54 protein-coding genes and 1 pseudogene (1 of these 55 cut by a window edge) are annotated in these 57,671 nt (G+C 43.1%); 34 read left to right on the forward strand and 21 right to left on the reverse strand.

Translation table 11 applies throughout. The features are described from left to right. From ACCB35_RS03590 to ACCB35_RS03645, 12 genes are all read left to right on the forward strand, one after another. On the forward strand, positions 1-1,229 hold the 3' portion of the coding sequence (locus tag ACCB35_RS03590; protein ID WP_374055768.1) for an arginase family protein. 16 nt of this gene lie to the left of the window's left edge; the window shows 1,229 of its 1,245 coding nt (coding positions 17-1,245); its start codon lies beyond the left edge, outside the window; its stop codon occupies positions 1,227-1,229. Beyond that, positions 1,189-2,358: a hypothetical protein gene (locus ACCB35_RS03595; RefSeq protein WP_374055769.1), complete on the forward strand. Its 1,170-nt coding sequence runs from the start codon at positions 1,189-1,191 to the stop codon at positions 2,356-2,358. Before ACCB35_RS03590 ends, ACCB35_RS03595 begins: the two co-directional genes overlap by 41 nt. Then, positions 2,339-3,808, forward strand: coding sequence for a hypothetical protein (locus ACCB35_RS03600; RefSeq protein WP_374055770.1), 1,470 nt, complete (start codon positions 2,339-2,341; stop codon positions 3,806-3,808). The genes ACCB35_RS03595 and ACCB35_RS03600 overlap by 20 nt, the downstream gene beginning before the upstream one ends. Before the next feature lie 14 nt (positions 3,809-3,822). After that, entirely contained in the window at positions 3,823-4,785 is a 963-nt protein-coding gene (locus ACCB35_RS03605) for an ABC transporter ATP-binding protein (RefSeq protein WP_374055771.1), read from the forward strand. Continuing rightward, positions 4,772-5,545 carry an ABC transporter permease gene (locus tag ACCB35_RS03610; protein ID WP_374055772.1) on the forward strand — a complete coding sequence of 258 codons (774 nt, stop codon included), beginning with the start codon at positions 4,772-4,774 and terminating at the stop codon, positions 5,543-5,545. The genes ACCB35_RS03605 and ACCB35_RS03610 overlap by 14 nt, the downstream gene beginning before the upstream one ends. 15 nt (positions 5,546-5,560) lie before the next feature. Beyond that, positions 5,561-6,451, forward strand: a complete 891-nt coding sequence (locus ACCB35_RS03615; RefSeq protein WP_374055773.1) for a GNAT family N-acetyltransferase — start codon at positions 5,561-5,563, stop codon at positions 6,449-6,451. 261 nt (positions 6,452-6,712) lie between these two features. Further along, complete coding sequence (locus tag ACCB35_RS03620; protein WP_374055774.1) at positions 6,713-6,925, forward strand: helix-turn-helix transcriptional regulator; 213 nt, start codon at positions 6,713-6,715, stop codon at positions 6,923-6,925. Next, positions 6,919-7,344 carry a hypothetical protein gene (locus ACCB35_RS03625; RefSeq protein ID WP_374055775.1) on the forward strand — a complete coding sequence of 142 codons (426 nt, stop codon included), beginning with the start codon at positions 6,919-6,921 and terminating at the stop codon, positions 7,342-7,344. The genes ACCB35_RS03620 and ACCB35_RS03625 overlap by 7 nt, the downstream gene beginning before the upstream one ends. Positions 7,345-7,356: 12 nt before the next feature. After that, complete coding sequence (locus ACCB35_RS03630; protein ID WP_374055776.1) at positions 7,357-8,901, forward strand: CPBP family intramembrane glutamic endopeptidase; 1,545 nt, start codon at positions 7,357-7,359, stop codon at positions 8,899-8,901. Between the two features lie 245 nt (positions 8,902-9,146). Then, on the forward strand, positions 9,147-10,328 hold the full coding sequence (locus ACCB35_RS03635; protein ID WP_374055777.1) for a permease: 1,182 nt from the start codon (positions 9,147-9,149) through the stop codon (positions 10,326-10,328). Positions 10,329-10,518: 190 nt separating this feature from the next. Then, the gene (locus ACCB35_RS03640; protein ID WP_374055778.1) at positions 10,519-11,046 is read left to right on the forward strand and encodes a DinB family protein; all 528 of its coding nucleotides are present in this window, start codon (positions 10,519-10,521) and stop codon (positions 11,044-11,046) included. 34 nt (positions 11,047-11,080) lie between these two features. Then, on the forward strand, positions 11,081-11,515 hold the full coding sequence (locus tag ACCB35_RS03645) for a RidA family protein (protein WP_374055779.1): 435 nt from the start codon (positions 11,081-11,083) through the stop codon (positions 11,513-11,515). Positions 11,516-11,655: 140 nt separating this feature from the next. Here ACCB35_RS03645 and ACCB35_RS03650 read toward each other — a convergent pair whose 3' ends face one another. Continuing rightward, complete coding sequence (locus ACCB35_RS03650; protein WP_374055780.1) at positions 11,656-12,954, reverse strand: MFS transporter; 1,299 nt, start codon at positions 12,952-12,954, stop codon at positions 11,656-11,658. A gap of 243 nt (positions 12,955-13,197) precedes the next feature. Next, positions 13,198-13,611 (reverse strand): Lrp/AsnC family transcriptional regulator, encoded by a 414-nt coding sequence (locus tag ACCB35_RS03655; protein ID WP_044338660.1) that lies wholly within the window; start codon positions 13,609-13,611, stop codon positions 13,198-13,200. A gap of 118 nt (positions 13,612-13,729) precedes the next feature. On the opposite strand from ACCB35_RS03655, the gene ACCB35_RS03660 reads away from it, so the two are divergent. Beyond that, positions 13,730-14,488 carry an MBL fold metallo-hydrolase gene (locus ACCB35_RS03660; protein WP_374056942.1) on the forward strand — a complete coding sequence of 253 codons (759 nt, stop codon included), beginning with the start codon at positions 13,730-13,732 and terminating at the stop codon, positions 14,486-14,488. Between the two features lie 86 nt (positions 14,489-14,574). Here ACCB35_RS03660 and ACCB35_RS03665 read toward each other — a convergent pair whose 3' ends face one another. Then, positions 14,575-15,246, reverse strand: a complete 672-nt coding sequence (locus ACCB35_RS03665; RefSeq protein ID WP_374055781.1) for an HAD family hydrolase — start codon at positions 15,244-15,246, stop codon at positions 14,575-14,577. Positions 15,247-15,637: 391 nt separating this feature from the next. Beyond that, positions 15,638-16,471, reverse strand: a complete 834-nt coding sequence (locus tag ACCB35_RS03670) for a YitT family protein (protein WP_374055782.1) — start codon at positions 16,469-16,471, stop codon at positions 15,638-15,640. A 143-nt stretch (positions 16,472-16,614) separates the two neighbouring features. Here ACCB35_RS03670 and ACCB35_RS03675 point away from each other — a divergent pair, with 143 nt between their 5' ends. Further along, positions 16,615-17,226 carry an FMN-binding negative transcriptional regulator gene (locus tag ACCB35_RS03675; RefSeq protein ID WP_374055783.1) on the forward strand — a complete coding sequence of 204 codons (612 nt, stop codon included), beginning with the start codon at positions 16,615-16,617 and terminating at the stop codon, positions 17,224-17,226. A 136-nt stretch (positions 17,227-17,362) separates the two neighbouring features. Here ACCB35_RS03675 and ACCB35_RS03680 read toward each other — a convergent pair whose 3' ends face one another. Continuing rightward, on the reverse strand, positions 17,363-17,860 hold the full coding sequence (locus tag ACCB35_RS03680) for a DinB family protein (protein WP_374055784.1): 498 nt from the start codon (positions 17,858-17,860) through the stop codon (positions 17,363-17,365). A 238-nt stretch (positions 17,861-18,098) separates the two neighbouring features. Between ACCB35_RS03680 and ACCB35_RS03685 the strand changes: the two genes are divergently transcribed. After that, the gene (locus ACCB35_RS03685; protein ID WP_374055785.1) at positions 18,099-18,893 is read left to right on the forward strand and encodes a nucleotidyltransferase domain-containing protein; all 795 of its coding nucleotides are present in this window, start codon (positions 18,099-18,101) and stop codon (positions 18,891-18,893) included. Between the two features lie 152 nt (positions 18,894-19,045). Here the strand turns inward: ACCB35_RS03685 and ACCB35_RS03690 are convergent, their stop codons facing one another. Continuing rightward, complete coding sequence (locus ACCB35_RS03690) at positions 19,046-19,819, reverse strand: DeoR/GlpR family DNA-binding transcription regulator (RefSeq protein ID WP_374055786.1); 774 nt, start codon at positions 19,817-19,819, stop codon at positions 19,046-19,048. Between the two features lie 208 nt (positions 19,820-20,027). Between ACCB35_RS03690 and ACCB35_RS03695 the strand changes: the two are divergent. From ACCB35_RS03695 to ACCB35_RS03745, 11 genes and pseudogenes are all read left to right on the forward strand, one after another. Continuing rightward, positions 20,028-20,450, forward strand: a pseudogene (locus ACCB35_RS03695) (ABC transporter ATP-binding protein); the annotation flags it as partial. After that, positions 20,446-21,612 (forward strand): ABC transporter permease subunit, encoded by a 1,167-nt coding sequence (locus ACCB35_RS03700; protein WP_374055787.1) that lies wholly within the window; start codon positions 20,446-20,448, stop codon positions 21,610-21,612. The pseudogene ACCB35_RS03695 and the gene ACCB35_RS03700, both read left to right, overlap by 5 nt. A 69-nt stretch (positions 21,613-21,681) precedes the next feature. After that, positions 21,682-22,674 (forward strand): extracellular solute-binding protein, encoded by a 993-nt coding sequence (locus ACCB35_RS03705; RefSeq protein WP_374055788.1) that lies wholly within the window; start codon positions 21,682-21,684, stop codon positions 22,672-22,674. Between the two features lie 13 nt (positions 22,675-22,687). Next, positions 22,688-23,782: a 2-aminoethylphosphonate--pyruvate transaminase gene (phnW, locus tag ACCB35_RS03710; RefSeq protein WP_374055789.1), complete on the forward strand. Its 1,095-nt coding sequence runs from the start codon at positions 22,688-22,690 to the stop codon at positions 23,780-23,782. After that, the gene (phnX, locus tag ACCB35_RS03715) at positions 23,779-24,597 is read left to right on the forward strand and encodes a phosphonoacetaldehyde hydrolase (protein WP_374055790.1); all 819 of its coding nucleotides are present in this window, start codon (positions 23,779-23,781) and stop codon (positions 24,595-24,597) included. Before phnW ends, phnX begins: the two co-directional genes overlap by 4 nt. Further along, a complete protein-coding gene (locus ACCB35_RS03720) occupies positions 24,584-25,939 on the forward strand; it encodes an aspartate aminotransferase family protein (protein ID WP_374055791.1) in 1,356 nt (451 codons plus the stop codon). The genes phnX and ACCB35_RS03720 overlap by 14 nt, the downstream gene beginning before the upstream one ends. Positions 25,940-26,242: 303 nt before the next feature. Further along, complete coding sequence (locus tag ACCB35_RS03725; protein WP_044338667.1) at positions 26,243-26,671, forward strand: DUF5082 family protein; 429 nt, start codon at positions 26,243-26,245, stop codon at positions 26,669-26,671. Beyond that, the gene (locus ACCB35_RS03730) at positions 26,672-26,971 is read left to right on the forward strand and encodes a DUF5344 family protein (protein WP_374055792.1); all 300 of its coding nucleotides are present in this window, start codon (positions 26,672-26,674) and stop codon (positions 26,969-26,971) included. A gap of 20 nt (positions 26,972-26,991) precedes the next feature. Next, positions 26,992-28,821, forward strand: a complete 1,830-nt coding sequence (locus tag ACCB35_RS03735; RefSeq protein ID WP_374055793.1) for a T7SS effector LXG polymorphic toxin — start codon at positions 26,992-26,994, stop codon at positions 28,819-28,821. 13 nt (positions 28,822-28,834) lie between these two features. Continuing rightward, positions 28,835-29,443: a hypothetical protein gene (locus ACCB35_RS03740; protein WP_299741986.1), complete on the forward strand. Its 609-nt coding sequence runs from the start codon at positions 28,835-28,837 to the stop codon at positions 29,441-29,443. A 281-nt stretch (positions 29,444-29,724) separates the two neighbouring features. Further along, positions 29,725-30,363: a hypothetical protein gene (locus ACCB35_RS03745; protein WP_374055794.1), complete on the forward strand. Its 639-nt coding sequence runs from the start codon at positions 29,725-29,727 to the stop codon at positions 30,361-30,363. A 150-nt stretch (positions 30,364-30,513) separates the two neighbouring features. Here ACCB35_RS03745 and ACCB35_RS03750 read toward each other — a convergent pair whose 3' ends face one another. From ACCB35_RS03750 to ACCB35_RS03780, 7 genes are all read right to left on the reverse strand, one after another. Further along, the gene (locus ACCB35_RS03750) at positions 30,514-31,134 is read right to left on the reverse strand and encodes a DUF3885 domain-containing protein (protein ID WP_374056943.1); all 621 of its coding nucleotides are present in this window, start codon (positions 31,132-31,134) and stop codon (positions 30,514-30,516) included. A gap of 174 nt (positions 31,135-31,308) precedes the next feature. Further along, the gene (locus tag ACCB35_RS03755; RefSeq protein ID WP_374055795.1) at positions 31,309-31,932 is read right to left on the reverse strand and encodes a class D sortase; all 624 of its coding nucleotides are present in this window, start codon (positions 31,930-31,932) and stop codon (positions 31,309-31,311) included. Beyond that, positions 31,929-33,119 (reverse strand): processed acidic surface protein, encoded by a 1,191-nt coding sequence (locus tag ACCB35_RS03760; protein WP_374055796.1) that lies wholly within the window; start codon positions 33,117-33,119, stop codon positions 31,929-31,931. The genes ACCB35_RS03755 and ACCB35_RS03760 overlap by 4 nt, the downstream gene beginning before the upstream one ends. Before the next feature lie 1,272 nt (positions 33,120-34,391). Further along, complete coding sequence (locus ACCB35_RS03765) at positions 34,392-34,625, reverse strand: twin-arginine translocase TatA/TatE family subunit (RefSeq protein ID WP_044338674.1); 234 nt, start codon at positions 34,623-34,625, stop codon at positions 34,392-34,394. A 21-nt stretch (positions 34,626-34,646) separates the two neighbouring features. Next, positions 34,647-36,080, reverse strand: a complete 1,434-nt coding sequence (locus ACCB35_RS03770; protein WP_374055797.1) for an alkaline phosphatase PhoX — start codon at positions 36,078-36,080, stop codon at positions 34,647-34,649. After that, positions 36,077-36,841, reverse strand: coding sequence for a twin-arginine translocase subunit TatC (gene tatC / locus ACCB35_RS03775; protein ID WP_374055798.1), 765 nt, complete (start codon positions 36,839-36,841; stop codon positions 36,077-36,079). The genes ACCB35_RS03770 and tatC overlap by 4 nt, the downstream gene beginning before the upstream one ends. A gap of 19 nt (positions 36,842-36,860) precedes the next feature. Continuing rightward, positions 36,861-38,615 carry an alkaline phosphatase gene (locus tag ACCB35_RS03780; RefSeq protein WP_374055799.1) on the reverse strand — a complete coding sequence of 585 codons (1,755 nt, stop codon included), beginning with the start codon at positions 38,613-38,615 and terminating at the stop codon, positions 36,861-36,863. A gap of 433 nt (positions 38,616-39,048) precedes the next feature. Here ACCB35_RS03780 and ACCB35_RS03785 point away from each other — a divergent pair, with 433 nt between their 5' ends. The 3 genes from ACCB35_RS03785 (at position 39,049) to ACCB35_RS03795 (ending at position 40,771) form a co-directional block, all read left to right on the forward strand. Next, positions 39,049-39,240 carry a hypothetical protein gene (locus ACCB35_RS03785; RefSeq protein ID WP_374055800.1) on the forward strand — a complete coding sequence of 64 codons (192 nt, stop codon included), beginning with the start codon at positions 39,049-39,051 and terminating at the stop codon, positions 39,238-39,240. A gap of 50 nt (positions 39,241-39,290) precedes the next feature. After that, a complete protein-coding gene (locus tag ACCB35_RS03790) occupies positions 39,291-40,079 on the forward strand; it encodes a TerC family protein (RefSeq protein ID WP_374055801.1) in 789 nt (262 codons plus the stop codon). Between the two features lie 197 nt (positions 40,080-40,276). Continuing rightward, on the forward strand, positions 40,277-40,771 hold the full coding sequence (locus tag ACCB35_RS03795) for an LURP-one-related/scramblase family protein (RefSeq protein ID WP_374055802.1): 495 nt from the start codon (positions 40,277-40,279) through the stop codon (positions 40,769-40,771). A 36-nt stretch (positions 40,772-40,807) separates the two neighbouring features. Here ACCB35_RS03795 and ACCB35_RS03800 read toward each other — a convergent pair whose 3' ends face one another. Together ACCB35_RS03800 and ACCB35_RS03805 are read right to left on the reverse strand one after the other, a co-directional pair. Further along, positions 40,808-40,996, reverse strand: coding sequence for a hypothetical protein (locus ACCB35_RS03800; protein WP_374055803.1), 189 nt, complete (start codon positions 40,994-40,996; stop codon positions 40,808-40,810). A gap of 271 nt (positions 40,997-41,267) precedes the next feature. Further along, the gene (locus ACCB35_RS03805; RefSeq protein WP_374055804.1) at positions 41,268-41,522 is read right to left on the reverse strand and encodes a hypothetical protein; all 255 of its coding nucleotides are present in this window, start codon (positions 41,520-41,522) and stop codon (positions 41,268-41,270) included. A gap of 314 nt (positions 41,523-41,836) precedes the next feature. On the opposite strand from ACCB35_RS03805, the gene ACCB35_RS03810 reads away from it, so the two are divergent. After that, positions 41,837-42,367, forward strand: a complete 531-nt coding sequence (locus tag ACCB35_RS03810; RefSeq protein WP_374055805.1) for a hypothetical protein — start codon at positions 41,837-41,839, stop codon at positions 42,365-42,367. Between the two features lie 134 nt (positions 42,368-42,501). Further along, a complete protein-coding gene (locus ACCB35_RS03815; RefSeq protein WP_374055806.1) occupies positions 42,502-43,149 on the forward strand; it encodes a hypothetical protein in 648 nt (215 codons plus the stop codon). A 216-nt stretch (positions 43,150-43,365) separates the two neighbouring features. Here the strand turns inward: ACCB35_RS03815 and ACCB35_RS03820 are convergent, their stop codons facing one another. The 3 genes from ACCB35_RS03820 to ACCB35_RS03830 all read right to left on the reverse strand — a co-directional run bounded on the left by ACCB35_RS03820 (position 43,366) and on the right by ACCB35_RS03830 (position 49,621). Continuing rightward, positions 43,366-44,592 (reverse strand): PTS sugar transporter subunit IIC, encoded by a 1,227-nt coding sequence (locus ACCB35_RS03820; RefSeq protein WP_374055807.1) that lies wholly within the window; start codon positions 44,590-44,592, stop codon positions 43,366-43,368. Then, positions 44,593-46,893: a beta-glucosidase gene (locus ACCB35_RS03825; RefSeq protein ID WP_374055808.1), complete on the reverse strand. Its 2,301-nt coding sequence runs from the start codon at positions 46,891-46,893 to the stop codon at positions 44,593-44,595. A 226-nt stretch (positions 46,894-47,119) separates the two neighbouring features. Next, positions 47,120-49,621, reverse strand: a complete 2,502-nt coding sequence (locus ACCB35_RS03830; RefSeq protein WP_374055809.1) for a helix-turn-helix domain-containing protein — start codon at positions 49,619-49,621, stop codon at positions 47,120-47,122. Between the two features lie 788 nt (positions 49,622-50,409). Between ACCB35_RS03830 and ACCB35_RS03835 the strand changes: the two genes are divergently transcribed. Then, a complete protein-coding gene (locus ACCB35_RS03835) occupies positions 50,410-54,468 on the forward strand; it encodes a S8 family serine peptidase (RefSeq protein ID WP_374055810.1) in 4,059 nt (1,352 codons plus the stop codon). Positions 54,469-54,964: 496 nt separating this feature from the next. Further along, positions 54,965-55,660, forward strand: coding sequence for a dockerin type I domain-containing protein (locus tag ACCB35_RS03840; RefSeq protein WP_374055811.1), 696 nt, complete (start codon positions 54,965-54,967; stop codon positions 55,658-55,660). Between the two features lie 138 nt (positions 55,661-55,798). Here the strand turns inward: ACCB35_RS03840 and ACCB35_RS03845 are convergent, their stop codons facing one another. Continuing rightward, entirely contained in the window at positions 55,799-56,173 is a 375-nt protein-coding gene (locus ACCB35_RS03845) for a YciI family protein (protein ID WP_374055812.1), read from the reverse strand. Positions 56,174-56,207: 34 nt separating this feature from the next. Further along, on the reverse strand, positions 56,208-56,591 hold the full coding sequence (locus ACCB35_RS03850) for a hypothetical protein (RefSeq protein WP_374055813.1): 384 nt from the start codon (positions 56,589-56,591) through the stop codon (positions 56,208-56,210). Between the two features lie 109 nt (positions 56,592-56,700). On the opposite strand from ACCB35_RS03850, the gene ACCB35_RS03855 reads away from it, so the two are divergent. Then, positions 56,701-56,865, forward strand: coding sequence for a hypothetical protein (locus ACCB35_RS03855; RefSeq protein ID WP_374055814.1), 165 nt, complete (start codon positions 56,701-56,703; stop codon positions 56,863-56,865). A gap of 121 nt (positions 56,866-56,986) precedes the next feature. Here the strand turns inward: ACCB35_RS03855 and ACCB35_RS03860 are convergent, their stop codons facing one another. Next, the gene (locus ACCB35_RS03860; RefSeq protein ID WP_374055815.1) at positions 56,987-57,157 is read right to left on the reverse strand and encodes a hypothetical protein; all 171 of its coding nucleotides are present in this window, start codon (positions 57,155-57,157) and stop codon (positions 56,987-56,989) included. Positions 57,158-57,671: the final 514 nt, after the last annotated feature.

Here is a 57,671-nt window from a genome sequence, read left to right on the forward strand (position 1 = left end):
ACAAATTAAGAAGTGGACTAACCATAAACTATAATCCTTCAGAAGAGAACTATTCTATATGGGACTCAAAAGAGGGGTGGGAACTTGTTGTTAATAAGAAACTTATTTTATTTATGAATGCATACTCACTTGCAACCACAAAAGAAACAGTCTTTCACTTGCTTAGAGATCAATTCCAAGTAGATGAAAAAACTAGCGCAGAGGTTCATGAATATCTTTATGAACAAAATATTATTAGTGAGTATATACCTCTCGAAACAAATGTAGGAACAGGAAAAGGAGGTATCTTTAATACACCGGTCATGTCTATCGATCAATGCTTGGAAGGAGATTGGTGTGATCTTGTTTTTATAGGCATGCCTTATGATTTAAATGTAACACATAAACCAGGCACTAGGTTGGCTCCAGGTTACTTAAGAAGGGTGAGTGGGTCCCTTTTTCAATATGATGGTACTCACCTAAAGGGGGCATATGACCCTATTGAAGATCAACAAAAACTAGAGGGAATTCGAATGGCGGATTGTGGGGATATTCATTCAGTTGTATTCTCTAAAAATGGCAAAGAGTTTGATGCGTTAGAAGAATTAATAGGCAGAGTTATAAGGAAAGGAATCTTTCCAGTAACGATCGGAGGAGACCATTCAATCTCTCTCCCATGTATAAAAGGGGTGGCAGCCAACCATGTAAAAATTGGAGTCATCCAGTTGGATGCCCATTCAGATTTTGGGATGAATTCATTCGATGATTGGCGGGATTCGGTTCATCATGGGAATTTTATTGATGCTGTCCTGCCCGTTGAAAATGTGGAGCATGTTATTCAAATTGGCATTCGTCAGTTGACACAAGAAAAGGTAAGTCACCCGAAAATTATTCAGTATCCTGGAAAAAGTGTATTTAATCATATAGAGGAACTTAAGACGATTCTGCGTAAGGACATAAGATATTACTTGACTATTGACGTGGACGTATTAGATCCATCCATCATGCCGGCAACAGGGACGCCTTTGCCAAATGGTTTCTCATATATCGAATTGATGAATATCATTGAGTTAATAACTGAACATGTAAATTTGTCTGGTCTAGATGTTGTGGAACTATTACCCTTTTTAGAAAGAGATATAGAAGGGGTTATGGTTTCAGAAATCATCTTCAGTGTAATCTCTAAAGTAATGAATAGAAAGGATCAATATGAGCATCATATCAAAAATTCCAACGTATCTACTTACTAAAGAACCAGATATAAACTCTCCGTCTATCATTTATGATTATGAGACGATTAGAGAGACTGTTTTGAAATTAAGAAATGACTTGTCTGTCATACCTGGTGCAGAATTGTGCTTCTCCATAAAGGCCAATCGGAATCCAATGATTTTGAATATATTGAGTGAACTTAAAGTTGGTGCTGATGTGGCTTCATTGCATGAACTCGAGGGAGCCCTGAATTCAGGGATGTCGCCTGTATTTGCCACTTCGCCTTCTTTCTCAGTTGAAGAATTAGAATATTTATATTCTTATAATATTATTCCTGATTTTAATAGTTTTTCACAATTAAAGCAATACGTAGAAAAGTCCAACTTCTCTAGCCATAAGATAGGTATGAGAATTAGGTTGCCATTTGAACTTAGTCAAGGAAACAATCAGATATCTTTTGGGAGAAACAGTCGCTTTGGAATCGATATACTCTCAGAGGAAATATGGGAGATCATAGAAGATAATCAGTTAACCACCGTTCAGCTTCACTTGCATCTGGGAGAAATGAAGAGTTCTGAAGTAATGGAGAAGGTAATGAAGTTTTTGGAATTAAATATTAATAAATTTCCTTATTTAGAAATAATTAACTTAGGTGGAGGAATTACCTATTTATATTCCAATGCAGATGAGGTAAAGAAAACCTGGGCTTTAGTGGGGGAATCGATTAGAAGAATTAATGCAAGCTTACAAAAAAAAATTAGGGTTGTGATAGAACCTGGGATGCTTTTATTGGCTATGTCAGGTTATTTATATGCAACAGTACGTTCATCAGATGTTATGAATGGAAAAAGAGCTGTTACATTAGATAGTTCTGCATGGAATTTAACCTATTGGTCCTACCCTCAAGTAGTCCATAGCTACACCCTAAATCAAGAAGAAGAAATTCATGATATCTACGGAAACACATGTTACGAACATGATGTCTTCGTAAAAAATTCCAAGCATGCAATATTAATATCAGGAGATAGGCTCTTGTTAACGCCTGTAGGGGCTTATGTTACGAGTATGGCGCGGAACTTACATGGTTTTCCTTTGCCAGAGGAATGGATATTAAGAAATGATATGTTAATAAAGGCGGGATCTGATTATGGAATTACTCATACATAAAGACAATCCATTAATGAGCGAATTAATGGATATCCACATGGTATATCAATCCTTCTTTTCTTCTGAGAGTATTCACCTGCCAGAACACAGGAAATGGCTGGAGAAATTATCAAATTTCCAGCTTTCTGAAAAGAACGATTTAAATTCATTTCATACTGAGAAGGAGATTGATCAATTAGTATTAGAATTGAGAGTACTTTGGTTTGAACATGTACAGAGAATTACCAACCATCAACTGAAGTCGCCTCCGTTAACTAACGAGAAGCTGTTACCTTCAGGTAATCGAATAGATTTTAGTTACGAGAGAAATATTCAGCCCAAGATTTTAGAGTCTAAAGCAGAGAACTATAAAGAAATTCCAGAACATTGGTTTCATGATCACATAATGCTATCAAGCGGCATGGCAGCGATCTCTACGTTTTTACAGAGTATCTTTGGAATGATTAAGCCTTCTTCAAGTCAAAATCTGATTGTAAGTACTTGGAGTGAATATTTTGAAACTAGAGTATTAACGGATCTATATAGAAGAGAATGTACCGCCATTCACAATTTTAAGGATCAGGTGGAGTTTTTTAAAGCAATTCCAATGACTGATATCTTTTTTATTGAGCCTGTAAGATATAATTGGGAGCTTGAAGTTTTTGATTTAAATTTATTTGTTGATCAGCTTGTTGATCACTCGAAAGAAGGTTTAAAGGTCATTGTTCTGGATACTACCTTGAATGGTGATTCGTTAAATATTTCCTCCTTTTTAAATCGAATACAGATTGTACCAAACGTTATAGTTGTTCAAATACATTCTATTCTTAAGCTTGATCAGCAGGGATTGGAGCTCTCTAACGGAGGTCTAATAAATATATATACATATAAACAGAATAAGATATTACCTTCAGCAAATGATTTAGCGAATTACATTAGACAAGTTAGGACAATACTTGGGACAGGATTGACATATGAAGAAATTGCGCTTCTTGACCATGAATTCTTTTTAAACAAAGAATCCTTTCATAACTATTGTCATTCTGTGTTTAATAACAATGCCGAGCTCTCGGAATCTATTCAAACACAAGGACTATTCAATAAAATCGCTCATCCCTCTAAACATTCTAGTAATGATTGGGCGAAAGCACCTTTCGTTGTCTTTCACCTAAGGGAAGACATGTTGGAGAATTACGGTTTCCTTCTTGCTGTCGTGAACGAAGAGGTTAGAAAGAACGAAGTAAATGTGATTTACGGCTCGAGTTTTGGCTTCCGGCATCACAGATACGAAGTCATCATTCCCAATACGTTAGAAGGAAAAGGGTTATTTAAGGTAGCTATGGGGGCCAGAAAAGGACCTGCAATGGAGTTTCTCATTCACTTATTAAAGAAAATATCAAAATATCCGTCTATTTCAAGTTTGAAAACAGACTATCCTCACTTGAAGCCAGTCGATTTAATCAATCTATAGGAGTAGAAGAATATATGATGATAAAAGCAAAAAATATACAAAAAAGCTACAAGTCTAAACAGACGAAGGTAGATGTTCTTCGTGACATTTCCTTTTCGATTAACAAAGGGGAGGTAGTGGGGCTTCTTGGTTCCAATGGTGCTGGTAAAACCACCCTTATCAAGATTTTATGTAACTTAATAGAAGCAGACGAGGGTGAGATATTTATACATGACACTCCCCTCATTCATTCAGATAAAAGAGCTATCAAGTATGTGAGCTCGGTATTGGAAGGGAACCGTAATTTATATTGGAGATTGACTGTTAAGGAAAACGTGGAATATTTCCTTGGAATAAGGGGAGTAGGAAAAAAGAAAATAGAAAACAAGCTTCTTCCTCTTCTAAGGAGATTTAATCTTTATGAAAAAAAAGATGAATTGGTAAAAAACCTATCTCGAGGCATGCAGCAAAAGGTTGCGATTATTGTTGCATTAATGTTAGATACTGAAGTGTTAATTTTAGATGAACCAACTTTGGGGCTTGATGTACAGTCGAATATTGAAATTATTGACTTTTTGTTAGAAATAGCAAAAAGCGAAAGCAAAACTATCCTCATAAGTTCACATGACATGAAATTAATAGAGAAGCTTTGTTCAAGAGTTCTTATTATTAATGATGGAGAGATTGTAACAGATGAATCTGTAAATGTATTACTAAGATTATTTGATGTGAAATCATATATATTTAGGTTTAATGAACCGTTATCGGAACAACAACGATTTAATCTTGCTAATCTCTTTGATAATTCATCACTTGTGGAAACCGCAGAGGGCGAAGTGTTTAAAATTACCCTTACGAGAAATGAAGACTTCTACGAAGTAATGGAGATTTTTAAGAAATTTCATATATTAGTTGATAGTATCGAACGGGATCAGATAGATTTTGAGAAAGTTTTCCTCGACATTATAAGGAGGACCAAGGATCATGGTGTCATATAATATATTTATCGCAAATTTAAGAAGAGAATTTATTTATATGAGAAGATACCTCCCCAATACAATCAGCGAGCTGATCATGTTTTATATCGTCTTCCTGGGTTTCTTCTTTGGTATTACACTGGTTGGAGACCCAAGCCAGCTAGATTACAACATTCAAATGGTCATACTTAACTATGTCTTCTGGTTCTTAGTATTAACAGTAACACAGGGATTAGGGTGGGAAATTTCAAATGAAGCCGGTCAGGGTACTCTTGAGCAATTATCCATGACCCCTTATAAGCTCTGGATAATAATGTTCGCAAGGATGACAAGTACGATCATTATTAATCTAATTTCCATAACTGTCCTTTTGGTTGCTGCTATGCTGACATCGAGTCAGTGGCTGAATATCGATTTATTTTCCATTATCCCCTTATTATTGCTCACCTTGGTAGGGGTTTTTGGAATAGGGTATGCCTTAGCAGGTATAACAATTGTCCTGAAGCAAGTTGATTATATTCTACAATTGTTTCAATTTGTCATTATGGCTATGACGTTTGTACCCTTAACCGTATTTCCGATTCTTAAGTATGCGCCATTTATGTTTGGCTTGCAGTTGATAAGGGATATTGCTATCAACGAGTTAAGCCTATATGAAATCCCTTTGACCGATATCTTATTCTTAATTATAAATTCCTGTTTGTATTTTATCATTGGTATAACAATTTTCAAAAAATGCGAAAAGGTGGCCAAACTTAAAGGTTTATTTGGACACTATTAGGAGGTATGATGTACCATGCAAATAACCATTCAACCGCCTGTCAGCCTTGAACAGCTCTCCCGGTTTATTGAAAAGAAGAACAATCAATCACAGCATCATATAGGGTACTGCGGGGAGAAGGCAAGTGAGATTCTTGACTCATTAGAGACGGATTTTTCCGATTTGGGCGCATCCAAGTCCTTCCTTGTTGCATACCGGGGTGAGCAAATGATTGGCGCACTGGGGTTTGATATCGACTTGGAAGATCAAAGTGCGGAAGCTTGGGGACCTTTCGTGGATGAAGAGGAAGATTGGATCAACATAGCCAGTGAACTTATGAAAAGGCTGCTTTCTTCACTTGAAAAACGATTAGAGAGAATCTATTTCTTTATTAATGAAGAAAATGAACAAGCCAGGGAGTTCCTTTATGATATAAAAGCCGTAGAGAAGGGTGAACATCTCATTCTTAAAGTAAAGCGGGAGCATTATAATTTAATCGATTCTTGTGAAGTTGAACCTTTTTCCCTTCATTTCAAGGAGTCCTTTTCAGAGCTTCATCATTCCGCCTTTCCGGGCGCATATTACAGTGCTGACGACATTCTAGGTTTGCTTTCCGATCAACACAATCAACTCCTCATTATGAAGGATGGAAGTCAGCAAATAAAAGGCTATTCCTATATCGAGACGAATCCAGAGCACGGAGAAGGAGATATTGAATTTATTGCGGTTTCCCCTTTGTATCGAAAACAGGGGATAGGGACCCAACTAGTCAAAGCTTCTATCCAACATCTTTTTCATCACGATGAAATTGCTGACATCACCCTTTGTGTCAGCAAGCAGAATCACCAGGCGATAAATCTATATAGAGCTGCCGGTTTCAAAGTAGCTCATGGGGTGGTCAGCTATGAGTTGTTGGCGAAGAGTTAGAGAAGAGAGGTGAGTCATGAAAGAGTGACTCACCTCTCTTTTTTGTTTATTTACTTTCTAAAGGATGGGGTACGAGCGTAGCTATAGCCTCTCATCATTTCCTTTCCTCAGAAAAATCCACTTGTCAACAAGAAATACAATTATTAACAATTCCGCCACAATCAAATGTCCATTTTACAAATAAAGTAAAACATCCTATACATAATGCAAAGGATACCTTACATTTAAGGTAACAAATCCATAAAAGGAGAAAAATGGTAGATGTTGAATAATTCTGTTCGTGAATTGCGTGCCAGGTTCCGGTTTACCCAGCAGGATCTGGCTGACCGAATCGGCGTCACCAGACAGACGATCGGATTGATCGAAAAAGGGGATTATGCGCCGTCCATCACGCTGGCTCTGAAGATGGCACATGCATTTAATGTTCCGGTTGAAGAGATATTTCGCTTGGAAGAGGAGAGAGATTCATGTTAAAGAAGATATTTCAGTCACCATTGTTCAATGCCGTTCTCATCATTGGCCTTGGGATCATCATGTTGGGAGATCATTATGCGGACCATATCCCGGATTGGCTCGTGGTGGATTCCATGGTGCTCGGGATTCCGATCCTCATCATGATGGCGATCATTCCAATATATAACAGACGGCATCCGGGAAATCGGATCAAACCGAGCGTGATCCCGATGGAGCTGCGGGAAGAAGATGAGGGGATGCAGTGGCTGACGTTCAAGGCGACGAGGAAAGTGTATACCTTCTTTGCCTTCGCGATTCCGATCGGGATTGCGCTGACCGCTTATTTACACCACATACCTTATTTTCCTATCATTCTATTAATCGGAATGGGTGTCGTTCAATACCTCATTTATTGGTTCCAGATGAAGCGATTCAGCTAAAGGGGGAAACAGATGGATACTCAGTTGATCATCTCAATCATCATACTCATCACCCTGGCGGAGGTCGGTGCCGTCATCCTGTTTGTGAAATACAGAAGGGGGGACATGGACAGCAACCCGTTCATGACCATCTTGAAAAAAGAGTGGATCATTCTTTTCTACGCCTTGTTCAGATGGAAGAGGAAGAAAGGCAATGACAAAGGAATCCAGAGCTATTATTATCACAAGGGATCGAATTATTTCTGGCTGTTCATCGCGCTTCTTCATGAGCAGGTGATCGAGGGGATTGTCTTTCACATCTATTTAAAAGAAATCGATCCACTCAGGGCCAATATCCTGGTAGTGCTCCATGTGTACAGCATCCTCTACATGCTGGGAGATTATAACCTAGTCAGAAACTCGCCAATCCGGATAAAAGGAAACAAAGTCGTCATGAACGTCGGGGTGAGAAGATCATTGACCTTTCATATCAGGGATGTCGCAGCCATTCAACCGGCAAGAACGCAGTATAATAAGGGCGGCGGTATCATACATGAGAAGAATGCCTACCATGTCAGCATGCTTCCAAGGGTGTTCACCAGGGTATTCGGCATGATGGATGAATTGAAGTATGAAATCATCTTCAAGGAGACCATTTATGCACGAGGCTATTTCGGCCAGAAAAAAGAAGTGAAGAAAGCTCTGCTATCGATGGACAATCCGGAACCATTCATCATGGATCTTCAGGAAAAAGTGGACGGCTATGATGAAAGTGAAGAAACGGAAGAACACCGGTTGGTCGCTGCCGCTCATGAAGGCAAAAGACCGAGTCTCATCAACTGGAAGGTCTATTTCACGCTACTCATCTTGAATATAGTGGGCGCTTTGGCCATCGCCCCTTATGCCATCGCACGTGAGAACCTTCATGAAGTCATGGGACTGAGCAAGCTGTCCTTCACCCTGTTCTACGTCATTCAGGTGCTATTGGAAGCCGGGATTCTGCTATTCATCGCCTTATGGCTTGCAAAGAAGGTGAAGCTCAAGGCCCCGATCATCGAAGCCTTTTTCAACAAAGGAAAACCGCTTCGTTTATTCAAGAAACCAATCATGCAATCCGCCATATACGGGGTACTCGCAGGTGTGGCCATCAGCATCTTCAGCCTGATTGTATCGAAGCCACTCGGAGTGGATAATTCGTCACTCAATGAACCCGCATGGTGGCTTGGGACATTGGGGTCATTCGGTGCAGCCGTGAATGAAGAGTCGATTTTCCGTCTCTTCCTGGTCACGGTGCTGATTTGGCTTCAGATGAAGGTATTCAAAGGAACGGCGACCAAAGCGAAGAAATGGACGGCCATCTTCATGGCCTCCCTCGTCTTCGGGATCATGCATTATGGCGTGGCGGCCTCTAATTTTGAGATGACACTGGCCCTATTCCTCAGCATGCTGGTCATCAATGGGATAGGTGGCCTCGTGTTCGGCGCACTCTTCGTCTTCATGGGACTTGAATTTGCCATGATCGCTCATTTTACAGCGGATATCGTGCTGCATGTGGTGGGGCCGCGGGTGGTGGAGTGAGCCATGGGGACAGGTCCCTTGGCCCCATTTTGATGCCAGCCCCGGTGCGTTAGTGCATAACGCACCGGGGCTGGCACTTTTTTTATAAAAATCAAGTGTTACTTAAAACAGTTAGTGGTAAAAGTACAATGATCGTATACCCTGATGCGTTTTTCCTCAATTAAAACAACATGCAAAAATTCTGCATAAATAGTGGGTAACAATAAAATATAGCAGATCTTTATCACAGAAAAGGAGATGATTACTTGTTAGAATTGGTTGGCGAATCTGCGAAGACCTCACTGGGTTATTTCTGGAAATCCGGTTGGGCATTCGTACTCGGATACTTGATCAGCTCCATGATCCAGGCCTTTGTGCAGAAGGATAAAATGGTGAAGTTTATGGGGAATCCAAGCTTGAAGTCTGTTGGGTTATCCACACTCTTCGGGGCGATCAGTTCCTCCTGTTCCTTTGCAGCACTGGCAGCAGGAAGGAATCTTTTCAAAAAAGGGGCTCATTTTATTCCTACCCTGGCCTTTTTATTTGCTTCTACCAATCTTGTGATTGAATTAGGCATTCTAATTTATATTTTTCTAGGGTGGCAGTTCGTGGTTGCTGAAATGATTGGGGGCATCGTCCTGATCTTCATTACCTGGATTCTTGTGAAAATCACTTATCCTAAGAAGCTGGTGGAGGAAGCGAAGGATCATGTGGAGGACGAAGACGAAGGCGAAGAGGAATTCAATTGGAAAGAAAAAATTAAAACCAAAGAGGGCTGGTATCAGGTAGGACATGAGTTTGTGATGAATTGGCAAATGGTCTGGAAGGAGATTACCATCGGATTTACGATTGCGGGGATCATGGCCACATTCATATCTGAAGATACGTGGAAAATGTTCTTCCTTGCCGGTCAACCCGACTCATTTTGGAAGGTGCTGGAGAATGCATTGATCGGTCCGATCGTTGCCATGCTCACCTTCATCGGATCCATGGGGAACATTCCCATTGCCACGATCCTAGCATCGAGCGGAGTGGCCTTTGCCGGGATCATGGCCTTCATCTATTCTGATCTAGTCGTACCACCGATTGTGGCGGTTCACAAAAAGTATTATGGATTGAAAACGGCATTATACATTGCAGGGATCTTCTACCTATCCATCATCCTGACAGCGATGGGAATGCATTATGCGTTTACGGCTATCGGGTTGATCCCGGAGAAGGCAAAACAAGTGATGAATGAATCACCATTCCAAATCGATTATACCTTTTGGTTAAACATCGTATTTGCCATCGTTGCGATGCTTTCCATCTATCTCAATCGACTGTTTATGAAGTCCGGTCATCACCATTCCATGATGAATATGGAAGGCGACTCGAAAGTGAAGACGATCGTTACGCATGTATGTATTGTTTATCTAGTGGTTGGAATGGTTGTGCATTTTGTGTAATCCGTTCAGTTGGGTTGCCCGTGACTTGCGGGCAGCCTTTTTGTGTGCCGACAAGGGATTCATTCCCCTACGTCGAACTTAACTTAAGAGATCAATAGGATTGATTCCTTAACGTGGGCAATTCGTAGAAATGGAAGGTGAAACAGCCTGTCGTCTCATTTTCAAAGAAATCCATTGAGGAGGGAAGCGCATGAACTTTGAATTAAATGAAGCAATCGAGGTCTTGGAGAGAACCCCGAAGACCCTTGAATGTTTCCTTTCCGGTTTGTCAAAAGGATGGTTGGAGTGTGATGAAGGGGAGGGGACCTGGAATGCCACTGGAGTTGTGGAGCATTTAATCGAAGGGGAGAAACACAATTGGATACCGAGATTGAAGATGATCTTTCAAGAGGGGGAAGGGTCGGTGTTTCCTGTTTTTGATCGTTTCTCCCATTTAGAAGAGGGTACTTCTAAAAGTCTTGAAGAGAAGATCAAGGAATTTGCTTCTCTCAGGGCTACGAATGTGGAAGAGTTAAAAGAGTTAGTGGCCCATCACCGATACTCCCTTGATGCAACGGGTATGCACCCTGCTTTCGGCAAGGTCAGTGCCCGGGAACTCATCTCCACTTGGGTGGTGCATGATTTGACCCATTTATCTCAAATTGTAAGGGTGTTTTCCAATCGTTATATGGAGGATGTGGGTCCCTGGAAAGAATACTTAGGGGTATTGAATTCTTAAATATGAGAATTCGTCAAAACATGGAGGGAATAGCATGAACAAAAAAATATCATTGATTCGGTCATCCCATTTAGCTGAAGTTGATTATGCATACGCTGCAAGAGTGCCTGCGGACATGGATCTCCTGTTTTTAGCCGGAGCTTGTCCTCTTAACAAGGAAGGGGAAGTTCCTCACGCCAATGATTACGATCTTCAAGCCAAACTGTGTGTCGAGAATATGAGGCTAGTACTGAAAGAGAGTGGGTCATCCTTGGAGGACGTCGTCTATACCCGGGTCCTTGTGGCTTCTCAAAATCAGTCCGATTTAGTGACGGCTTGGGATGCGATAAGAGAAGAGTTTGGGGATCATGACGTCCCAAGTACGTTATCAGGAGTGACTGTACTGGGATACACAAATCAATTGGTGGAAATCGAAGCCATTGCAGCAGTTGAAAAACGAGCAAATGGTGAAGAGCGGGAAGGCGATTGAAATGCTGTATCAGGAGGCAGATCCAGCCAGGGACAGAGCCCCGTTACACGAAAATGGCAGTGTAACGGGGGCTGTCCCTTTTTGGGATTATACAAGGGTGGTTGTCATTCACAGGTACGTTCGTTATGAAACGCCTTATTTCAGCCAGTTTTTTTGGAAGATACAAGGAACCAAATCATGGCTGGAATAAGGACAAGTGAAACCACTCCTCCCCCTATCGAAAGGGCCGGGTAACTGGAGAAAGCCACGATGACTCCTGACAGCACTCCGCCGGCAGCTCCGGATAAGGCGACGAAGACGTCGACCGTTCCCTGGGTTTTGGCCCGGGTGAAAGGGTCTGTCGAGTCGACAAGAATGGCTGTGCCGCTGATCAATCCAAAGTTCCAGCCAAGTCCGAGAAGGGCGAGTGCAAGTGCAAGGAACAGGATGGAATCAGTCGGTGCCATCGCTGCAAGGATGCCGGCAGCAAGAAGCGTCAGGGCAGATGCAACAACCATGGGCATGCGTCCTACCTTATCAACAAGGACCCCGGTCACAAGTGAGGGAAGGTACATCGCACCGATGTGAATGCCGATGATCAGCCCGATGGCCGTCAACCCATGTCCGTGATGCCCCATGTGGACAGGAGTCATGGTCATAACGGCGACCATGACGATTTGAGTCAAGATCATCACTGTCGCACCCAGGTAAATACCTCGTTTGTTCCTTTCGGAAGAAGTAATCACTTCAGTGGCGATGCCGTCATCCTTTGTTTTCTGTGGTGTCGAAAGACCTCTCGCCACGAAATAGGGGTCCGGGCGCATCAAGATAAAGATGACGATCCCGGCCAGGGTGTAGGCAGCAGATGCCAGAATGAACGGTCCGCCTAGTGGTGGAATGCTGATTGATTCGGCAAAACGGCCCATTACATCAACCAGATTAGGACCGGCGACTGCACCGAATGTAGTCGAGACCATGGCGAAACTGACCGCAGTGGCCCGTTGTGAAGGCTTCGCCAAGTCTGTCCCTGCATAGCGCGTCTGCAAGTTAGTCGCAGTACCCGCACCATAGATCAGGAGAGATAAGAACAAAAGGGCAATAGAATCGGATACAGCGGCAGCTACAGCACCCATTGCACCGATGCCTCCGATCAAGAAACCGACAGAAAGACCGATCCGTCTTCCATAGCGCTGGGACAGCCGCCCAACAAAGAGGGCAGCACCGGCTGAACCCAGTGTGAAGAGGGCAACCGGCACGCCTGAGAAGCTGTCCGTCCCCAGCATGTCCTGAGCGAGAAGCGCCCCTACCGTAATACCGGCAGCGAGCCCTGCGCCCCCAAAGATTTGAGCGATCATGATAATGATCAATGTTCGTTTATATAGAACCTGTTGGTGTTCGGAAGAGTCCTTACACCTTGTAATGGCTTCTTCATCAGGTGAAAAGCTAGCATTCGTCTTCATCCGTTATCCATCCTATTCAGGGAGTTTAGTAAAAGTCGTTCTAATGAATACTTGGTTCGTCTATCCATCTCTTATTCTTCTAAAATGATATCCTCTATTATATACCTAATTGGGTATATAGGGAAGAGAGCGTAATCCGGCTTTGAACCGTGGTGAAGGGTCAGCGGTCCTAAACTTGGATAAGGTCCGTCCCTCACCGCGGTAAAGTTTTACTGCAGTGAGGGACGGACCTTTGGCGGGAAGCTAACGTTTGTTGATGACAATGGATAGTTTGTAGTTTACATATTGCGTCAGTTGGGTGATGAAGTCATCCAGTTCATCGTGTGAGGGGAATTTGCATTCTAGGAGGTAGCAGCCTTCCCCGCTGATTTTATAGTTATGGATGACATATTCGGGAAACTCCTCAAGACAAGTGAGGTAAGGCTCATGATGAAGGCTTTTCGTATAAATATTGATATAGGCATGAACCGGGAATCCAGTCTTTCGGTCATTCACTTTGATGGTGTACCCTTCGATGATTCCTTCTTCTTCCAGTTTCAATACTCTGGTTGATGCTGCCTGTCCTGTCAAATGAACTTTGGCTCCCAGCTCTTTCATGGTGATCCGTCCGTTTTTGGACAGTTCTTCCAGAATCCTTTTATCCGTGGCATCCAACATCCCGACCCATCCTTTCACTTTTCAAGTGGAATCCGATAAACACTTGATTTCTTCTATGTATCGATCTTCCTCCCTATTTTATACTATAGGTGAAGTCATTAGAAGGAGGAAAACGATGATGAATATACGACTGATACGAAATGCGACCCTGGTGGTAGAGTTCGCCGGAAAGAGATTTCTGATCGATCCTTTCTTCGCTGATAAAGAATCCATGCCCGCATTTCCGAATACACCAAATCAAGACCGTGCCAATCCGCTTGTAGGTCTTCCTATTGCAGTTGGAGAAGTGATGGATGTTGACGCGGTCATTGTGACGCACTTACATCCCGATCATTTCGATGAAGCGGCCATACATGCTCTGCCTAAGGAATTAAAGGTGTTTGCACAGAACGAGAAGGATGCAGGAACCATCCGTGAGAAAGGCTTTCTGGATGTGGAAGCGTTGGGAGAGCCGACCATGTTTACGGAGATCGAACTTGTTAAAACAAGTGGCCAACATGGCAGGGGCGAAATCACTCAACTGACAGGAGAAGTGTCAGGGGTTGTTATGAAGCACTCTGATGAACAAAGCTTATACATCGCAGGTGATACGGTCTGGTGTGCTGACGTAGAAGCAGCGATCGCTACCCATCGACCCGAAGTGATAGTTGTCAATGCAGGGGCAGCCCAATTTCTGGAGGGGGGACCGATCACGATGACAAATGAAGATATCCTTCGTACACATCAGGCCGCTCCCGAAGCCAAAGTCATTGCGGTGCATATGGAGTCCTTGAATCATTGTTTGTTGACAAGAGATGAACTCTCGGAATTCCTTGAAGAAAATAATCTAAGTGGAATTATTTTAGTACCGGAAGACGGGGAATCGTTGGAGTTTTAATCGAAATGGTGAGAAATAGGGGGATTGGTGAAGGAGTCAAAGGTTCCCTGGCCCTTGGAGCCATGGAACCTGTCCCTCTGGTCCCTTTAAGAAGCAAAGATTGCCCATTTGTTTTGTTCGGCAACCTTGATCATGTCTTCCTTTGGGTTGACCACAATCGGATGGGTGGCATAGTTCAATAAGGGGATATCGCTTTCGCTATCCGCATATGCCCAGATTTCTGATGCATGATGATCCTCTAAGTGTTGATTGGAATCGATCCATTCAAGCAACTTCTCCACTTTTGTGCTGCCGTTGATAATCTTGCCCAGCTCTCCTGTACAGATTCCGTCTTCATCCCATACTAGTTCGGTACTTAAAATATGGACGTCGAGCTGTAACTCTTCAGTGAATATTTTTAGAAAAGGCTGAAGGGCTCCCGACAACAAAACGACGGTATCGCCATTTCCTTGGTGCTCGCGAATTTTTTCCACAAGGTCTTCATGAACATCTTTCTTTCCGCACTCTACAAGCTCCTGGAAAAATCCTTTCAATTCTTCATCTGTCCTGCCTTTGAATACTCTGGCAAAAGCCTTGAAAAAGTCATGGCGAAACCGATTTTTGCCCTTGACCGCACCAACGGCAGCGGCCTTTACCAACCCATTTCCAACAACGGCCCACTGCCTGATGGTGAATCTTCTTTTTCCGATTTCCATCATGATCGTAAAGGAATTTCCTTGATAAAGAGTCCCATCGAAATCAACGGTGACGATTGCCAAATGAACCACCTCTTTTTTTCGTAAGTATAGGATAGATCCAAGTAAATGTAACTATTAACCAGTTGCTTTAGGGATATTCTCGCATATAAAAAGTCTACTTATCTCTTATTCTAGGTTCTTTGCCCGAACACCTCCTAAATAGCATTTATCCTATGGGGAGAAAAAGCATAGAATCCATCACTCTTTAATTGTTATTAGAGATTGATTGAAGGGACACGTCAGAAGCGAGTGAGGCCGGTTGGAGGATACGGGAAGGGAATGGATGGAAAGCAAATGGTGTCATGCTAACACCTTTATAAGCTTGGTTGAAGTAGTTTTTATAAATAAAGGGACAAGGCGAAGACCTTGTCCCTTTTGCTATGGATTGCTTTGGTGTCACAACATAAGGATTTTATGTCTTCGGAAACGTAAAGCCTTCCCCGAACACATCCCTTACATCATGAACCACAACAAAGGCTTTCTCATCAATCTGCTGGATCGTCTTCTTTAAGAGGAAGAGTTCCTGTTTATTGATCACGACATACAGGATATCCTTCGATTCCTTTGAATAATGTCCTGTTGCATTGATGATGGTCACCCCGCGGTCCATTTCTTCGCTCACTTTCTCAGCAATGGAGACGGTGTGCTCTGAAATGATGGTGACGGCCTTTCTTGTATCGAATCCATCAATCAGGTAATCGAGGATCTTCGTGCTGATGTAGATGGATATCCCCGTGTACATCGTATTCTCGATTCCGATGACAAACGACGAACCGAGGACGACAAGGATATCGAACACAAACATCGTGGTGCTGACCCCCCAGCCGAAATGCTGGTTGAGCATGCGGGCAATGATGGTGGATCCCCCTGTCGTACCCCCTGACCGCAGCACAAGTCCGAGTCCGATCCCGATGAATGCACCGGCAAAGACCGTCCCAAGCATGATGTCAACGGGATTGCCCATGCCTTCTGTCAAATGAATGAAGAGGGAGGTAAAGAAGATCGCAAGCATGGTGTACCATGTCACGCGTTTATTTAATACTTTATAACCGATCGCTAAGAGGACCCCGTTCATGACGAAGTTGGTGATACCCGGTGACCATCCCAACACATAATAGAGAGTCATGGATATACCGGTCACGCCGCCTTCCCCAAGTTCATTCGGGATGGCGAACCAGTTCACCCCTAGGGCAAAGAACAGGGAACCAATAATGATCAGTGTGATTTCTTTGGTTGTTGCATTCATATCATCACTCCGTTCCAATTTCATACTAGGATACTATATCACAAGGGGAAATCTTATGGAAAAAAATCTTGAAACTAAGTAAGATTTATAGTGAATAGCAGAAACATCAACACTCTCATTAACGGTTGGAAAGGTGGATCATAATGTATATTCCTAAAGACTTTAAAATCACGGATAAGTCGGTGGCGTTGGGGGTCATAAAAGAACACAGCTTTGCCACTCTATTTTCTTCACACGATGGAATGCCGGTCGCCACACATTTACCGCTCCTTTTAGACGAAAAGAATACGTATTTATACGGCCACTTTGCCCGTCCCAATCCTCAGTGGAAAGAGATCGGAAATCAAATCGTCCTGGCTGTTTTCCACGGTCCTCATTGTTATATCTCCCCGTCCTGGTATGAGACGGATCAAGCAGTGCCGACATGGAATTACGTATCCGTTCATGTGTATGGGGAAGTCGAGCTTCTGGAGGGGGAAAAAGAGTTGATGGAATCCTTTCACGAAATGGTCATGAACTATGAAGCTCCTGACAGTCCATACAGATTACAGAATGCAGGTGAAAAGTATCTCGCTGGCCTGAGCAAGGGAGTTCAAGGTTTCAAAATGAAAATCAATAAAATAGAAGGAAAAGCGAAGCTAAGTCAAAACCATTCATCGGAGCGGCAAGAGCTGGTGATCAATCAACTGGAACAGATTCCATATACAGATGAGCAACAGATTGCTTCGTTGATGAGGGCGAATCTGAAAAAGTGATGATGGAGAACCAGGGGGACCACGGGGACAGGTACCGTGGCACCTTTTTGATCCGGTGTGCCAAGGGACCTGTCCCCATGGCTCCCCTGGCTCCCGAGAAAAAAACAACCGGCCCCGGCCGGTTGTTCATCACTTCTTAACTCTTCTGCGCATTCATCGCTTCCATTTCTTCCTTACTAGGTCCGTAGACGCCAGGAACCTTCAAGTCAGCTTGTCTCATGAGGACCGTCAATTGACCGCGGTGGTGGGCCTGGTGCTGAATGAGCAGGCGGAACACGGCTTGAATCGGCATCTCCATGCCGAAAAGATTCACCATTTCGTTCATCTTCTCATCGGAAACCTGTTCAGAAACGGCTTCTATCAGACGATCGCTGACCAACTTATACGTTTCACTGATTTCCGAGGCAGTTGCCGGTGCACTTTTCCGAAGATCCGGCACGTCGAATGTAATCCCGACTTGAGCAGGGAAGTAGTATGTAGCTCCCGTGATATGCCAGGCGACGCTTCCAATGCTGTATAAGTCAGGTGCCACTTCCTGCTTCAGTGATTCGTCCGTCAGTGCATCCATCACTTTTTGAGTGACTGCGGCTTCTTGTTTCCATTCTTGTAAGAAATCATTGACTGATGTGAACATGATTATTCCCTCCTTAAAATAAACAAACACTTTCTGCTTTATTGTATCATGGGGAGTTTGCTCAAGGCTTCTTTGAAAGACTGAATCATTGGGGGAAAATAGAGCCCACAGGGAGCCCTATCCCACCCGCTTACTTGAATTGGAAAGTTTCTGTTTTAAATTGAATCTGAATGTATGTGTAGTATGTAAAAATTGGTATAATGGCGTAATATACTTTTTTAACGAAGGGGAAATGGATATGCGTCAGGAAATGGCCGTGGAAAAAGTGCTGGAGAGTTTAAAAAAGGATCCCAGTGTCCGGAGTGTCTTCCTAAAGGGGTCGATGGGACGGAAGGAACACGATGAACACTCGGATATCGATCTGTATTGTTTGGTGGAGGAAGGGGAAGAGAAGGAATTCCTGACTCGGCGCCTTGATCACTTGATGTCGTACAAGGATCTCCTTTTCCATGATGATATCTTCATCATTGCGCCGCAAATCATCGCCATCTATGAAGACTGGCTGCACATCGATCTTTTCACGGTGACGGAAAAAACGTTACAAGAAAAAGATTTCTTTACTGTGTTATATGATCCTGACCATCTCATGGGAAAATATGAATCTACTCAAAACCTCCTCCTCTCAGAAGAGCAGTTCAGGGATCACGTCCTTGACGCAGCCTGGTTCCTGTTTCAACATCAGAAAGCAGCGGAGAGAGGGAATCATACGTGGGCAGTGGAAATGCTCCGGCATTGTATGAGGAGCGTGACAATCATCCTGCTGGCAAGATATGCGAAGGAGCGGGCGGTTCTTGGATTGAAGACGATTCATAGGAATTTGCCACAGGAGTTACAGGATAGAGTAGTGGGGATTTATGAAGAGATGACGCCTTCCCGGCATGAGAAGGCTGCGAGGGAGATTGCGAGTCTTTTAAAGAGCGAGTTTGAGTGGATTCGGGAAGAGCTTGGGGAGGATGAAGGTCGGGTTGGTTCGTTCATGGGGCTGATGATTGGGAAGGTAAATGGCGGAGGTGCTCCTTCTGTTGAGTATTGATGATAGTTGGTCATTTCGAGGATCTTTATCTAAAAACCAGGCTATGTAAAAGGGACAATTGTTCAACGGGGGAATGGGACAAGGGACCTGTCCCTCCGTCCCAAAAAAGCCGCGACAGCACGGGTGTCGCGGCTTTCTTGTTGTATGCCCGATTACTCTGAAACGAGCAGCTTCGTCTTGCAGGTGCTAAATTCCTCAATCCAATGGCTACTAACGTGCTGATCTGTCACGATATAATCAATCTTCTCAAGTGGGGCGATCCGGACGGTGACTTCTTTGCCGAATTTTGTGTGGTCTGCTGCCACATAGACTTCTTTCGAGAGCTCGATGATTTTCTTCCTGGTGACGGCTTCTTCAAGGTTGTAATCGGATATGCCCCTCTCGGTTGTAATTCCGCTCGCGCAAATAAAGGCTTTGACAATGTTCAGCTCGTCGAAATTGAAAATGTAGTCGTAGGCGACGACGGAGCTTTCGTGTCTTCTGATTTTGCCGCCGATGATGATGAGCTCGACTTCACTGTTGATGAGCTCCGTGATGACAGGCAGTGAATTGGTCACGACGGTCAGGTTTTTTCTGTTTTTGATGGCTTTGGCCAATTGGTAGGTCGTGGAGCCGCTGTCGATGTAAATGCAATCTCCCTCTTGAATCTGTTCATTGCATAGTCGTGCGATGTTTTCCTTTTCCTCGAGGCGGCTCACCATGCGATCAGCCATCGCGGATTCCCCGAAGTCATCTTCAACTAATTTGATTCCTCCATAAATCTTCTCGATCTCTCTGTTTTCAGAAAGAATATTCAAGTCTCTCCTAAGTGTATCAATGGATATGCCTAACTCTTCCGTAAGTTCTGCATGTTTTAATACCTTCTTTTCTTTTAATAAGTCCATGATTCTTTCACGTCTTTCCAGTGGAAACATACCCTCACCCATTCTTTATTGTTACTTGTAGTGTAAGGGTACGGATGGAAACTTTCAATGATGATCTTGTAAAAGTTTGAAAACATCTTTGTTAATATATGCAAAAGTTAATTAAAAGTTATGTAAGATGTGTGCAACTTTTACATAACGTTTACACAAAACGTGACGTCTGTTTACAGAAAGTTTTTATACTGAGGGTGTGATTGAGGAGGTGACGCGTTTGCTTACATTAAATGGAGTTCGCAAACAATTCGATAAAAAGGTCGTGTTAGAGGATATCACGATTGATATTAACCAAGGGGAAATCGTTTCGCTTCTGGGTCCGAGCGGGAGTGGGAAAACGACGCTGCTCAACATCATCCTCGGACTCACAAACATGGATGGTGGACGAATCCTTTTCAACGGACAGGACGTGTCAAACGTCTCGATGAAAAAGCGGGGATTCAACATCGTTTTTCAGGATTATGCGTTATTTCCAAATTTGAACGCGTATCAAAATATCGTATATGGACTCAAAAACCAGAAAGTGAAACTCCGAGATGCAGAACTGCAGGAATACATAAACTTCCTGGAGCTGAAACCTCATCTGGAAAAACGGATCGGGGAACTGTCAGGGGGCCAGAAACAGAGAGTCGCCCTTGCCGGCGTTTCTCGTCATTCATAATTCGTTTCAATACATTGACAAGAAATTTATCATCGTCTCGAAGCTGATGGGGGACAGCACCGTCAGAAGCTTTATGAATACCATCATCCGCCCGTTGTGGGGGACGCTCGGAGGGGCCTTTGTCCTTTCGTTCATTCTTAGCTTTACAGACTTCGGGATTCCTGCTTCCATCGGCGGAACATATACGGTGGTTGCGACGCTCTTGTATCAGGTGATGCTCGGTTCGATCCCGGATTTCAATCAGGGGGCTGTCATCGCCGTACTGATGCTTCTGCCGGCTGTACTTGGGATTTTGCTCCTTCGTTATTTGGAAAAATTGAATTTTCACTATGACAAGGTGACGGACACGGAGCTGATGGGGAACCGATGGAGGGACACGGTCCTTGGGTCACTTGCCTTTCTTATTTTATCCGCGATGGTCGCGACGTTTGCGATTATGTTCATCGCTCCGTTCCTGAAGCAATATCCGTTCAACAATACCTTTACCTGGGAGCATATCATCGATACGTTCAGCTCCAGTGATTTGACGGGGGTCTATAAGAATTCTCTTTTCGTTTCCGTACTGACGGCGATCTTCGGAACCATTGTCGCCTATGGAGCGGCCCTGATCAATGGACGGACAGCCGTGAAAGGGAAATCCGTTATGGACGGGATTGCGATGGTCACGAATACGGTTCCCGGGATGGTGCTCGGGCTGTCTTATCTGCTTTTATTCAATGGGACGAGCTTCAAAGGTACCTTTGCCATCTTGATCTTCTGTAATTTGATTCACTTTTTCACGACTCCGTATTTAATGGCAAAGCATTCCCTGTCGAAGATGAATCCAGGCTGGGAAACAACAGGGGAGCTCCTCGGGGACAGCTGGTTCAAAACCGTGCGCCGGGTCATCATTCCGAACTCAGCCACGACCATTCTTGAGATGGCGGGCTACTATTTTATCAATTCGATGGTTACGATCAGCGGAATTATTTTTCTGATCACGGCAGAAACGTCGTTGGTTTCGAGTAAAATCCAGCAGCTTCAGCACTTTGCGAAGTTCAACGAAATCTTTGGCCTGTCCCTGCTCATCTTTGGGACGAATTTGATCGTCAAGCTGTTACTGGGCTTTTGGCAAAAACGAGCATCACTTCAGACGTTTTGATAGGTGACGACCCATCATACTGGTCGCAAGCCTTGATCATAAAAAATCAACTCAAAGGGAGAAATGAACATGCTAAGCAAAATGAAAAAAGGGTTTCTACATTTAATGGTGGTATTATGTGTTGCAACACTGGCAGCATGCGGCAGTTCGGCATCAGGGGAAGAGGAAAAAGTCGTGATCTCAACAAATGGGGATGATGAAGCGGTGGAAGCGATGGAAACCGCATTGAAGGGCGCAGGCTATGAAGGGAAATATGTCATTCAATCCCTCGGGACATCTGAATTAGGCGGAAAGCTTTTAGTAGAGGGAGAGAAAACGGATTCTGATTTGATTACGATGAGTTCTTACTATATTGAAAGTGCTCAGAACAAGTATGACATGTTTGCCGATTTAACGTTCGAACCGAAGGCACTGGATCAGAATCCAGCCTACTATACTCCGATTCTATCGAATACAGGTTCCATTTTCGTCAACAGTGAAATCCTGAAGCAAAAAGGTCTAGAGATGCCAACGTCGATCAAGGATTTAGTGAAGCCGGAATACAAAGATCTCGTATCGATTCCAAACATCATGGATTCTTCTACAGGCTGGCTCCTCGTCCAATCCATCATGAGCGAATACGGGGAAGAAGAGGGGAAAGAGATTCTTCAACAATTGATTGCGAATGTCGGGCCTCATCTTGAAAGTTCAGGCTCCGGTCCCATCAAGAAGGTACAGGCAGGCGAGGTCGCTGTCGGATTCGGACTGCGTCATCAGGCAGTGGCAGCAAAGGAAAATGGGGAGCCGATCGACTTTGTCGACCCGACAGAAGGGAACTTCTCGTTAACTGAATCAGTAGCGGTTGTGAAAAAGGATGAAGCGACTACGAAGCTTGCACAGGAAATGGCGAAGGTCATCATTGAAGACGGCCGCGAAGAATTAATCGAATCCTATCCTGTTGCGCTTTATGAAGGGGAAACTGTATCTGAGAGCAATAAACCGGCTCATTCGAAGACATTCTCAGAGCCGTTGACCGTCGATCTATTGAAAGAACATCAGGAATTCTTTAAATCTGCCAAATAAGGAGGGGGAACCTATGAACGCATATAAGCTGTTAACACCGGGTCCCTTAACGACATCGGGCACGGTCAAAGAGAAAATGCTCGTTGACCGATGCACATGGGATCAAGACTATAAGACGATCACTCAAAAAATACGACAGCAGCTGCTTGAACTGGGCGGATGTTCAAATGAAGACTACACGGTTGTCCTCATGCAGGGAAGCGGGACCTTTGCGGTGGAGTCCGTCATGATGACCGCCATCTCTGAAGAGGATAAGCCCCTCTTGATTACCAATGGTGCTTATGGGGAACGGATTGTCAAAATGGCTGAGGCGATTGGCATGACATTCAGCCAGTACAGTGTGGAGTATGATGAGGTCCCGAAGGAAGAAGAGATTAGAAAAATACTAAACTCAGACCGGGACATTACCCATATCGTGATGGTGCATTGTGAAACGACGACCGGGATCCTGAATCCATTAGAGATGATATCTGATGTATCCAAGCAATTTGGGAAAACCCTCATCATTGATGCCATGAGCAGCTTCGGAGGAATCCCGATCAACGTTCCGGAGCTTGAGATTGACTACTTGATCAGCTCGGCGAATAAATGCATCCAGGGCGTTCCCGGCTTCGGCTTCATCATTGCGAGACGCGATAAGCTGATGGCCTGCGAAGGGAACAGCAAAAGTCTGTCACTCGATTTATATGATCAGTGGAAAGGGATGGACGCCGACGGCAAATGGCGATTCACGTCCCCGACCCACGTTGTTGCTGCCTTTTCACAAGCGATCGATGAACTGCTGGAGGAGGGCGGCGTTTCCGCGAGATTCGATCGGTACCAAAAGAATAACCGGATCTTAAGAGAAAAACTAAACGGGATCGGCTTTGAATCCTATATTGCAGACGAGCTTCAGTCGCCGATCATCACATCGTTTGTATACCCCACGCAAGCATTTGATTTCGAAGACTTCTACACGTACGTAAAAGAAAAAGGCTATGTGATCTATCCCGGGAAGCTGACGGAAGTAAATACCTTCCGTATCGGCAACATCGGTGAGATCTATGAAGAGGATATAGAAAATCTATGCGACGTTATCGCAGGATACATGGGAGATGAGACGAAATGAATAGAATAGAAGCGGTTATTTTTGACTGGGCAGGAACGACTGTAGATTATGGATGTTTTGCCCCTGTAAAGGTGTTTATGGATATCTTCAAGCAGGCCGGCATCGAGGTGACCATGGAGGAAGCTAGAGCCCCTATGGGAATGCTGAAGATTGACCATATCCGCACGATGCTGTCCATGCCGAGAATTTCCGGTCTGTGGGAAGAAGAGCACGGCAGACCTTTTGGGGAAGAGGATGTTGAAGCTCTTTATGCAACCTTTGAAACCACGCTGTTAGCCAATCTGGCAGACTATACGGACCCGATTCCCCATGTCATTGACGCAGTGGAGAACCTTCGGGACAGGGGCTTGAAGATTGGCTCAACGACAGGTTATACAAATTCCATGATGGAGATTGTCGTGCCTCATGCAGAGAGAAAGGGCTACCGCCCGGATTTCTATATCACGGCGGATGATACCAACTCGCTTGGACGACCGTTCCCTTATATGATTTTCCGGAATATGGAGGCACTTCAACTGACAACGCCGTCTGAGGTCGTAAAAGTCGGAGACACAGCATCTGATATGAAGGAAGGCGTCAATGCAGGAGTCTGGACCGTCGGCGTGATCGAGGGGAGCTCGGAAATGGGGCTGACCAAGGCGGAGTTTGAAAGTCTTTCCGAGACAGAGAAGGATAAGGTCCGGACAAAAGTGGAACAGGACTTTTATACGAACGGAGCTGACTTTACCATCCGGACGATGAAGGAGCTGCCGGAGCTGATTGAAAGAATCAACGAAAAGATCGAACAAGGAAAGAGGCCGTATGAGCTTAAATGAATTGAAGCGTGAGGGTGACATAAACAAGAGTTCATTGCGTTCACAGTGGAATCAGAAGCTTTCCAGGGAGAGCACGACACTTCTGCAGGCGGATGAGCGCTCATTCTTAAAGCAATCCATGTCGACTCCCTGCCTCGAGGCGGTGGCTGATGCCGAGGGTTGTTATATCAAGGATGTAAACGGGAAGAAGTATCTGGACTTCCATGGAAACAGCCTTCATCAGGTCGGCTATAAAAACCCGTATGTCGTGGAAGCGGTGAAAAAGCAGGTAGAGGAGCTGCCGTTCATTCCGAGGCGATTTACTGCGGACATCACGATCCGAGCTGCTCAGGCTCTCGTGAACAAAACGACGTCAAAGGATTACCGGGTTCTATTTACGCCATCAGGCAGTGCAGCTGTTGGACTCGCTCTTAAAATTGCCCGTAAGGCAACCGGACGGCACAAGGTCATCTCCATGTGGGAATCATTCCACGGGGCAGGGCTTGATACGATATCCGTCGGAGGCGAGTATGTGTTCAAGAAAGACATGGGTCCCCTCATGCCGGGAGTACTGAAAGGAATTCCGTATAATGGATACCGGAATCTCATCAACAGTGAAGATCCTGAAGAGATCGCGTCATTTTGCCTTCAGTATCTGGAATACATGATCGAAAACGAAGGGGACATCGGTGCGATCTTACTCGAGCCAATCCGGGCCACCGATACACATATTCCCCCGCGCAGCTATTTTGAAGGACTGCGGAGAATCTGTGATCAGAATGGCATTCTCTTAATCTTTGATGAAATCCCAACGGCCCTGTACCGGAGCGGTACGTTCTACGTCCATCAGCAGTTTGGCGTCGAACCCGACATCCTTGTATTGGGAAAGGGCCTGGGAGGAGGAATCATCCCTCAGGCCGCGGTCCTTGTCAAGACGGAGTACGATTGTGCCGGGGATATCTCCCTCGGACACTATACACACGAAAAACCGGCACTCGGAAGCGCGGCCATCTTAGCCACGATCGACTATATCGATGATCATAAGCTTGGGGAACGCTGTCAGGTACTTTCTGCGTTTATGGGTGACGAACTGAACAAGCTTGCAGAACGCCATGAATGCATTGGAGACATCCGGATCGCGGGACTTTTGATATCGATTGAACTGGTGAAAGACAAGGGAACAAAAGAAAGACATGATGATTTAGCCGAGCGCGTTTTATACTACTGCCTGGAAAAAGGATTGTCGTTTAAGGTTTCAGGTGGGAATTGTCTGACGTTGCATCCTCCGCTAGTTGTGACGAGGGAGGAGCTGGGGTTTGCGGTTAGTTTGGTTGATGAGGCGTTCACTGCCTTAGGAAAATAGATTGAGGAAGGAAGGGGAACGCATGACGGTTCTCTTGCTTCTTTTTTTAGGGGACCACGGGGACAGGTACCGTGGTTCCTTTTTGAGCCTGTGTGCCAAGGAACCTGGTCATAAAGTCACATTTAGTATGGTGACAGGTTTTGCATATTGTCAATAGTGGTAAAAAAGAACGATGAATATTTTCCTTTTTTTGTAATGGGCTCATTTCGAAATAGAATGAGGAAGAAAAGGGTGGTACGATATCAGTAGCTATTGGGACTTAACAGGTGTTTTAGCGGATCAATATGTAAGGGAGATGCCAATATGGGACTCTACAATGACTTGAATTACATTCAGAGTGTGATCCATTCCCGATCGAGCGATATTCAGGAAAAGATTTCGCGATTGAGGAATGCAAAGAACGCCATTCTGAGTGAACAAAGTCAACTACTAAATGAAATAAAGCAAATCGGGCAGCCGGAATTACATAATAATTGGATGGGTCCGAGGTCGGAAGATTATCATGCGGAACGGGATTCTGCCCTCCAGGCGATGAGGCAAATCGGACATGAAAACTATGACGAATACGTCAGTTCCATAGAATCAAAGATTCATTCCTTGGAAGCACAGCAAGGGGTTATTAGCTTCTATGGCAATTTGGCCAATGATGCAGAATATTTACTTTCCAAAGGTGAAGATTTTTATGAGCAGGTCTCCCATAAACTCAGTGACTTGAAAGGGAGGTTATTTTAGATGAATGTGAGCTCGGGATCTGGCGGCGGATCAGTGCAGCAAATAAAGCTCAACCATAGTGAGGTCATGGCGAGACTGAATGAAGCGCTCAACTCACTGGAACGGCTTCAGCTGAAGGCACCCGCACAGGAGCAGTTGGGACGGAACAAGCTGAATTATACGGATGCATGGATTCAGCGTGAACAGAACATTCAACTGTTATTGAAGGAATATATCGCCACAGTGGAAAAGAATATTGAAGATACAAAAGCAAATGTAAAAGCTTTAAAAGAACAGGATGAAGCCATTACAAGATCCTGATAGAAAGGCAGACGCGACCATTGAAAGTATATGAAGCTCCCACTTTACTCGACGCAATGTCATCCCGTCGACATGAATACGAGACATTAAGAGATCAACTCCTTACACTTAAAAGCTCTTTTCAAGCCATTGTGGAACTTGACGATGAATTCCAAGGAAAGGGTGCCGATGCCATTAAAGGCTTCTACGGCGCTCAAATCAATGTCGTTGAGATTTGGATTCAACTTGCTGAAAGTAACATCGCTTTCTTCAATGGCATTCAGGGTGACGCAGAAGGGCGAAACCTTGGCAGGGAAACGCTGGAACTTCCATTCCTGGAGGAAGATCTTCATCAAAGCGAGCGACGTTCGGGTGAAATGATCGCTGCACAGCAGCAGGAACTCCAAAGAATCCTCAATCGCATAAGCGACATCCATCCACTGAATGTCTTTTCAAGGGATCGATTCGATACCCATATGGAAGAGGCGAGGAGGCAGCGAGAGGATACACTTGACTCCGTCAATCGATTTGATGAAGAATTAAAAAGGGAATATCAACATTTAGAAGTCAGCGAACAAATACTCGCAGGGCTAATGAGGCAGTTAATGGAATCGTCCAGTCAAGGGAGTCACATCTCACCGCTCTATTTCAACGCGACAGCTTATTATTCCAGTGATGCCTATCAGCTGACGGACGACATCACTGCCCAGACCGACTCTTACTTGAAATTCAAAGAAGCACAAGAACAGGCAAGAGAGCCTAAACCGATCCCGGAAGAGGAAGTCAACGAAAACCCCATCACCGAATCCCTCAACAGTTTCAAAGAAATCGGACAGGATCTCTGGGCCGGGATGGAGAAGAGAAATGAAGACAAGTTTGACTCCGTCTATGATTTTGGAAACTATATTACGGCTGGAGGACTGGATGTAGGCAAGGGCTTCGCGAGTGGTCTGAAGGAACGCGCCGAAGTAGCAACCGACTCAGGCTCTGACTTTATCAACTACCTGACGATGGGTGGGATGGATCTTTTTAATGGAGCGGTAAATCCGGATGATTCCTATTCAAAGGAACATTGGTTGAACAGTTTCGGACTGGCAGCACTCCTTGTCGGCGGTGCTAAACCAGGGCTCAACGTGAAAGGCGGCAAGAACATATCAACTGCTGCACCTAAGACCGTTCCGAAAGTTTCATTGAATCATAGATGGGATCAGATCCGTTTGGGGATTGATGATCTTTATAATCGTCCTATGATGGTTGCTGATAATGGGATGTTGGTTGGTGGAGAGCCTGGGTGGAGTAGGTTTTCTGTGGATAGGACGGTTAAGGAGAGAGAGATAGGTACTGGTGATAGGGTTGGTACTAAAGATACGGCTAAAGTTGATAAGGATGCTAGTGAGGTAGGCAAACATGTAGATGATGTGAAAATCCCTGAGAATATGAAGAAATGGGATTATCCACCTAGCAAAGAATTATTTAAGAAATATGAAGATGTATATAAGAATTCAGAGTATTATGACCAAAATACAGGAGAAATTCATTGGCCTCCTAATGATGGATTTGTTATGGGAACTCAAAGAGCAGAAATATTACACTATGGAACGGTTTTGGATAGATACGGAAATCCATCCGGTTCCTTTTTAGCTCCTGAAAGCGATTCATTTCCAAGTAGAGCCTTAGCTCCGCATAGTGAAAAAGCACCTTATTATGTTTATGAGGTTATTGATGATTTTGAAGTAACAATAGGGGAGATTGCTCCTTGGTTCGATCAGCCAGGTGGAGGAACGCAAATCATTAAATATAAATCTAATGGTCGACCTTACTCTATAGAAGAACTAATAGAGCTTGGCTTTATTAAACAAACAAACCCATAAAGGAGTGTAAAATATGGACCTAGATGGTATATATCATTTAATTGAAACAGAATTTAAAGTGGTCAAAAAGGAAAAAGAACTTATTTGCGTCGCACCACTAAATGGAGAAGAATATCCTGAAACTATTGTTAAATTAACTCTAAATGAAGTGAATAATCATTATGAGCTTTTTGAAGTTGTTAGAGGTAAAGAATACAAAGTAGATGTATTTTCAGATAAATTTAAATCTGTAATAGCCTTATATTTTTTTTCGAAAAGCAAGTTAGAAGTAAGGAAACATAATGCTAATGGTCGAAATGAGATTGAAAGTGCAGCATCATTAAATGATATTCAAAAGATCTTAAGAACTTTTTCAGATGAACAATATTATTCGTTTTTTAACCTTAAGCCTAATAAGATCATTTTAGAAAAAAGCACAAAGGATAAGTATAATGTTTTATTTTTGGGTAAAAATGACTCTAAGATTTATATAGCTGAATCTAGAAACTTGAATAGTGCAGCGATTGTTCTATACAATTTTTCTTTTAAATTAAGACATTTTTATGATTCTATTAATAAGACTGAAGTGAAAAATGATCCTGACTTTATAGAAACTCTAAAAGTCTTATATCTTTTAGGATAAAGAATGCAAATATATATTTAGGGGGACGACGGGACTGGAAATCACAGGGCGGTACCTTTAATTACTTAATATAGAACTAAGAAGCACAGGGACTGATCTCGTGCTTCTTTTTAAATTGATAGGAAGCATCAGAACCATCCCATGCCTCTTAAGGCATGGACCTCTTTAACGATGCTCTGAACCCTGACGCTGTCTATTTTCAAAGGGAAATTGGTTAAACCGCTTTGGGCTTAGCAGCACTACTCGGCTATATCCGTGAAATTAGTCAGTGAGGTGAAAAGATGAACATTAGCATTGCAGCAAAAATCATGAATAAGGCAGGAAAGCAGATAACAATAGAACCTGACAAGTTAGTTGAAATAAATCCCCCTTATGAAAACTATCACTATCTAAAAAAAGTAAGGGAAGAGTGGGAATTTGGCTTACTGTTGGTTGAGAGACAAGAAATTCCTAATGAAAAAGTGATAAAACTGTTCAAATCAGAAAAGGAAGCAGCAGTGTACTTTTTAATGAATAGGCTGTCTGCCTTCTATTTTGCTAAAAGAATCCGTCCGTTTATGATGAAACAGGAGGGATTTGACATTGGTGGTCCGGAATTTAATGAAAGAAAATTTCATGAAGCCATATATCTAGTAGGGATTCCCCCAACTCTATTTTCTTTAAATGAAACAATCTCAAAAGCCAATAGAATAATAGTAGAGGTAGAGGGAGAAGATGAAAAATTTATAGTTAAGTATAGGGGGGAAGATGGAAAGACAATCAGCTCTACTTTACCTGTCAGTAAGAAAAGAGCCCTTTTCTTTGCTTTTAAGAAACTATTCCTATTTCATCTGTTTAATAAAGAAATTAAAGATCTACTGTTAGAACATGGAGAGGGAAATGATATTACCGATGAAGACATCAGTGTATTCTTAACTTAAAATTTTATGATTCTATTAAATAATACTGAAGTGAAAATGATCCTGATTTTATGGAAACGCTAAAAGGAAGAACCGTCCCCATGTTTCCTGTTAAACTTTAATGTTGAAATTAGAAGGGGAAGCGCCAGAAATGGTGTTTCCCCTTCAAATTCAATTAAAAACCTTGTCAATTTCAGGTCTATCATAAACCAAAATCCACTCATTAAATAGTTCATACATATCCCTTATTGTTTCAGGTGAAGTTGCCAATAAATCACAACCCCTGTCATCGTAAACGTGAAAGATGGTTTTTTTGTTAATATTTATAAAATAAACCCGATGATAAATACTTGGTTTTAATCCTAGATCCTGATTGCATATTGCTTTTATCAGAGGTTGGAATTTAAAGTCAGTGGTTTTACACTTTAGAGTAAATCTATGTGTTCTATATGTTCCTTCTTCGTCATCTTCCGGGAAAATGTAGGGAATCATTTGATGCTTCAACCTATACAAAAACGATTTCTCAACATAAGGTGAAAAGTTATTTAATTCACGTTTGATCGTTTTACTTTTATCAAAATCATTTACATCTATCACTACAAATATATCATCCGTAGGAGAGTGCAGGGCTTCAAATAAAGTATTCGCTCTTTTATAACATCCCAATACATATGGGTTGTTGGGATAATCGTATTCCCTTTTCCACTCTACCCCAAGTTCAAACCGTATACCAATACTCCAACTGTAAAACAAAGGTGGTCTCAGCTCTAAATTGGGGAATGTTTCTTGCATAAATTCTTTAAAATCCATTCGAACACCTCATAAAATTCAAGTTGCAAATCAGACAGAAATCTAAGGGCTAAACATTGAATTTTGACAATAGGGTTAAACAGGTACGGTTCTCGTCCTTCATTTTTGAATGCTATGGAAGCAGTAGAACCTTCCTTGTGCACATACCCTTGCACATTACTTAGTAGCAATTAAATCTGCCACAAGGATATAACGCTCAGGCGACGCCCCGATAAAGTGAAAAGGATAACATGTGGAAACGGTCAATGTTGCATTGGGTTTCGGTACGATGACGGTTGGATCGTCCTTGTCCACAATACGTACTTTCTTTACTTTATACGTAAATTCCCCCGCAGTTGTTTGTACGATAAGCAGATCGCCTACACCAACTTCACCAAGCTTACGAAAGACTGTATCCCGATGCCCTGACAGAATGGAATTGTCGTTTTCGCCAGGCAGGACACTTCCTGCGAAATGGCCCACTCCTTTTTCCAGTTCATCTTCATCTGTTCCATGATAGATTGGCAGCTTTGCTTCCAACTTTGGAATAATGAGTTCACCTATATTTTCACCTTTTTCGGGACGTTTAGGGTAAAGGGGTTTTTGTTCTTTATGCTGTTCCTTCACATCCGGCTTTGCTTTATAGTCCGCGGCGTCTACTTGACCCGTTTGAGAGAGCCAATACCCTTTCAGATAAGCATAGGCATTCGTCCCTCCAAACCACAGACCGAATACAATCAACAAGGTAGATAGGGAAAGAAGAAGCAAGCGATTGCTTCTTCTCATGTTGTGCTTTCTCATTGGTTGATTCCTTTAACTCCGATGCGGCGGAATAAGAATACACCGGCTATAATGAAGGCAATCCCTGCGAATGCTTTACCGGCATAGTTGGATGCTGTCGTTGGAAGCTCTCCGCCTTTGACGGTTTTCGCCAGAGGTTTTGCTGTCTTGCTTTCTAATGCTTTTGGATTTTCTGTCACGATTTCCTCTGCCTGCATCATGTCTTTCCCCGTTTCCTGGATAAGTCCGGAGTCAAACATGTCAGCGGTCAATAAGATATCGGCGAGAAACGCTCCTTGATGGTTGTATAATTCAATCAACAGATCATACCCGTTTGTGGTGTCCATTGTCATTAAAGAATCAATGGATACGGGTTGTTTATCACCGTCTTTTACAAGGTAATAATCCGTCTTCAATTCCAATAGATCAAGCATGTCATTCAATATATCAAAAAGCTCTGCGGTTTGTTCAGCTGACAGTTCTTCCGCCGTTTCAAAATTCTCAAATGCCATCATTCGTTCACTTAACTCAATCATCTGATCGATTAAAGCAGGATTTTCGAAATCAAGTGTTTCAAGATGAGTAAACAGTTTCTCAAATTCCTCATCCGTCAGTCCAATCTCTGCGAACAGATCAAATAGTTCGTCTGAAGTGTCATCCCCGTTCACATAGAAGTCAACGGCAAACTCAAGATCTTCAATATATTCATAGTTTTTGATCGAATCATCGCTTTCATTTAATAGCTTCTCCAGTGCATCTTTTGAATCAAAACCATAATCAGTCAAAAGCTTCTGAAGATTTTCATTATCAATTGGAGTACCTTCCCAACCGTTTAAGTAGAAGTCGACGTATTCATGAAGATCTTCAGAAAAAATGATCCACGTTCCTTCTAATACATCTTGTCCTTCTTCTATGTCACCAAACTCAACAAGAAGTTCATTTAACTCTTCACGGCTTAGGTCAAATTCTACTAACACAAGCCCAACCGTTTCTTCCGAAAGAGGGGTACCAAGATCATCAATGGACTCAACATCTTCTAAATACCATTCTTTACTTTCCATATAATTGATATAATCTTGCTTATTCCAGCCAATATCCTTTAAAAACGTTTCAAATTCTGGTTCATTCGGCTCAATGGCATAAGTCATGACAGGTAAGATACCAAAGCCAATGACAAGAGCCAAAAACACTGAAACTAACTGCTTCATTCCTTTTCCCCCTAGGTTTCTCTTTATAATTCTAGAATATTATAATTCTTGGGGGTGTATTTAGGTATAGGTATTTTCTTCTAAGACAAAAGGGTGGTACCCCTTGTACATATCCTAGTGTTTTGCTTAAAATAATTTCTCGCGTTTGTTAGAAGCTTTAAACAGAAATTTTAGGTGTAGAACAACGGTAAATAACGAGCCTAGACAGCTTAATAAAAATGTAAACTTTATAAAGGAAGCTGAAAAAATGAATTTGAGCTAGAGTGTGAAATTAAAGCACACAAGTTAGGTTAAGGGTAGGACTATAAGTCAACTTAAAAGTTTTTATCGAGATACCGAGCTAATGATTGGAGGAAAAAAGCTATATCCCAATATACCCATGAGCTATTGTGACTAGTGGATTAAATAGCGAACCTGTAAAACAATTATTAATTTATACGATGAGTATAAGAAGCTTAGATAAATAAGTCTGAAAGAAACAATAAGTAACATAGATGGTATAAGCACGGGGACGGTTCTGGTTCTCGCACTTATTTTTTTACTTTAAGAGGAAGCATCAGAATCGTCCCTATGATTCCTGGAAGACTTAGGGGGATTAAAAATTCATGGTAAGAGTAGAGGGCTCGAAGTAAATATAGAGAAAGGAATAAAATCTTATGAATATTTCTCTACCATTTCTAATAAGTGGAAGGCGAACATTTATTTTTCCAAATTTTGAACTATATTCAATATTACACAATCTATGTATAATTATCTGGACTATCCGGACTAGTACATTTATTGAGAGAGGAAAAAAACTCGGATGGGAAAGAAAGTATTTATTACGAGTGTTTTCTCCTCAAAAATTTCCACTAAATAAACTACATATAAAAATGTAATATAAGGGGACCTTTTATGTTTAGATTAGAAAGAGTATTCCTATATTTCTTTATAATTTTCTTGTTTTTAGGCTGGATAACTAATCCATTGATGGATGACCTAATAAATCTTAATATAGGAATATTTGGTTTTTTGGGTGTCAGTACGTTTTTATTACTGTTTTATATTTATAGAAAATCAGAACATAGATCTTTCCTGAATTTTATTATAGAATTTTTTATAAGTTGCTTGCTAATTATTGTGATGATAGTTTGTTATTCCGTATTTTAAAATAAGAATGCACGGGGACTGCCCTCGTGCATTTTTGCAATTAGAGAAAGTATTAGAAACGTCCCCATGCTTCCCTAATCAAAAAACGTCCAGAAAACTCTGGACGTTTTTATGTGATGAATATCAGCTGCCTGTCTGTTGCTTGTCCTTCTCCACGGCTTTCAGTCGTTGACCTTCGTCTGCAGAGCTACTCTTCTCTTGATCATTTCCATTCATAAGATCACTGGTAGCACTTTTAAATTCCTTTAATGTGCTTCCGAAAGCGCGTCCGATTTCCGGGAGTTTGGAAGGTCCAAAGATGATCAACGCGATGACTAGGACAAGGATTAATCCTGGGATTCCGATATTGGTTAGCATAATTTCCGCCTCCTGTTGGGTTTATAGAATGGGCATGCCGTGTCGTGCGAATGCAGCTGCTTCTAAGTCTGACATTCCCTGGACTTCGGCAAAGGCCGATAGTGTGTCTGAGATTCTCGGTGCATAGGCAGCCGGCGGTGCAGCATGGCCCATGAGCCTTCTGCGGGATGCATTTTTTCTGGCGAATGGTCCCCAGATCGCGAAGGTCATCCCGGGTGATTGAATATTGATGAAGAAGGTTCGGCCGTCAGTCGAGAACGTTGGTCCTGCAAGCTCGGAATTGTTCACTTTGTTCTCTGCGAACACGTATGTTTCGCCTTCTGGTGTCATTCCGATGATACGATCGACACCGTCCCCGTCTTCCGCGATCCACAGGTCTCCCCATGGAGTGATGCAAATATTATCAGGCATTTCCAGATCATTCTGCGCAGTAGATTCATAGAAGAGCTCCAGTGTGTTGGTGGCCGGGATATAGCGGTACACACGTCCGAGCTCTTTATCCCCGGCGGATGTATCGTCAAACCAGAACACGCCTCCTTCAAAATAAGCCCCCTCGAGACGGCTGAAGGCAATGCATCCTTGTCTGCCTGCATCAAGGGTCGGTTTCTCTGGATCGACATCCTTCCATACAACCCCGAATTTCTGACCGGTATGGAATTGGCTGGTTTCATCCTTGCTCATTTCTTCAATGGCTGCCGCCTGAAGCTTGCCGCCTTTTTGCAGGGCCCCGACCTTTTGACTGCGGTCGTTCGGAAGGTAGCGATACAGGTAACTGGGACCGGCGTCTTCGGTTAAATAGACGATCCCTGTTGCCGGGTCAATGGCCGTGGCTTCATGGGAAAAGGCACCCATGTCGTGGATAGGGGTTTTCGAAAGATTGTTTTCTGGGTTGTGTGGATCCACTTCGAACACATAGCCATGACCCTCTTCCAGCGTTTCTTCACATGTGAGCCATGTGCCCCACGGAGTCGCTCCTCCTGCGCAGTTACGGATCGTACCGGAAGAAGAGACATATTCCTTCATGACTTGGCGGTCAGGACCGACGACCAAGGAAGTTGTCCCGCCGGATTCTTCACGGCGGTACGGGTTTTTCCCGATCACGGGGTATTGACTGTTTCCGCTCAATTCATGGTTCCTCACGAGGATGGTGGAGTTATGGGGACCATTATAGGCGGCCATTCCATCAAACTTGGCAGGGACGGGTCTGCCATCCGATAATGATTTGCCTTCCTCAGAAATGATCCGGTATTGGAAACCGCGGGGCAGGTCCATCACGCCGCCGGGGTCCTTGACAAGGGGACCATAGCCGCCGGTCGTTTTCCTGTTTTGGGATGTGCCGGCAAATGCTTTGTTTCCACCGAAAGACATCAATCCAGTGCTGCCGAGGGCAAGGGCAGCTGTACTGATCCCGCTTGCCTTCAGAAAGTCTCTTCTGTTCATATCGTGTTTATTCACGTCTTTTCACTCCTTAGAACTAAATTTTCTTGACCTGCATGTGACTCCGTCGATTGGGAAGTGCGTTTCTTATACGCAATCGTCGAACATGTAATGCTGATTTCATATAAAAGGAGAAGCGGCAGGATGACGAGTACGTCCGACAGGAAATCCGGCGGCGTAATCAACACGGAAATGACAATCAGCAAAAAATAAGCGATCCTTCTTGATTTCTTCAATTTGGCTGGATCCAAAATGCCAAGTACCGTCAGAAAGACGATCACTAAAGGCATTTCAAATAACAAGCCAAAAGGTAGAGTAAGGTGCAGCATAAATCGGAAGTATTTTTCCGCCGTGAACATCGTTTCAAATTGGCCGGCTGACAGGGTGGTCAAAAAATTCAGGACGATGGGAAAAAGTAAAAAGTAACCGAACCCAATCCCTGAAATAAACAAAAAGAACAGGGCGGGTATGAAGCGTAAGGTGACTTTTCGCTCTGTCGGGCTCAGGCCCGGTGAGACAAACCGCCAGATTTGGTAGGCAGCGACAGGAATCGTCGCTGCCAGTGAGAAGACAGCGGCAATCATCAAGTACACCCAAAGAATTTCACTCGGTCCGAGAATCGCAAGCTTCATGTCTAAATCCCTGATCAGCCACCCGTAGATCGGTTTCATAAAGGCCATCCCCACGATCAGGAAACCAATGAAAGCGAGAACGGTTTTAATGGCCCGGCTCCTGAGCTCTTCCAAATGTCCGATCAGCTGCTGGTTGCGATCTTTCATGGCCTCAGCCTCCTTGGTGCTAGTTCATTTGCATGTGTTTGCCTTTTTGGGCCTGCTTTTTATGGGCCCGGTTGTGCGCTTCATGACGATCCTCTTCCACCTCGGAAGACATTGGTTTTCCTTGAGGAACGGTTGACGTTGAAACTTCCTTCAGTCCTTCTGAATCTTTACCGTAAACAAATGACGCTCTGGTAGAAATATCTGCCCCTGGACTCGAGACGAATGGAACGACACGGTAATCGGCTCTCCACTCGGTCGGCGTGACATGACAGCGGACGTACCCTCGATAATCGTTGAAGAATTTAATATGGTCGTTCTGGGCAAGAATTCGGTCCGTGTCCGCGCGCTTGTCCGCCCCGTCTCCACCTGATGTGATTGACGTACCGACGAATTCAGCTCCAAGCATGGGGGAAGACGGATCATCAAAGTCTGCCAGGATATTCGAAGCCCAGTTCGCGTGTACATCACCTGTCAGGACGATCAAGTTATTCATGTTTTCCATACGGGCAAATTCTGTGATGCGCTCCCTCGCAGGTGTGTAGCCATCCCAGCCGTCCATGCTGTAACGAGGTTGATCGGGGCTTGGACCATAATTTCGTTTGGCAAAGAAGATTTGCTGGGCAAGTACATTCCAGGAAGCAGCCGATGTACCAAGATGATCAAGGACCCATCGTTCCTGCTCGCCGCCCAGCAAGGTGCGTGAAGGATCCAGGGATTCTGCCGTCTGAGGAGAGCTTTTATCTCCATTCGCCTGATCCGAACGATACTGACGGGAATCGAGCACCATGAAATTCGCCAGGTTTCCGTAAGAGAACTGACGGTAAAGCTGCATGTCCACTCCATGAGGCATCGAAGAACGTCTTAATGGCATATGTTCATAGTAGGCTTGATAAGCAGCCACACGCCGTTGCACGAACTCTTCCACGGACTGGCCTTTTTCCGGGATCATGTCAGCATAGTTGTTCTCCACTTCATGGTCGTCCCATGTGACAACCCAGGGAAAAGCAGCATGGGCAGCTTGCAGGTCTGTATCTGTCCGGTATTGAGCATGACGGTTCCGATAATCCTCCAACGAACGGATTTCAGGACCTTTATGGTGGCGGACATTCCCGGTACTGGCTACATACTCATCGGGACCGTATTCATAAATGTAGTCTCCAAGATGGAACACGAGATCAAGGTCTTCTTTCGCCATATGCTTATACGCCGTGTAATAACCGTGCTCATATTGCTGGCAGGAAGCAAAGGCAAACGTGAGGCTGGCGACGTCTGCATTCAGGGCAGGAAGGGTTTTCGTTTTTCCGATCGGACTATAATCCTTCCCGACTTTGAACCGGTAATAGTACACCGTACCGGCTTCCAGGTTCCCAACTTCTGCATGAACGGAGTGAGCGAGGGACGGACTGGCCATTTCCGTACCGCGCTGAACAATCTGTCTGAAATGTTCATCTTTCGCGATTTCCCACTTCACAGGAATCTTGCGGTCAGGCATCCCGCCGCCATTGAGCGGGTCCGTGGCTAAACGTGTCCATAACACGACACTATCCGGCAGCGGGTCACCAGAGGCTACCCCAAGTAAAAACGGATAATCCTCCAACCCGGCTTCTTCTGCAGAGACAGAGAAACCACCCATCGATTGAGCAATCGCGACTCCTAACGAAATGCCGGCGACTTTCCCCGCACCTTGAAGGAAGCTGCGGCGGTCGACCCCTTTATGTAAGGTCTCTTCATTAAGCTTTTGAATCCAATTTTCCATCGATCTATCATTTGTCATGCGGATGTCTCCCTTCATGAATCTATTCAATCGAACAGTTCATAGTATAGGGGGCCCGTTTTAAGTTGCTGTAAATGAATGTAAACAGAGGATAGAATAGGAGGGTAATCATGCCTGGGACAAAAGGATGTTTATTGATTGAATATTTCAACAAATGGGGAAGATTCAGCAGATTTCACCAATTTTCCATAGGAGGTCAGTCCCGTTTTTCTTAACATGGATGAAAAGAAAACTACATAATAAAATGAATAGAGGGAGAAGGAGATATACGGTCACTGAAATAAGGAGCAGAAATTCCTCCACATGTCTACAAAGGAAAAAATAAACAAATTACCCACTTGACCAACTACTTGTCCAGTTGCTATATTTATCTCAAGATCACTATTTTGGTGAAAAAAATGAATAAGACTCCAAAGGGGAGTAGCTTTCAAGTATGTCGTCATTTCGTGATGGGATTCCCGTCTCCGGCCTGCTTGGCAACTGCGATGTTGCTTGCGAGACCTTTGCCTACAAGGTAAAGGACCCCCTCTGTATAGATGCAGATGAAAGACCTTTACCAATCGGTAGAGGTCTTTTTCTATTGGAAAAGGAGTGGTGTCAGGGGGATGCTGCAGCAAGTCGTTGAGTCGCGCTACAATGGGCCTTAATGTAAAAAATGGGAAAGAGGGATGAACATTGGAATGGTCTTTGTTATTGGAGTATGGATGGGTCTTAATGATATTAATCGCGTTGGAGGGAATCCTGGCTGCGGATAATGCGCTGGTCATTGCCACCATGGTCCGGCACCTGCCGGAGGATAAGCGGAAGAAAGCATTGTTCTACGGCTTGGCGGGAGCGTTTGTGTTCCGGTTCGGTTCTTTGTTCCTGATCTCGTATCTTGTTGACATCTGGCAGGTGCAAGCCATCGGGGCCGTGTATCTGCTTGGGATCGCGATCTACCATTTACTCAAGAAGCATGTGATCAAGAAACAGATTGAAAAAGTGAAGGATAAGGAAGAAACAACGGGATCCGGTTTCTGGTGGACCGTGGTCAAAGTGGAATTGGCGGATATCGCATTCGCGGTGGATGCCATCCTGGCAGCGGTGGCCCTGGCGGTGACGCTTCCCGAGACCAACCTTCCGGCCATCGGGGGACTTGACGGCGGGCATTTCATCGTCATCCTACTCGGGGGAATCATCGGCCTCGTCATCATGCGATTTGCCGCATCTGCGTTTGTCAGCCTGCTGGAGAAACGTCCAGGACTCGAGTCCGCTGCCTTCGTTGTCGTCGGCTGGGTCGGTGTGAAGCTTGCGGTTTACGCATTAGCCCATCCGTCATTGGGAATCATCTCATATGAGTTTGCCAAGGGATCCGTTTGGAAAGGGATCTTCTGGACGGTACTGATCGGCATCGGAATCGTGGGTTGGGTCAAGTCGAAGCCGAAGGAGGATTCAAACCAAACTTCCCGGAAAGATATTTCTTAAGTTGGTAAAGGATTGGATAGGCAAAGATGAAGAGCTAGAAGCACGGGGACGGTTCTCGTGCTTCTTTTACATGTGGAGGAAGCAGGAGAGCCGTCACCAAGCCTCACTTGTGCAGGAGTTAAAATGTTGAGGAATAACTGGAACGTATCTCCCTCTCAATCGTATATAAAGGAAAGACGTAAAATGGAGGAACTATTATGAAACAGCTATACATCAAACAAAAAGTATTCAGCCTCAGCGAGGAATTCACAGTAAAGGACCAGGAGGAGAAGGACGCCTATTATGTCGAGGGAAGCTTTATGAAGGTCCCGAAAACGTTCTCCATTATGGATCAAGACAGGAATGAAGTAGCCCTGATCACAAAGAAGGTGTTGAGCTTTCTGCCAACCTTCTTTGTTGAGGTGAATGGTGAAGAGGTCGTGACGATCAAGAAGGAATTATCCTTTCTGAAGGCCAAGTATTCCATAGATGCGGCAGGGATTGAAGTAGAGGGGAACTGGATGGACATGGACTTTCAGGTGTTACACAATGGGAGAGTTGTAGGTGAAGTGGGCAAGGAGTGGTTCAGTTGGGGAGACAGTTATAGGGTCCAGGTTCTAGAGCAAGAAATGGAGACCATTATCCTTGCACTTGTGATTGCGATCGATTGTGTGAAGTCGGATCAGGCGTCTTCGTCTAATGTGTCGTTTTAAGAGAAAAGAAGCACGGAGACGGTTCTCGTGCTTCTTTTACCTTTCAATCTTTTTCTTCGAAAATATAGATCTAGCATTAATGAAGAATAAAGTACCAAAGAAAAATAAGGCGATGAGGATCCAGCCCGTAATCGCCCAGTACTCTCCGTTTAATAGATACCCATTGATCAAATTCACACATACCATCAAAGACATTACCACATACATGCCGACGATGTATTTCAATGCAGACACCCCTTTCTAGATTGCAGTAAGATAAAGTAATGATGGTTACTGCACCTCATGACGTAGTTCCCAGTATAAACCAAATTGTTGGTTCAGTGCCATGATCATCTAAGGATACTTCGATGAACTTCCTCCTTTCCTTTGTTAATAAAATTCCAAGAAAGTCATACGATCTTCCTTCCTGAATTACAAATATACATGTAAAAATAACTATTCTATGTGTAGGAGCATAAAAAAGAACATCACACAAAGTGATGTTCAGGTTCTAATCTTATTCTGAGGTAATAGGCGAAGGTTGTTTTTCCCAATTAGTAGGTCCCTCGTTCGGCTCGATGAATTTTCTCCAATACTCACCAGTTTGTTTATCGTAAAGAATGATATTTTGTTCGTTTACTGGAACCAATTCATATCTGGGTTCATCTTTTGCAACAGAGTCTTTCTGTAATGAATTTGAAATTAGCCAGGAACCTAAAAGGATACAAACACCTAAAAAACAAATAGATAGATACATTAGATTCTTATTCATGGATGCCCTCCAAGATAAATAAATGTGATGTGAAAGCAAATGTACTAAAAAAATATAAACTAATAATTTTCTAAATCTTATATGAAATACTTAAGTATTACAATAAATATTCCTGAAAGAATGTTTATTCTTTCAGGAATATTTATACAATTAAAGAAACTAATGGATTATAATCACTTCAGAGACTATTTAGGCCTAAATACCTCTAGGTGAGTTTATCATTGATTAAATTTACGCAGTTTTATTTCATATATGAAGTAAAGTAGGACTTTTATTATCATTTGAGCGAAAACAATACGGGTGAAAGGATGTTCATGTTGAAATCATCGAAAATATTATTATCACTAGGTCTTGCATTATCACTTTCAAGTTTCTCATTAAGCTCGGTAAGTGCACAAAAAAACCCGGATCTGAAAATTTCTGATCAACCCAACGCTTGTCCGGAAGTAGGATCATATACTACTTCTTATAGAAGTAAAACGACTTCTAGTAAAACAGATTTCACACATTATGCATATAATGGCAGTTCCAGTAATGATACAGTCAGTCATTCAGTTGCGATTTCCCATCAGGCGACAGTATCAATCGGTGGAAAGGCATCTTTTGATGCTTTAGTGGCAGGTGCTGAAATTTCTGCTAACGTTGGATATGGATATAACAATACAAAAACAATCACTAAAACTTGGTCAATTCCAAAAGGAAGTTGGAAATTAACAGCTGGAAGTAAGTGGGTAAAGTCTACAGGGACGCGTTACTACATCGCTCCACCATGTAACTTGACGAATGCACAAACAACCACAGCAAACTATACGTATGCAACATGGAGTTCTAAAATCGCGCAATAAGAAAATACATTAGAAAACTCGATGAAGAAGGTCTTTCATTGGGTTTTCTTTATAAAGTACGTGATTAGATGAAGGTTATCAGAGAGGTAAATGAAATACATACATATCTTTACATTAACGGGGGAAATACACAAATGCTTAAAAAAACTAAACTGTTTGTGGGAATTCTTATAGTCATGTTTACGTTACTAGGATGTTCAACTATAGAAAAAACCTCATCTTCTGAAAACAAAGAAGAAACAACGGCCGCACAACAAAATACAGCAGTTAGTCAAAAAGAAGAACAAACAGGAGAGAGTTTAGCACAAGCTCATCTGGATAACAGGTATACGTTAGAAAAAAAACTGTTGCCACCCAAGTTTGTCATTACGAATTTTGAGATAAGTTATGATTCTTCAAAAAATGAAGTGAAATACCTAGTTGATTATGTAATGGATCTAGATATTTATGCAAGTTTGACTAAAGGGAAGCAAGAAATGTATTTTTCATTAGAATACCCTGAGAAGGTGCATGGAATTTATGAAACACCATTTTCTACATTAGTTAAGTCAGAAGACCCGATCAATAATAAAATGAATTACCAGGTTATAATTAAACAAAAAGTAGGATCGGATATAAGTACACAAGAAATAAATGAAATCACGAATAATGTAGAAAAGTATAATTTACATATTGCAGATAAAGACAAAGACACAATAGCAATATTTGACGACATTGCTAGTTTTATGGATTATGAACCTGGGGTTTCGAAATCTGAGCACATTGATGACACGAATGAATAAATGTAAACAAGTTGCTGAGCTTGATATAGAGGGGATTAGGGGTCAGTTCCCCGGCAAACTAATGCGTAATTGTGCCGGGGGACTGACCCTGACTATATAAAGCAGCTAAAAGAATAGGGAAGCAAAAAACCACGGGGACAGCCCCGTGGTTTTTTGCTTCCCTATTGGGTAGGGGGAGGAACGGACCTTCCCTGATCTAGTGGAACGGTAGCATTCTTATTTCCCTTGTTCCTTATTCCATTCTTGTTTGTCGTATACTTTAAAGAATGGGAACCAAATGAGGAACATGGTGGCTAACACGACTGCAAGTAACATCAATCCAGTTATTCCTGAAATAATATACGTTGAAATGCCAAGCGGTGTATACCAAAGTTGGAAGAGCATGCTTGGAATTGGAACAAGTCCACTGTTAAGAGTCAGATACACAATGATTGGTGAAAGTAATGCATTTAACCAGAAAGGTATCATTAGGATTGGATTAAAGGCAACGGCCCCATAAACGATAGGTTCGTTAATATTAAACAAGGATGGAACGAGCGTCGTCTTCCCAATGGCTTTCAGGCGGGAGGATTTCGCAAATAGCAGCAAAATCACCAATGGCAGTGTGGCGCCTAAGCCGCCGACTCCAAGCCAGCCGGAGAAGAATGTTTCAAATGTGTTTATATTCTCTGGGTCTAAACCTTGTTCAACAAGTGAAGCATTTTCATTAATCGCTTGCAGCCATATTGGCATTAGAATGGGCATTAAGACCCAAGGACTCATCCCGAATGAATATAGGAATACAAGGATAAAATTGGTAATGACAAATCCTGCAAAGCTTTGACTAATCAACGTAAGTGGTTGAAGGATTCCTAATATCACATCGAACATATCCATCTGCAGTTGATAATTAACTACCCAGCCAACGAATAATATCAATGTAATCGGTATTAATGAATCCACCCATTCGATGATGAATTCAGGAAGTTCACTGCCTTTTTTAAAGAATGAAAAGCGTTTAAAGATACTCATCACGAACCCGACAAACATCCCGACGATGAGCGCGTTCATCATTCCCGACGGTCCAAGTCTCTCTAAGATAAAGCTAATGTTCCCATCGTCCGAGATGGTTGGTGATAAGAGCATTAAAAAGAGGGATAAACCCGTTGCACCAGCAATGATTTTCGAAGTATCATAGCCTTTCTTTTCCATAATATAGTAGGGCGTCAGGAAAGAAATAAACATACCGAATAATCCGAAACTGAATGTCGTGATGGGTGATAGATCAGGCAGCCAGGAAATAAAATCATTTAAAATCGAGAATAAGGTCAATAATGAACCGACCAGAATCATTGGCAAAATGATCATGATGGCTTCTGAAATGGAGGCAACCCATACATTCTCTGTGAACTTGTTTAATTTCGGTGCAAACTTTTCATTCATCCAGTTAATTAACTTATTCATTTACAGTCCCCCCTTTGAAGAGCCATTTGCTTGATTCACTTTGTCAATCAATTGTTTCAATACCTCATCAGCATCATTCGTCTCCATCCACTTTTGTCCAAATAGAGAAATAACTGCTGGTATAGGGCATTCTTTAAGGAAAGATAAGGTATATTCATCTTCCATATTTAATTCATCACTAAGCTGTGTAAAGAAGTCCATAATGATTTTCTTGCCATTATTATCTTGTAACCATTCTTTTGTTAAGCTATTCTTCGTAAATACAGGTTTTCTCTCTTCTGTGGATGTAACATGGATCGCCGTCGATAAATGAATGTCTGCTGAGGAACTCCCAACTAAAAGATCGAACAATCCCGTTTCGACACACCACCCTTGAGAAGCCACATCATAGAAAGCAAAATCCCGTTTCGCTAATGTGAAAGTAAGCGTCTTTGCTTCACCAGGTTGTAAATGAACTTTTTGGAATGCTTTTAGTTCTTTTACTGGTCGAATCACACTGGATTCGTAGTCATGTACATAAAGTTGAACCACTTCCATACCAGCCATTGCTCCGTTATTACGAACTGTTACAGATACTTCCACCGTTTCATCGTCATGTATTGCGTCTTTATTGACTTCGATCGATTCATACGTAAATTCTGTATAGGATAAACCATGCCCAAATGGAAAGAGTGGCTTAATATGCTTTTTATCATAGTAACGGTAGCCAACGAATACACCTTCATGATAATGAACCTTGCCATTTTCACCTGGGTACGATAAATGTGATGGGTTGTGCCCGATATGTTCAGGGAATGTTTCCGACAACTTTCCTGAAGGATTCGCCAGGCCAAATAAGATATCAGCAATCGCACTTCCACCTGCTTGTCCAGAGAACCATCCTTCTACTATGGCAGGTACTCGATCGATCCAGCCTTTCATTGTTAGGGGTGAACCATTGGATAAAACAACGGCCGTATTCGGTTGGACTTCTGCAACAGATACGATCAGGCCGGTTTGATCCTCTGGCAATTCGGTCACGACTTTATCAAATCCCTCGGCTTCCTCCATTTTTTCCGGAACGCCCGCAAAGATAATGACGGCATCGACTTGCTTCGCCAACTCGATCGCTTGTTGTTGATACATTTCGTTTTTGTCTGAGTCAAAGTCATCATACCCCTCGGCATAATGAATGATCACTTCTTCTCCGGCAATCTCCTTCATGCTTTCCAATGGAATATCCAAGCGATATGGGGTAACCATGGCACTGCCGCCTTTACCGCTAATCCGAGGATGCATGGCATGTCTGCCAATCACTAACACCGATTTCGTTTTCTCTTTATTAATCGGTAAAACGTTGCGATCATTTTTCAATAAGACGGTTCCTTCGACCGCTACTTGCTTTGCGACTAAATGATGATGATCGAAGTCATAAGCGTCTTTCGCGTGTTTTTTTCCTTCCATCGCCTTCACCATTAATTCTAGGATTCGTCTCACACTGGCATCGACAATCGCCTCATCGACTTCGCCAGCTTCAATCTGTTTGACTAATTGTTTCTGTTTAGAAAGAGATGGTCCCGGCATTTCAATATCCAGTGTAGCTTTCAGTGCTTTCAGACGATTGCTCACAGCTCCCCAGTCAGAAATTGTGACACCGTCATAATTCCATTCTTTGCGCAAAATCTGGTTCATCAATAGGGGATTTTCTTCCGAGCGATAGCCGTTGACTTTGTTATAAGATGTCATGACAAGCCAAGGATCGGACTTTTTAACAACCGTTTCAAACGCAGTTAAGTAAATTTCACGCAATGTTCGTTCATCTACTTCAGAACTAATGGTCATCCGTTCGAATTCGGAATTGTTCGCTGCATAGTGTTTCAGTGAAGTTCCAATCCCTTTCTCTTGTAAGCCGTTGATATAGGCACTGGCTATTTCACCAGTTAGAATGGGATCTTCGGAAAGATACTCGAAATTTCTGCCTCCTAATGGAGTGCGTTTGATATTTACCCCGGGTGCTAAGAGTACATGAACATCATAATGATGACATTCGTTCGCTAATGTGTTTCCTACTTGGCGGGCTATGTCGACATTCCATGTGGCAGCGAGAGCACTTAAGATAGGAAAGGCTGTTGCTGCATGATTGCCTTCAAAAATTCCAGTCGTGTTGATATCGATTGGTTTTCGGACGCCATGAGGTCCATCGACCATCAGCACTTCTGGAGTGTCTCTTACGCCACCAATCTCCCACATCCCTTTACCGAATAGTAAGGATACCTTTTCTTCTAATGTTAACGTTGAAAGGATTTTATCTATTTCCATCATTTCTTCAACCCCTGATTTAGAATCTATACTCTTATTACGTAATTGTTATCTATGTTGATTCGCTTACAGTCACAGTTTAATCAAAAGTGTTAACGGTTACATTGTCATTTTTGTTGAGTTCTACGGCATTTATTGTCGTCATGGCAAACATGATCCATCAGTTGAATGAGAGAAAAGAGGAAGAAAACAAAAAACACCCCTGCTTAGTAGCAAGAATGCCTTGTATTTAATAGATGATTTTGTTAAGGGTAACTAACTGAACACCAAAAGAGGGGATGTCGAATGTCACTTGAAAGGGTGAATCGACTACAAGTTGTTCTGTTTGAATCGTTGGCCCGCTTCGTTTTGCTAAATAATCAATTTCCTCTGGAGAAGGGGATTCAGGCGCACCCATGGCCAACCATTCATCGAAGACAGAACCATGATTCCGATCTAACTGATAGTGCGTATATTTGTAATTTCCCGATACGTTTTGTAACGTCAATTCAAGACTTATTTGTTCTTTTAGTTCAAATACACTGTAACGATTTTTTTCTGTCATACCAGACCAATCACCTTCCATAAAGAGCTGGTCTACATGACTATAGTTAAAGGCGAGTATTTGGATGTCGTCGTTTTGTTTCGTTACGATATAGTTCTCACCTTTCGTTACAAGTTGCCCCCCTAATTTATTTAACAAATAGTAGGCATAATAGGAAGGTTTCTTTAATCCCTGCATATTCATCAACCCAAACCCTCCATGAAAAATCGATGTACCAGCAAGGAATTCTTCGAAAATGTCGGTAAATGTCCAAAATCCCAATGATCGGACCTTCCCGATTGAATCAAGAACATGTTTAATGATAAACGGGCCCATGAACATCGTATCATGAATGAGATTCCGTGAAAAAAGGGAAAAATTCCACTCCGTCACATGCAGGCTTAAATCGTTACGATTGGCAGCAGCTAACGTTTGCTGTACACTGCCGATGATTTCTTGATAAAAAGTCGCTTGCTTGATTTCGGTTAACCGAGCAGATGTGGTTTCGGCTGTATTGATATATTCAGAATACATATGGAATGAAATAAAATCGATCGGTACTTCGTTTCCTTCACAGAAGGCAAGGAAGTCTGTAAGCCACGTTTTCTGCAGGACTGTGCCATAATTGAGGGCAGGTCCACCCACCTTCAATTCAGATGAAACGGACTTAATTGACCGGGCCGTCGCTTCATAGAATTCGAAATACTCTTCCCGGGTCCCTGCCCAGCAGATTCCTTCTAGATCCGGCTCATTCCAGACTTCAAAATTCCACTTTCGCACTTCCTCGATTCCGTAACGTTGAATACAATGACGGATGAAATTCTTCACCAAGTCAATCCATTTTCCCATGTCATGGGGAGGGGCAATATTGCCTTTCCACCAAAAGATTGTCTCATCCGATCGCCTTAAACTAGAGGGCATAAACCCTAATTCAACAAACGGCTGTGTCTTCGTCTTGATTAGGAAGTCATATAATTTATCTACATAATTCCAATTATAAATGGCTTTTCCTTCAGGAGATTCATGATACACCATCATCTCATCATTGAAAATTCCATGAAAACGAATGGATTGAAAATCTAATTCTTCTTTTAACTTAAGGAATTGTTCCTGCCAATCCGAGCGAAGGGCTTCTGCCGCTCTTCCCGCTGTGGTTAATACGTTCCAATATTGGTCATATGGTTGTCCTGGCAGGGCTCCATCAATTTCCACGCTAATTCGGTCAATCGTAGTGAGTTGATTCACTGCTAGCGTCTCTTTATCGGGTAAATAGTCAAATAAACTTTCTAGGTTATTTACTTTAGAAACATCTGAGTAAATCCCAGTAGGTGTTTCCTCTATGACCAATGGGATCAATGGGGGAAGAAGGGGTTGATGCTCCGTATGCTGCTGTCGGAACGCAGTTGGAGTCATATTAAACTTCTCTTTAAAGCTCTTATTAAACGCTTTAATATTTGCAAAACCGCAATCTAATGAGATATCCAGGATGCTCTTACCCGTTTCTAATAACTGGTTCGCTGCTTTATCCAACCTGACTAAGGTTAGATACTTCTTAAAAGGCATGCCGATTCTATCCTTGAAAAAATGCGAAAAATAGTAAAAGTTGAGATGCTCTCGTTCAGCCATTTCAGTTAAAGTCAGCTTCCGCATATAGTTTTCATCAATATGTTGGATAATCCGGCTCAACCGTTCCATATCTTGATGATTGGACATGATCGTATCGGCATCTTTCCATTCATGAGGAAACGAACGAAATAGATGTCCAATCAATAAATAAAGAATTCCAATGAGATTGGCTTGGTATCCTTTTACCCGTTTATTCAGTTCCCAAGCCATTTGGGCAAGATACCGCCGAATAACATCATATGCTTCTTGTTGCTGTGTATCTTGTGAGTGACAGTAGAATATTATTTTTTCTAATTCAGGAACAGAATGATTCACCATCTCCAGGTCGATTTGTAGCGTCAATAATACATTTTCCGAATCGGTTTTATTGATTTTATGTACGTTCATACTATTAATTACAATAAAATCTTTTTCATTCAGTACATAATTCTGACTTTCCACCATTAATTCAATGGATCCATGAACAACAAAAAGAAGTTCGATTTCTTTATGCCAATGAAATGGAATATCATCCACAGTATTAATAAACATTTTAAAAGGTAAATTTTCTTGAAGTTCGATAAACTCATATTTATGCCTCATATGTATTGCCACCTGCCCAGTGTTGGTCGTCATAACTATTAATGTACATGATATTGCCAGTTAGGGGCAAATCGGGTGAAAATGCACACTATCATGTTTGAAGGAGGTTGTAGACTCCCTTATATCCGATTGTTAACAAGTTTTAAAAAGGGAAAGAGCTTATTTTCGCCAAACCGATTCTTCATCTATTCAACTTCCAGCATGGGAATTCTGTTTTCACCAGGTGATGATTGAGGTAGATCTGAAGTAAATTTCACCACCCACTAAGTTCATCCCTTTACATACCATCTTTCATGAACACAACTATCGATTTTCGTGTGGAAATTGAGTGAGTCCTCTGTCTTTTATTCCCCTATCTGTGTGGAGATATCCCCAATCTACGTTATATGATACATCTACATTTGTCGTACATTATTTATCGATACATTTTCAACGGCAGGCGACTCGTAAGAATGGTTCTAAGCAGCATGGGGGGAGCCGGTGCCGATTGCCTTGTTATAAATGCGAATCATTTGGAAGGGGGATCCCGCACCGTCCCTATGATTCCTGATAGGGACGTTCCAAGAAATTGACTTCAAATAGAAAGGAATAATCAGAAATCCCCCAATAGGATGACAAAAAAATGATTCATTCTGATTATGTTTGATCCTCAGTCAAGCTGATGGAAAGAATGTATTGTTTTCATTCGCTACTAAATACCTAATTGAAAACCCCCATAGTTTCTTCCATTGTTTCCCTCTAAAATTTTAAGTGTAAAGACAGTTGAAATCAGAATGGAGGAATAGTAGTTGAAGAAGATCGATTCTAAGAATCTATTAAAGGGATTGACGGCTTCTGCCTTGGTTGGATCTTTAGCTGTGAGTGGGCTTCCTTTGCTTTCCCAGGGGACGGATGTGGCGCAGGCAGGATCCGTTGTCACGTCGGATGAGGTGTTGAGTGCATTGACACCGGAACAAAGGCGTGTCGTGAAAGAGATCGCGAGTGCGTCTTCAGAAGGGGGCATTCAGCTTCCTGCCGGCTTGGACCTCTCGAGTGAGGAAGAGATTTCCGTCATCGTCGAATTGAAAGGACATGCTCCTGTGACAGAAGTGTTACTGGAAAAGATGAACGGGAACACGCTTTCTATGGAAGAAGCAAAGTCCAAAGTAGAGAAGGAGCATAAGAGTTTCAAAGAAGATCTTGAGAAACTGAAGATCAAAGGGAAGATCACAAGCTCGTTCAAGGAGTCCTATAATGGGGTGACCTTGTCGCTTCCTGCCTCTCAGGTGAGTAAGCTGGTAGAATCGAAACATGTCAAAAATGTGTGGGAGAACGGGAAGGTTGAGCTGATCGAGCCGGTTGTCAATGAAACGGAGCAAAGCAGTATCTATCTTGGTAAACACCCCCATGAAATGACGAATGTGGACAAGCTGCATGAAAAAGGATTGACAGGCAAGGGTGTCAAGGTGGCGGTGTTGGATTCAGGAATCGATTATAATCACCCGGATCTAAAGGGTGCCTATAAAGGCGGTTATGATTTCGTGGATGAAGATCATGATCCGATGGAAGCGACCTATGAGGAGTGGAAGGAATCAGGAATGCCTTTATACAATCCAACCTTGTATTACACCTCACATGGTACCCATGTAGCAGGGATACTCGCAGGTCAAGGAGATGGCAAATCTCCGCTTTCTGTCAAAGGAGTCGCACCGGATGTCGATTTATACGCGTACCGGGTACTGGGACCATACGGCTTCGGTTCGACAGAAGACATCATGCAGGCCATCGATCAATCGGTGAAAGAGAAGATGGATGTGATCAATCTTTCCCTTGGGAATATCCTGAATGATCCGAGATCCCCTTTATCGCAGTCCATTAACAACGCAGTTTTATCAGGGGTCACATCGATCCTCGCTGCAGGGAATGAAGGACCCGGGCTGTACTCTGTGGGATCACCGGCAACGTCAGCTCTTGGCATTACCGTAGGCTCGACGGATACAAAGGTGAGCTATGCCAACTTTATGGGGGCTCTTCAATCCGACCAGCTGCAAGGGGAAATCGAAGTGCGCTATTCAACTTCCGAGCTTGGAGTCAACCCGCGTGATTTGAAAGGAAAGACGCTTGAAATCGTGGATGTCGGTCAAGGGACGGAAGCCGAGTACGAAGGGAAAGATGTGGCGGGCAAGATCGTCTTAATCAAAACCGGTGGATACAGCCGGTTAAGTGAAGCCTATACGGTGGCGAAGGAAAAAGGTGCGGCTGTTGCCTTCGGATACTCCAAGAACTCTCCAGGATTCATCACGGATGCCTACCCGGATGATCCTCATATGCTTCCGGCCTTTACCCTGGAAGGAAGGAAAGCCAATGAAATCGTTCAGGCCCTTCAAACAGAGGAAGTCACCTTTACATTCAATGAGGTGAAAGAAAGAGAAGTCGCAAGGGATGACTACGTTTCATTCTTCAGCTCGAGCGGACCGGCAAGACTGACGTATGATATCAAGCCGGAAGTAGTCGCACCAGGGGCCGGCATCTTATCCACAGTGCCGAAGTACTATCACCACGTGGAGGATTACACACAGTCTTACGCCAAGTTTTCGGGTACGTCTATGGCCACGCCTCATGTGGCTGGAATCGCCGCCCTTCTCCTTGAAGCGAAGCCGAAGAGCGATCCGGATGACATCAAGGGCATGCTGATGAATACAGCCGATGATCTCATTGCCAACTATAGTGTATTTGATTTAGGTGCCGGTAAGCTGGATGCACTGGAAGCATCCAAGGCGACGACCCTTATCCAGGTAGAAGATACAACGCCACAAATAAAGAACAACAACGAAAAGGAAATCGATGAGTTAACGGGAGCTTTAAGCTTCGGGACCAAGTTTGTCAATGGAATGGATATCGAGGACTCCCGCGACATCACCATTCAGAATACATCGGACACGGAGAAAGAATTTGCCGTTGATGTCACTTTCAATGTAAATGCAAGGGGGTCCGTAGATGGGGAGGCCCAGGGTGTGAAGATTGTGACTCCTGAAACGGTCTCAGTAAAGGCCAATGGAAAAGAGGGGTTCTCTGCGGAACTTCTGATCCCTGAAACGGCAGTAACCGGCATTTACGAAGGGTACGTAACGTTTACCAATCGTAAGAATGAAGAAGAAGTGTATCAGATTCCATTCGCCGTAAGGAAAGTGAAAGAAGGGGTCGACTATGTTCAAACGACGGATGTCCTCTCGACGGTCAGGGAGAATGGGTACGCCAGAACGCCTGCATTGAACGGAAGCTTCTCCTTGAACTCTCATATGAAGAGTGTGGACATCTTCCTGATGGATGCTGAAACGAATCAGGATATCGGGTTCCTTGGCAGTATGGATGGGCGATTCATCCCTGAAAATACTCCGGGTTATGTTTACGGATTTTTTGACGGGAGCTATTATCCGTTAACGGATGACGCGGATCACCCGATTGCTTATGAAACCGTCGAAGCGGAACAAGGTGCTTATAAAGCGAAATTTGTGTTTACAGCAGACGATGGGAAAGAAACGATCATCGAAAAGCCATTCGTCCTCGATAACGAAATGCCGAGTGTAAAGACAGACCTTGAAGAACGAATCATTGAATTGGAGCCGGATGCGACATCATTCGCCATCAAGGGCTCTATCCACGATGAACAAATCGGCCTGGCCAATGAATTGGGAATCAATGTGAATCAAGGAAAAAATGGTGTATTTTACCGATCTAGTGGCAGTTACTACGATCAACCCGTTGCGGTGGATGATGAAGGGAACTTCCAGATTAACGGCTATCTCCCAAGCTACAAGAAAGTCACTTCCTATATCGTGAAAGGAAGAGACCGGGCAGGTGTGAGTGCCCAGCAGCATGAATACTTCTTTGTGAAGAAGGGGACGCCATACCTCGCGACTGTCCCGGCTGAGAAAGAGGTGATGACGGGAGAGAGTATGAACTACTCCGTTTCCGCTCATCATCATGATGCCTGGAAGCAAATCACCTACTCGTATGCTTTCGATCAAACAATCATCAACGTCGATAAAGTGCAAGTCTCAGAGGAATTCAAAGACAAGGTTGCTGTTGAAACAGAAGTAACATCCAAAGGGATGACCGTTACATTAACATCTGTAACAGGCGAAGCGATTGCGGCTTCGGCAAACAGCTCCTTACTGGACATACAAGCGACGTTTAAAGAAGAAGGATTTTATCGTAAGGATCTTCCATTGACGGCAAGTGCCATCAAGTTGACGAAAGCCGATGACACCATCGTCAATCTTGAAGGGATTTCTCCTTCTGTCCAAGCCTGGTCAAGTGTCTCTGAATTGACGGGTGACCTAAACGGTGAAGCGGTCTTCCTCCGGGATGGCTATGGAAAGCTCCTCACAACAGATATTGACTACAAGGCACTGGGAGCAACCATCAAAGCCACCGACAAAGAGGGTAAGGAATATGAAGGACAAGTCATCGAGGACGGGAAGTTCAAGATCGAATTGCCTTCCACCCAAGAACAGATGACCCTTACCTTTGAAGCACCGGGCCATCTGAAAGTCGTGAAAGAATTCCAGATCGGCCGTGAGAATAGGTATGGAGAAGAACAGACCATCAAATTCTTCCCAGCCATTGCAGGAGACGCCAACCACGACCAAATAGTCGATATCCGAGATGCTGTCTACCTTGAAACGCACTGGGGTTCTGCTGAACGTCAGGCAGACTTCAACTTTGACGGGAAAGTCGATATGGAAGACATGACGTATATCCAGAAAAACTACTTATTGGTGAATCCGATGGTAGAAGTGAAGGATAAGGCGAAAGAGAAGGATGCTGGTAGAAGTCTTGAGGATATTGTGGAACGATTACAGTAAGGCTGTATTGGTGACAACATGACGCAAAAAGAAAGACCGCTATGATGAGATAGTGAGTTTATGTTAGTGAAAGATAGTTGCCAGTCCCCGGTTGATCTTATGATGAACCGGGGGCTGGCACTATTTTTTGATTTTTTTGTACTAGCGGACTTCCGTATTCGCTTCGCAACGACTTCATCAAGGATATCATTTTACGCTAATCTGGACATTTGACCAAGTCGTTATTTACCCTCTAAGACTATTCCTCTTTTTTTCATTTCACCTGAGCAAATTTTCAAAGGGGTTCTGTTATATCCTAAATATGTAAATAATCAATTCGTTTATCTGATGGTCAAATGAATAATAAGGAGAGGGTTTCCATGTTTGATGCGTTAGCTGGAATGGGGTTCTTGGGGTTCCTGGTTTTTATCGTGTTGGGATTGGTGGCGTTGGTGAAAAACAAACCATTCATTTGGATATAAACAATCCAGAGGGTCTAACCGGCACCACCCCGGCTGTGAATGTAAAAGTGAAAGTGAAAGATGAAAAATACTATGAGGGTGTTTTACAATTACAAAATATAAATTCTGCCTATACGAATGACGAGGGCTCTGAAGTTTCTCTTCCTAGTTTAGCGGTGGAATCTTATGTTGACCCGTCCTTTTCACAGATGAAAGTTCCTATTTTTGCTGAAGGGATTCCGTTTGGGAATGATTTTACCAAAGCAGGGATTGATGGGTATGCAACAGATGATTCCAACCATCAATACAACGGAACGATTGTGATGGAGAATAACGGCATTGCTGAATATCCAAGACTTTATGTTAAATTGCCGATTACAGACGAAGAATTCACCTACTCCATCCATGTACCAGGGCACTTTAAATATAGCAACCCATTCACGGTCTTTAAGCAAATCGGGGAGAAGATACGAGGCGAATTTGACACCGAAGGCTTTCCTCAGATGATAGCAGGAGATGTCAACGGTGACCAGGTCATTGATATCTTGGACGCCATCTATATGCAAACATACTGGGGAACGGATCACCGTGATGCGGATATCAACTTTGACGGTATTGTTGATATGAACGATTTCACATTCATAGAAACAAACTATGGCCTACAAAATCCTACCGACCCAAGTGCACCGAGAGCAAAAATGAAATACAAAAATAAGACGCTGGAAACAGTGAAGAAGGAATTAGAAAGCTAATATTTTTGATTGAAGCAAGGGGGCAATCCTCTTGCTTCATTTTTTTAGAGCCGGGGGGACCAGACCCTGTAGCTTCGATCCTATGGCGTCTTCCATCAGAACCGTCCCCTTGCTTCTTCTAATTGATTTTATGCTAACTCACTTATCATTTTTAAAGTAATGAACAGGACGAATCTCGATGCGCCACCCAAACTCTTCTCCTATATTTAATTGCGTGGTCGGATGAATAGAGGCGAGCTCGATTGCCTCATCCATGTTCTTTGCTTCAAAAATGAATATGCTGCCGATCAGCTCTTTGGATTCGGTAAACGGACCATCTGTTACCATGACCTTCCCGTCCACACGGCGCAAGTTTTTGATCTCTGACTCCAGACCTGCATCAAGCAGCACCTTCCCACTTTCGTAAAATTTCTCCGTGTACGGCTGGCATTCAGCCATCACAGCCTCAATCTCCGCACTTGGACGTGCATCCATTTTTTCAGAGTTGAAATACCCCATGCATAAAAAGATCATCCTTATCTCTCCTAAGTTATTCAATTTTTTTGTATCATCTCAGTATAATTTCATACAGTATGATCGATACGATTGCCTGGATGACTAAACATCCGAGTAATAGACCTTTTTTCAGAATCCAATTGAATTTTGAGAGTTTGGTGTAAATGAAATAGCATAACCCTATGGTGGTCTTCTGAAAAAAGTTACTCATTTTCATAATGGGATTTTCGGGGTTTTCATAAATGGAGACTCTGTAGAAATCCACCATGGTGTTCCCTAATAATAAAATCGAAAAACCGAAACCTAGTTGTGTAAGTAAAATGGCAATCAATACATACTTCATGAACTCAATGATCATGGGGAGTGTGAAGAGCATGAGATTCTCCTTTTTATTTGGAAGCACGAGAACTTTTCCCCGTGTACATACACCAATCATACAAAAATATCCAAATTAAAGTCTAGTTATATACTAGCCTATTGTCTCACTGCTCTCGAACCGTCATTCCCTTTTTTCGATACAACAGAGAGGTAAAAGGAGGTATTCTATGAAAATGATTCGTTTCTTATGCTTGCTGATGGTGATTTTCTCAAGTCTCGGGATGGCAGGGATGTTCATGGAGGAGCCGACTGTTCCCATTGCGGTTAATTATGTGGCGATATTTGTGCTTTCTCTAGGTATTGTGGTGATGGCGTATCAGAGGAAGGTATAAGGAGGGGTTGGATCCGTAGTAAAAGGGAAGGTTAACCATAGGGTGCCTGATACTTCTTACGTTATAGACTTTCGCCACGAAGACCAGGCACCCATTTTTGAAGGAGCTTATTCAAGTGATATTATTTCCTTTGTTTCAAGGAAACGTAAAGGACAGATGCAAGATATAAAATCGCAGCTACCATACCCATCTGATAAGATTGTTCAGGGGTAGAAGATGCTGTACTTACCACTATCACAATGAATAGTCCAAGGATAAACACGAATGCTCCTGATAAGAAATTTTTTGTCATTTGATATCTCTCCCTTATGAAATGTTAGTAAGCGGGAGAAGCTTTTTCTGCGTTAGTTACAAAGCCTGCACTCATATATACTAAATCCAAAAGTAATATCTCTAGATCTCCATTCTAAGTGGCTATATTCACCAGAAGTAGTAACTAAGGCTTGTGAAACCACCTTCTCCATGTACCAAATCCACATCATACCGTACTCCTGTTTCTCCATCAACATTGATTCTGGTAAGACTTGTATGTGTAACTTGTTTTGACTATGGGGAAAATGCATGAAAAAGGAAAAAGTATGAGCAGACGTCTGTTCATACCTTTTTCTTTATTATACAAAAGTTAACGTAAGTGACTCTTCTAGATCGTCCCATTCAATTGTGACATAAATGGGCTCATCTTTTGTCTGCTTAGAGCACCCATGAAAGCACAGGGCCAGTTCTCGTGTTTCTTTTTATATGAGGTGGAAGCGGGAGAACCGTCCCCGTGCTCCCCCTCAAATTAACTACACGACAAAAGACCGCCA

Origin of the sequence: Rossellomorea sp. FM04394, from assembly GCF_041889765.1 — a bacterium.
Lineage (GTDB): Bacteria > Bacillota > Bacilli > Bacillales > Bacillaceae_B > Rossellomorea > Rossellomorea aquimaris_B.

Bases quoted from the DNA above. Each gene is read 5' to 3' on its own strand.
- ACCB35_RS03595 (WP_374055769.1), top strand. From the start codon at position 1,189: ATGAGCATCATATCAAAAATTCCAACGTATCTACTTACTAAAGAACCA.
- ACCB35_RS03600 (WP_374055770.1), top strand. From the start codon at position 2,339: ATGGAATTACTCATACATAAAGACAATCCATTAATGAGCGAATTAATG.
- ACCB35_RS03605 (WP_374055771.1), top strand. From the start codon at position 3,823: ATGATGATAAAAGCAAAAAATATACAAAAAAGCTACAAGTCTAAACAG.
- ACCB35_RS03610 (WP_374055772.1), top strand. From the start codon at position 4,772: ATGGTGTCATATAATATATTTATCGCAAATTTAAGAAGAGAATTTATT.
- ACCB35_RS03615 (WP_374055773.1), top strand. From the start codon at position 5,561: ATGCAAATAACCATTCAACCGCCTGTCAGCCTTGAACAGCTCTCCCGG.
- ACCB35_RS03620 (WP_374055774.1), top strand. From the start codon at position 6,713: ATGTTGAATAATTCTGTTCGTGAATTGCGTGCCAGGTTCCGGTTTACC.
- ACCB35_RS03625 (WP_374055775.1), top strand. From the start codon at position 6,919: ATGTTAAAGAAGATATTTCAGTCACCATTGTTCAATGCCGTTCTCATC.
- ACCB35_RS03630 (WP_374055776.1), top strand. From the start codon at position 7,357: ATGGATACTCAGTTGATCATCTCAATCATCATACTCATCACCCTGGCG.
- ACCB35_RS03640 (WP_374055778.1), top strand. From the start codon at position 10,519: ATGAACTTTGAATTAAATGAAGCAATCGAGGTCTTGGAGAGAACCCCG.
- ACCB35_RS03645 (WP_374055779.1), top strand. From the start codon at position 11,081: ATGAACAAAAAAATATCATTGATTCGGTCATCCCATTTAGCTGAAGTT.
- ACCB35_RS03650 (WP_374055780.1), bottom strand. From the start codon at position 12,954: ATGAAGACGAATGCTAGCTTTTCACCTGATGAAGAAGCCATTACAAGG.
- ACCB35_RS03655 (WP_044338660.1), bottom strand. From the start codon at position 13,611: ATGTTGGATGCCACGGATAAAAGGATTCTGGAAGAACTGTCCAAAAAC.
- ACCB35_RS03660 (WP_374056942.1), top strand. From the start codon at position 13,730: ATGAATATACGACTGATACGAAATGCGACCCTGGTGGTAGAGTTCGCC.
- ACCB35_RS03670 (WP_374055782.1), bottom strand. From the start codon at position 16,471: ATGAATGCAACAACCAAAGAAATCACACTGATCATTATTGGTTCCCTG.
- ACCB35_RS03675 (WP_374055783.1), top strand. From the start codon at position 16,615: ATGTATATTCCTAAAGACTTTAAAATCACGGATAAGTCGGTGGCGTTG.
- ACCB35_RS03680 (WP_374055784.1), bottom strand. From the start codon at position 17,860: ATGTTCACATCAGTCAATGATTTCTTACAAGAATGGAAACAAGAAGCC.
- ACCB35_RS03685 (WP_374055785.1), top strand. From the start codon at position 18,099: ATGCGTCAGGAAATGGCCGTGGAAAAAGTGCTGGAGAGTTTAAAAAAG.
- ACCB35_RS03690 (WP_374055786.1), bottom strand. From the start codon at position 19,819: ATGGGTGAGGGTATGTTTCCACTGGAAAGACGTGAAAGAATCATGGAC.
- ACCB35_RS03705 (WP_374055788.1), top strand. From the start codon at position 21,682: ATGCTAAGCAAAATGAAAAAAGGGTTTCTACATTTAATGGTGGTATTA.
- phnW (WP_374055789.1), top strand. From the start codon at position 22,688: ATGAACGCATATAAGCTGTTAACACCGGGTCCCTTAACGACATCGGGC.
- phnX (WP_374055790.1), top strand. From the start codon at position 23,779: ATGAATAGAATAGAAGCGGTTATTTTTGACTGGGCAGGAACGACTGTA.
- ACCB35_RS03720 (WP_374055791.1), top strand. From the start codon at position 24,584: ATGAGCTTAAATGAATTGAAGCGTGAGGGTGACATAAACAAGAGTTCA.
- ACCB35_RS03725 (WP_044338667.1), top strand. From the start codon at position 26,243: ATGGGACTCTACAATGACTTGAATTACATTCAGAGTGTGATCCATTCC.
- ACCB35_RS03730 (WP_374055792.1), top strand. From the start codon at position 26,672: ATGAATGTGAGCTCGGGATCTGGCGGCGGATCAGTGCAGCAAATAAAG.
- ACCB35_RS03740 (WP_299741986.1), top strand. From the start codon at position 28,835: ATGGACCTAGATGGTATATATCATTTAATTGAAACAGAATTTAAAGTG.
- ACCB35_RS03745 (WP_374055794.1), top strand. From the start codon at position 29,725: ATGAACATTAGCATTGCAGCAAAAATCATGAATAAGGCAGGAAAGCAG.
- ACCB35_RS03750 (WP_374056943.1), bottom strand. From the start codon at position 31,134: ATGCAAGAAACATTCCCCAATTTAGAGCTGAGACCACCTTTGTTTTAC.
- ACCB35_RS03755 (WP_374055795.1), bottom strand. From the start codon at position 31,932: ATGAGAAAGCACAACATGAGAAGAAGCAATCGCTTGCTTCTTCTTTCC.
- ACCB35_RS03760 (WP_374055796.1), bottom strand. From the start codon at position 33,119: ATGAAGCAGTTAGTTTCAGTGTTTTTGGCTCTTGTCATTGGCTTTGGT.
- ACCB35_RS03765 (WP_044338674.1), bottom strand. From the start codon at position 34,625: ATGCTAACCAATATCGGAATCCCAGGATTAATCCTTGTCCTAGTCATC.
- tatC (WP_374055798.1), bottom strand. From the start codon at position 36,841: ATGAAAGATCGCAACCAGCAGCTGATCGGACATTTGGAAGAGCTCAGG.
- ACCB35_RS03780 (WP_374055799.1), bottom strand. From the start codon at position 38,615: ATGACAAATGATAGATCGATGGAAAATTGGATTCAAAAGCTTAATGAA.
- ACCB35_RS03785 (WP_374055800.1), top strand. From the start codon at position 39,049: ATGTCGTCATTTCGTGATGGGATTCCCGTCTCCGGCCTGCTTGGCAAC.
- ACCB35_RS03795 (WP_374055802.1), top strand. From the start codon at position 40,277: ATGAAACAGCTATACATCAAACAAAAAGTATTCAGCCTCAGCGAGGAA.
- ACCB35_RS03805 (WP_374055804.1), bottom strand. From the start codon at position 41,522: ATGAATAAGAATCTAATGTATCTATCTATTTGTTTTTTAGGTGTTTGT.
- ACCB35_RS03810 (WP_374055805.1), top strand. From the start codon at position 41,837: ATGTTGAAATCATCGAAAATATTATTATCACTAGGTCTTGCATTATCA.
- ACCB35_RS03815 (WP_374055806.1), top strand. From the start codon at position 42,502: ATGCTTAAAAAAACTAAACTGTTTGTGGGAATTCTTATAGTCATGTTT.
- ACCB35_RS03820 (WP_374055807.1), bottom strand. From the start codon at position 44,592: ATGAATAAGTTAATTAACTGGATGAATGAAAAGTTTGCACCGAAATTA.
- ACCB35_RS03825 (WP_374055808.1), bottom strand. From the start codon at position 46,893: ATGATGGAAATAGATAAAATCCTTTCAACGTTAACATTAGAAGAAAAG.
- ACCB35_RS03830 (WP_374055809.1), bottom strand. From the start codon at position 49,621: ATGAGGCATAAATATGAGTTTATCGAACTTCAAGAAAATTTACCTTTT.
- ACCB35_RS03845 (WP_374055812.1), bottom strand. From the start codon at position 56,173: ATGATCTTTTTATGCATGGGGTATTTCAACTCTGAAAAAATGGATGCA.
- ACCB35_RS03850 (WP_374055813.1), bottom strand. From the start codon at position 56,591: ATGATTGGTGTATGTACACGGGGAAAAGTTCTCGTGCTTCCAAATAAA.
- ACCB35_RS03855 (WP_374055814.1), top strand. From the start codon at position 56,701: ATGAAAATGATTCGTTTCTTATGCTTGCTGATGGTGATTTTCTCAAGT.
- ACCB35_RS03860 (WP_374055815.1), bottom strand. From the start codon at position 57,157: ATGACAAAAAATTTCTTATCAGGAGCATTCGTGTTTATCCTTGGACTA.